We start from the raw sequence: 56,192 nt of genomic DNA on the forward strand, positions 1-56,192 counted from the left end.
TGGCAATCTGGCTGACCAATGCCTCGCCGGCCGTGATCGCACCTACGCGATGCCCGGGAATACAGAACGACTTGGAAAAGCTGTAGAGCCCGATCAGATTGCCCTGCCAGCCGTCGATAGCAAACAAGCCATGCGGCGAACCGGTGTCGAGCGGCAGAAAATCACGATAGGTCTCGTCGACAACCAACCAGATCCCATGCGTGCGGCAGATTTCGAAAAGCTCGCGGAGCAGACCATCAGGATAGGTGGCGCCGGTGGGGTTGTTGGGGGTGACGATGGCAAGCGCCCGAACGCCGTCCGTGATCATCGCCTCGACTTTTGCAGGGGTCGGCAGAAAACCATCGGCCGCGTCGCAATCAACATAGCCGACCTTGACGCCGCTCATCGCCAGCGTGGTCTCGTGATTGAAATAGCATGGATTGGTCAGAAGCACCGTGTCGCCCGGGCCGGCAATTGCCATCATTGCAGCCATGAACGCCTGATTGCAGCCGGAAGTTATCTGGATATTGGCCGGATTGATGTCGGCCGCATAGATGTCGCTCACCCAGGTTGCATAGGCAGCGCGCAGCCCCGGCTCACCCTCGATGTCCCCGTACCCAGCCATTGCCAACGAACCTGCGGCTTCGCCGAGCCAATCCAGCATGTCAGGATGCGGCGGATACCCGGGGACCGCCTGCGACATGTCGATCAGCGGACCTAGACTTGCGTTATACTGCTTCTTCCAGGCCTGCACCTCGGGTATGGGTGGCGAGGCAAGGGTTTCGACCAGCGGGTTTATGCGGGCACTCGGCATTATGGACGCTCTCATGGCTCCGTCTGTTCGACGGGTGGAGTTTCATCTTTTGACTGGTCAGGGCTGCAGCACCGAGCCAGCGTTTTACATCCGCTACAGTAACCAGCCTGACCGATCTTCGGGCAAACTCTGTTCTCACTACCTAGACCGGTGCGGTCGCGACAGCTTCGTTTACCGCGATCTCTGCCATGGCGAGCGCCGCCTCACGGGTCTTGGCTGCGGCAATGAATCGGCCATTGTGGCAAAAAACAGCCCCTTCCACGCCGCAGGCAGCTTCCAGATCGCCATCTGTCAAACCAGCCCATGCTGCAGGCAGATCGGCGCGCAGCTCAAACCCCTGATCCGCACGGCGAATACCGGTCAGGCACCAATCCTTGTCGCGCGGGTGAACAACGAACAGCAGATGATCCGCGCCTGCCTTCATCACCGCTGAGCGGAAAGGCATACCCATCGGCAGTTCCAGAATGCGCCCCTGGCCAGCGTCTGCGATCGCGCTGTTTACGAGTGCCTCGGCACGCAGTACCGCAGCGTATCCGGCAATCTTTGCCTCCAGGAAACTTCTGGCAATCGCCAGGGCCGCGTGGAAGGCCAGATCTTCAGCCTTGGGATCTTTCTCGTCGAAGACTGGCTTCAGGGTTTCCAGAAGAACAGGCAAAGTGAGCGGTGCCAGAAGTCCGGCAGTGGACGAATTCATGGCGCCATTGTCCATCAGGTCGATGGGTAACACGAAGCTGGCGTCAAAAGCGGTGTAAACGCTCTCGATATGGTCATCCGGAAGCCCCCAGGCGGCCAGATAATCACGGCCGTAATGTTTCCAGATCAACCCGAATGAGCTGTAGGGTTGCCCGTCCTCACGCAGCGGCGCGCCGCGCTGATGATGATCAAATATCGTCGCTTCCGCATCATAAATGCCGCCCACATCGTAGATGATCCGGTCTGGCCCCGGCTTGATCCATTCCTTTGCCCGGCTGCGGACCACCTCAGCCTGCGGGAAAAGACGGGTCAGAACCACGCTGGAGAGAAGTTCATCAGCGTGAAATCCGCCGGAATGGGTAACGAGGAAGTCTGGAATCATGGAAAATGCGCCCTGTTGTTTGCGGCAGTTTCGCCGATGGCAAACACCAGATAGCCACAGTCGGGTCTCAACTCAACCCGACCCCATCGCGATCGGAGCGCAAAAGCACTCTGTCCGTCAACACATGCCCCAGCTTCAGCGCAGGTCAGCGATGAAAGCCCGCAGATTGAGCTCGGCAAAATCAAGGATGGTTTCGTCGGCAAGATGCCCGTCGACGACCTTGGTGTTGGCCTGCGGAACAACAATTTCCTGGCAGGCAAACGTCTTGGCCAGCATGCCGTTCAGAATGTATTTCAGATGCGCCTGAGCGCGTACGCCGCCTAGCGCTCCACCAGAAACACTTACGATGAAGCAGGACTTGCCCTTGAAGACGGAATTGAAAGCAGGTCGCGATGCCCAGTCGATTGCGTTCTTGAGAACGCCGGGAACGCTGTAATTGTATTCCGGCGTGACGAAGACGACGCCATCAGCCGATGCGATTTCGGCAAGGAAACCCTCAACTGCCGGGTCATCACTGATGTCGGCGTTGTAATGTGGCAGCAGGCCCGCGTCCGCGACACTGCAGCTCACATCTGCTTCCAGACGCTTGATCAGCGCCCGAACGGTGGCGCGAGAGGAGGATGCAGCCCGCAGGCTGCCGGGAATGAAAAGGACCTTGGTCATGAATTCACCTGTTTAGAGACGTGCCAGCCATGTGGCGATTTGCGGGAATGCAATGATCAGCGCAATCGACACCAGCATGGCGCCGACAAAGGGCAGAGCACCGCGGAAGATTTCGCCAACCTTGATGTCGGGATCGTCCATCGCCGATTTGATGATGTAGACCGAAAGTCCAAAAGGCGGGGTAAGCAATCCGACCTCGACCGTGACAACCGTGAGCACGCCGAACCAGACCAGATCGAAACCTGCCGCTTCCGCAATCGGCAGCGCGATCGGCAGAAGGATCAGCATGATTGAAATCGAGTCGATCAGGCAACCAAGCACGATGATCAGCAGCAGGTATATCAGCAGGAAGCCATAAGGCCCGATGGAACCTTCGAGCAAGACCTCTGCCAACCAGCGCGGCACGCCAGAGAGCGCCAGCATGCGGCTGAAGAAAGTGGCGGCGAGGATCAGGAACAGAACGGAGACAGTGATCTGGCCTGCTTCAAGCAGCAACCGCCAGAACGATTTGGGATCCAGCGAACGACGCATCAGCGCGATGATGAGCGCACCAAGCGCGCCCGCAGCACCCGCTTCTGTCGGATTGAGAAACCCGCCGTACAAGCCGCCCAGCACCACCAGCATCAACGAGAGAATGGGAATTGATTTGCGCAGGATGCCAAGCCCGCTTATCCGCTCGTCCACGGGCCCTTGGTCAATCGTATTGAAAACGAAGTCGGGACGAAACCGGGCCAGCAGCAGGATGGTCGCAGAGAAGGCCACCGCCAGCAGGATGCCCGGACCAATACCGGCAAGGAACATGCGCCCGACGGATTCCTCAGCAAGCACCGCATAGACGATCATCAGCAAGGATGGCGGAATAAGCATGCCGAGCACGGATGACCCGGCAACGACGCCTGTGGCAAATTTGCGGGTATAGCCGTGACGTGTCATCTCCGGCACAGCAACGCGGCTGAACACTGTAGCCGAGGCGATCGAGATTCCCGTGATGGCGGCAAACACCGCATTGGCAAAAACTGTGGCAATGCCGAGACCGGCAGTCACCCGCCCCAGAAGTTGCTGGAAGACATCAAACGTATCTTTGCCCACCTTTGAGACGGTGACCAACAGGCCCATCAGCACAAACAATGGAACCACCGCGAACAGATACTCGCGCAGGGAGTCGTTGGCGACTTGTCCCATCATCCGAAGCGATACCACATCGCCCCGGATCGCCGCGACACCGAGAAAGGACACCGTCAGCATGCCGATTCCGATCGGCATTCCGAGATAGATCAGCACCAGCAGGCCAAGCGTTGCCAGAGCGCCAATTTCGATAGGGCTCATGACTTATCCTTACCTGTAGTGGCAATGCGCAGATCGGACATCATCCGAACGAGGAATTCGAGAGCGGCCACAGCCATACCCGCCAGAATGAAGACCCTGAAAGGCCATGTCGGCAAGGTCGCGATACCGATGATGCCGATGTAATCGCCTGACGACCAATCCTTGCCGAGAATACGGATCGACGCATAGGCGATAAGACCAACGATTGTTGCCCCGACCAAATTGAACACGGCAGAAAGCAGAGCGCCGATGGCTGGGTGGGAAGTCTTCAATCCCACCAGAAAGAGATCGGTACGCGCCAGACGGTCGGCGCGTATCGTTGTTGCAAGTTGCAGGCTTACAATCATCACCAGCAGCAGCGCCCCGAGCTCGGACACCAGCGGAAGTGATGATCCCATCAGGTTACGGGCGACAATGTCGGCGCAGATGATGATCATCAGCACGCCGATCAAGACGGTTCCGAGGGCAGCTAAGCCCTCGACAACCCACTGCCAGGCGCGGGCCACAGCGCTCACGCGCTGCGGTCCGACAGGATTTTGAGTGTGTTCATTATCCACTGGCATGATCCCGCCCGAAGCCTCGGCTTACTTGTCCCAATCGCGGGCAGGAACTTCACCCGCGGCGCGCAAGGCGTTCATGTATTCACCAAGAAACGCGGTGCCCTGACCACCCTGAGCATCAACGCTTTCGGCCCATTCACCGGCGAGATCGGGAAGCATGTCGACCCAGGCCTGGCGCTCACCAGCCGGCATCGGCACGATTGTGACCGGCGGCGATTGATCCGCACCATTCTTGACCATGAGGTTGAGCATCAACTCGTGGCGGTCGACCAGATCCTGACCATGAGACTTGGTGTAGTACTTGCCAGCTTCAATCATCGCCGCCTGCACTTCTTCGGGCAGGGTTTCCCACCTGTCGTTGTTGATCGCAACGGCACCCGAGAAAGCCGCACCTGCATCAAAGCGGTTGATGTAGGGGGCAACTTCATAGAGCTTGATCGGCATTGCACCCAGAGCAAGGGTCAGCGCGCCGTCTGATACGCCGGTCTGCACATCCGTGTAAAACGTGGTCAGCGCACCATCCACCGCGTTGGCTCCGGTTCCACGCAGCCAGCTGCCCAATACGCCCGGCGCAGAAAGCTTCATGCCGTTGATATCGGCAATGCCTGTCAGCGGCTTCTTGGTGTAGATGTCATAAAGATCGGTTGCCGTAAGTCCCAGAACCTTGAGGTTATGCCCCTCCCACTCGGTGCGGAAAGCTTCATTGGTTTCGAGCAGCTTTTCCATCACTTCGAGCAGAACCGGTGGGTTGGCCGTCGCAAAAGGTGTGTTGGAGGATACCTGGCTCAGCGGAAGCTTTGCAGCCTCCAGAAATGAGAAGACCCAACCGATATCGGTGATGCCTTCTTCAACAGAGCTCAGCGTGGCATTCGCCTTGTAGAGCGTGCCGCCAAAGGCTTCGTTCCACTCGATCTTGTAGTCACCTTTTTCAGCAAGGATTTCATCCGTGCGCGCCATGAAATGCGTCTTGATCATCCCGACCCAAGGAACCACCGTGGGGTGGCTGGAGGCCACCGTCAGATTGATCACTTCCTGTGCCGACGCGGCATTCGGCAGCAGCATCATGCCTGCCGTCATCATTCCCATAAATAGTTTCATTGCTTCTCTCCCAAGTGGTGTTCAGGCCAAAGTGAAAGTCTGGCTGGAATAGTCGAGCCGGACCGTGATTGTTCCTTCATTGATGAGCCAGGGGCGGACGTGAAAACTGCGGGCTCCGCTTGCATGCATCGGGTCTCTCTCAGCAATCGAAATTGCCTCCTGCCGCGAGGCTGCCCGAACCACGACCATCCCTTCTCCCTCCCAGCTCTGCTCGTCGTCGCTCCACATCGGACCGGCGGCGAACATCACTCCTTCACGCTCCAGGCCGACCTGGAACTTCAGGTGTTCTTCCAGCTGCGCGAAAACCGGGCCCATGCCGTTCACCGGCTTGGTGAAGATCGCGTAGAGCTGCTTTTGCAGCATTGCCTGGCTTGCCTCCATCACGCCGGCCGCTGGCACCGATGTGATCATTTCCTCTTCGCTCATGCTTCCCTCCCCTTGTTCCAGCCTCAGATAGCCTTCTTGCCTTCGAGCTCGGCACGCAGCTCGGCGCCATGCTGATCCAGCGTCGGCGGAGGCGTCACCTGCAGATCTGCCTCACCGTCAAAGCTGTAGGGTGGCCGCACTGTCGTTGATTTACCCATTTCCGGATGACTGGTCTTGACTGCGAGCTGCAGATGCAGCGCCTGCGGATCCTCAAGCGCCTCGTTGGAATCGTAGGCCGGCGAATGCGGCACCTCGAGTGCCTCGAACTTGGCGCACCATCCATCGCGTGTGTCGGTTTTGAAGATCGGCGTGAATATCTCGATCATGTCGTCCTGATGCCGGATCCTGTCCAGGCGTTCGGCAAAACGCGGATCACTGGCGAGTTCCGGCTTGCCGGTGGCCTCCAGAAAGCCTTCCCAGAATTTGGGTGGTGACGACATGTGAATGGCGACCCATTTTCCGTCGCTGCATTCGAAAGTGTAGCTCTGCGACACCACCGGGCGCGACAGCGGGCCCATGATTTCGCCTTCGGAATAGTAATGGGTAAAACTGTCGAGGTTGAAATGCGCCATCGCCTCGAGCATGGAGATGTCGATGCGTCGGCCGGTGCCGCTCTTGCTGCGTTCAAGCAGTGCCGCGAGGATAGCAGTGGCCGCATATTGTCCGGTTACCGAGTCTGCGATCGCCGGGCCGATAACACGGGGGTTTGACGGCGGCGTCAACAATCTGAGATAGCCGCTGGCGGCCTGCGCCACGGTGTCAAATGCCGGACGATCCCTCGAGGGGCCGGACTGGCCAAATCCCGAAATGGCGCAATAGATCAGTTTTGGATTGATCTTGCGCAGATCGGCTTCGCCCACCCCAAGCTTCTCTGCGACACCAGGACGGAAGTTCTGGATGAACACATCTGCGGTCGCAATTAACTTATAGAATGTATCGAGATCGGCAGCATCCTTCGTGTCGAGCGCGATTGAACGTTTGTTGCGGTTGTAGGTCTGGTAGTGCGGCGAATAAAGCCCGCCCTTGAAGGCGCGGAAGGGATCGCCGGTGCCGGGACGCTCAACCTTGATGACGTCAGCTCCGAGATCAGCCAGATGCATGGCGGCTGCGGGGCCGGTGATATAGGTGCCGAGTTCAACAACCCGGATATCCTTGAGAATCTTGACCATGAGTGCGCCCTAAGCCTTTTTCTGCGGATGAGATGCGGGTGCACCGTCGTAGTCGATGGCAAGATCTGCCTTGTGAGACATGATGAAACCAATTGAGCGCAGCGATTCCTCATAGAGATGAGCCGCAAGCCCCGCCGTGCGCGCCAGCAACGGCACAGCCTTGAGTGCTTCAAGCGGCCAGCCGGCATCAAGAATGGCCGCAGGGATCGCGCCTGAGACATTGATCGGCAATGGCCGCTCGATGATGCCTGGCGCATGCTCGGACAGGGTGCGTAATGTGGAAATGTAGCGGCCGGAGATGCCAAGTTCGTCAGCTATTTCAAGCAGACGGTTGGCGCGCGGGTCGCCTGAACTGTGTTGCGGATGGCCAAGGCCGGGCACTTTCTTGCGAGCCTGCTTCAGTGATTTCAGGCTGGCGATAGCGGCAGTCTCGACATCGGTGCCATTGGCTTCGGCGTCTGCAAGCACTTCGGCCAGATACTGGCCGGCGGTTTCCGAACTCCCTGCAACGACACTGCCCATTCCCAAAAGGCCCGCCGCCATCGCGCCCTGCCATGCCTCGGGACCTGCTGCGAGTGTCATGCGAGCGGCCTGCACGCTCGGCACCAGGCCATGCTCGGCGATCGCAACCAGGCATGCATCCATCATCTTGCGCTGGGCACCGGTCGGCTTTTCGCCAATCACCAGAAGCCAGAAGTAGTCGGTGAAATCGATTTTCCCGATCAGGTCATCACAAAGATCATGGCCTCGCACCGTGATCGTGTCGGCATCCGACGTGGCGATCGCGGTGAGTGCCTGATCCTGTTTTCCAATGCGCATCTTGGTTCCTTTTTTCGCATGCCGAAAATATTTCCTCTTGCCGAAAAGATTGCACTGAATTATCTTTACGTCAAGCCATCAACCGAGCCCTGTGAAAACCGGCGATCAACACTTAGGAAGGGAGGATCAGAACAATGAAGAAGGTCCCTTTCAGACATGATTGATCGCGCATCGGAAAATGTTGAGATCTCCGCGGCAAAGCCCGGCGGTTCAAAGAGTGCCAAGCCCGAGGAATTCGTCGAGGCATTGGCCAAGGGTATTTCGATCCTTGAAAGCTTTGACGCGGCAAACCCTGAAATGACACTGAGCGAGATAGCCCGAAAGGTCGGCTACTCTCCAGCTGCGGCACGACGCAGCCTGATCACGTTGATGGCTCTGGGTTATGTGGGCCAGACCAACAAGCGCTTTCACTTGCGCCCGAAGATCATGACGCTGAGTTCCGGGTTCTATTATTCTGCCCAGATCGATGAAGTGCTTCAGCCAAACTTGCGCGAGCTAGTTGGTAAATTTGGCGACGCGTCGTCCGTCGGTACACTCGATCAGCGTGACGTCATCTACATCGCGCATTACTCGGTGCAACGCGCACGACGGGCTGCAGCCGTCGTGGGCGCGCGCTATCCGGCTTGCGCAACATCGCTGGGGCGCGTGTTACTGGCAGGTTTGAGCGACGCCGAACTTGACCAGTATTTTGACGGCCTTGTCATCGAGCCACTGACATCCAAGACCATGGCGGATCCGATCCAGCTGCGGGCGGAAATCGAACGAGTCCGCGAACAAGGCTATTCAACCACAGTCGATCAGCTGGATTACGGCATTACGGCACTCGCCGTGCCGATCCGGGCGCTGGATGGCCGCACTATCGCTGCCCTCAACACCTCCGGCTACAGCGGTATGGTTGACGCTGAATTCCTGACCGCAAACCGCCTGCCTGAATTGCGTGCGACTGCATCCCGAATTGCCAATGCACTGACGCGATACCCGATGCTCTTGTCGATCATCGGGTCCTGATTTCAAAACAAGTACTTGGGAGGAGAAACCATTATGTGCAGACTTTGTGACCCGAAACGACCTCAATTGCCCTGCCCTACGCGGCGCGACTTTCTGACCGTCGCAGCCGTCGGAGGAGCGGCTGCTACCATGGGGATATCGTCGACGGGGTCTGTTCGGGCCCAGGCTGCTGCAGCATCCACGTTACCCGAAGGCCTTGGAACACCGGGACGGCGCGTCCTGATCAAGGGCGGCGCGGTGCTTTCGGTTGACGATGCCGTCGGCAATTTTCCCGTGGGCGATGTGTTGATCGACGGCAAGACCATCATCGAGGTTGGTGCAAACATCGATGCTCCGGATGCTGTCCAGATAGACGCGTCTGGCAAAATCGTCATGCCGGGCTTTATCGATACGCATCATCATCAGTTTGAAACTGCTCTGCGCAGCCAGCTCGCAAACGCGATTCTCGTCAACGACGGCCGTCCCGCGAACGCGACGAACTACTATGAGACGATGCTGCAAGGCTTCTCCTTGGTCTACCGTCCCGAGGATGTCTACATCAACGAACTCTTCGGCGGCATTGCACAGCTGGATGCAGGCGTGACGACGGTGATGGATGTGAGCCAGATCCACCATTCGCCGGAACATTCCGATGCCGCCATCGAGGGCCTGCGCGATGCGGGACGTCGAGGCGTGTTCGGCTATTTCGAAGGTTGGGGCGATCGGGCCAAATATCCGCAGGATGCCGCCCGCATCAAGCAGCAGTATTTCTCCTCCGACGACCAGCTGACCACAATGATAATGGGCGGAGAGATCTATCTTCCCGGTTACGAAGAAGCCTGGAAAATCGGTCGCGAACTTGGGCTGCCCATTGCCCTGCACGTTGTGGGCACCTTTGGCATGCAGCCCACCTTTGATGAACTGGGCGCAGCGGGCATGTTTGGAGAAGACAACATCTTCATTCACATGACCGGCATGTCTGATGACGGCTGGAAATATGCCTCCGATGCCGGCGCGCATGTTTCACTGTCGGTCCCGATCGAAATGCACATGCGCCATGGCACCCCACCGATCCAGCGTGCCATCGACCTCGGCATGGAAATGTCGCTCTCGACCGATGTCGAATGCACCATGACCGCCGATTTCTTCACCCAGATGCGCAGCCTGGTCACGCTGCAGCGAATGTTTGCCAATGAAAAGGCTCTGTCCGGGCAGGAATATCCAGAGTTGATGACCGCCATGCAGGCGATCCGTCAGGCCACCATGGGCGGCGCCAAAGGGCTCAAACTTGATCGCAAGATCGGCTCGCTGACCCCGGGCAAGGAAGCAGACATCATCCTTCTGGATGCCGAGGCAATCAACGTCGCACCACTCAACAATGTGCCCGGCGCGGTCGTCACGCTGATGGAACGCACCAATGTCGACACCGTCATGGTCGCCGGTGAGGTCAAGAAGTGGAAAGGCCAGCTGATGGGCTTCGACGTCGAGCGCCTGCGCAGCGAGCTCGTATCAAGCCGGGACTATATTTTCGAGGCCGCCAAGATCGAGCGCGACCTCTTCGCCTGAGGCAGATGAAGCCATTGGTCCTGGCGTCCGCGCCGGGGCCCTACGTCAAAACCATGCCGCCGGGGTGACCGGTCGGTTCAAAAAGAGGAGTAGGACCTTGGCTCAGCTCGTTGCCACATTGGCCTCCACACATCACCCTTTCTATCTCAAGGCGACAACCATGCCGCCTGAGCAGCAGATGCCGCAAGCGCCCGAGTGGAAGCGCAAGATCGAGGCCTATCGTGAAACCCTCGCCCGAACCAAGCCGGATATTCTGGTGATGATCGGCTCGGACCATTTCCACCAGATCTTCCTCGACAATTGTCCGCAATTCCTCATCGGCAAGGCGCCACGCTATGACGCCACCTTCTACAATGAGGAGCGCGAGTTCGGGATTCCAAAATACGTGCTGGAGGGCGACGAGGACATGTCGCGCTTCATGCACCGGAACCTGATGGACCAGAATTTCGATTTCGCCTTTTCCAACGAGCTGAAGATCGACCATTCCATCATCTGTCCCATCATCACAGTCCGGCCTGAGAACGATCTGCCGGTGGTGCCGATCTACACCAACATCTTCGCGCCGCCGCTGCATTCGCCCAAGCGCTTCTATGAACTCGGCCGCGCCATCCGCAAGGCAATCGACGAATACCCTTCCGACAAGCGCGTCGCGGCCATCGGCACCGGGCATCTCTCGCTCGAACTTGGTGGACCGCGGCAGTTCATGGAAACCGGACCGGATCCGGTGTTCGACCGTCAGGCCATCGAGTGGCTGCGCGCCGGCGACATCGATTCCATCTTGGCCAATGTCAATCACGAGACCATGGCCAAGAGCGGCAACGCCACCCATGGCTTTCTCAACTTCATCCTGATGCTGGGTGTGGCTGGGCCCGAAGGCGCCGACTATGTCGACAATCTCGACCTTTTCCACACCATGGAAGCCTATTTCACCTGGTATCCGAAGGAGCAGGCAGCATGAGCAAATACTACGTCAACAAGTTCCTTTTCACGGTCGACCGCGACCCGGATTACCTCAAGCGCTACATTGAGGATCCCAAGTCTTTCGTCGCCACCTGGGAACAGTCGATCGGACCGATGCTGAACCCTTCCGAGCGCTCCACCGTGAACAGCCTTACCGACGCCGAGCGGAAGGCGCTGATCGATCACGACTATGCCGCCCTGTTTGAAATGGGCGCGCATTTCTTCCTCAACCTGACCATGTATATCGGGATTTACGACGAGCCCTATATGGCAAAATCGGGTCCCTTATCTTTCCAGCGCGAGTTTGCCGCCAAGCTTCAACATTGGCGCGATAAGGACTATCCGACGGTCGAAACCTGACGGAAGAACGCTCAACCGATCAACACCCGCACCCCGGCGGCATCCTTGCAATCCAGGCTCAAAGCGACCGGATGCGGGTCACGTAATTCTCGAAGAAATCGGAGAATTTCTTCACCCGAAGCGGCAGTTTCTCGAAGGGCGGGTAGTAGAGCGTCAGCCAGAGTGGCCTCGGTTCCCAGTCGGGGAGGACCTGCTGAAGCCGGTGGCTTTCGAGCCCTGGCTCCACAATGAAGTAGGGCAGCAGCGCTACGCCCTCACCGTTTTCCGCCAGCCGTGCGATCAGATCACCATTGTTGCCGGCAAGCGACTGCCCGGCCCTGACCTTGTGCGTTCGTCCGGCGTTTGAGAGCTCCCACGTTTCGCTGATCGCCTCCTCGTCATAGGCAAGGCAGGCGTGGTTGTGGAGCTCTTCGGGGCTTGTGATGCTGCCAAAAGCCGCCAGATAGCCTGGAGAGGCAACCAGAACGCGACGCACCCGGCAGATCTTGCGCCAGATCGTGGATTTGTCCTTTGGTGCCTGCGATATCCTGATGGCCAGATCGACACTGTCGGAGACGATGTCGACAAAGCGGTCGGTAAGGCTCAGGGAGAGGGTCGTATCCGGATAGTCCACCCGAAACCCGGAGGCGACATCGGGCAGAATCTGCAGCCCCAGCGACATAGGCGCATTGATCCGCAGCAGGCCCGCTGCCTCGCCCACCTGTTCGCGCACCTCTTCGGTTGCTTTCTCGAACTCCGCGAGCAACGGCCCCACACGCGCCGCATAGACAGCTCCGGCAGAGGTCAACGACACCTGACGGGTGGTGCGGAGCAGCAACTGGACACCGAGCTTCTCCTCAAGCGCACTGACCGCGCGCGTGACCGAAGGAGCCGTCATTGATAGTTGGCGCGCAGCGGCAACAAAGCTGTGAAGTTCGGCGACGGCCAGAAAGGCCCTGATCTGGCTGAATTCATGCATCACGGATTATTACAAAATCCGCAATAATATTGTCAATATTATTGCCATTCAAAGCGACGCCAATCTGCACCATCTTGTGGTCAAGCCAGTCAGACACTCTGGCAGCAGAAAGGAACAACCATCATGATCACACAGATCAAGGGCTTGCATCACGTCACGTCGATGGCCGCCCACGCCCAGCAGAACAGCGACTTCTTCACCAAGAAGCTTGGCCTGCGCCGGGTCAAGAAAACCGTCAACTTCGATGATCCAGAGGTCTACCACCTCTACTATGGCGATGAGTTCGGCACGCCGGGATCGGTCATGACATATTTCCCCTTCCCGAACATGGCCCAGGGATTTCCGGGCGCCGGTGAGGTGGGTGACACCTATTTTGCGGTTCCAAAGGGCTCGCTGGAGTTCTGGAAGGACAGGCTCGTGGCACACAATGTCAGCGGGCTGAGTGTGAGCGAAGTCTTTGGCGAAAAACGCCTCCGCTTCGACGGCCCAGACCGTGACAGCTTCTCGCTGATCGAAGTCGACAATGACAACAGGACCGGCTGGAAACACGGCGACGTTTCCTCGTCAGAGGCAATCCAGGGGTTTCGTGGCGCAAGCCTGAGGCTCAAGGATGCTGCAGCAACCGGCGAGTTGCTCCGCTTCATGGGCTATGAGCAGGTTGACAGCCAGGGCGACCACACCCGCTTTGCGATCAACGGTGGCAATGGCGCCGATATCATCGATATCGAAGCTTTGCCGGAAGCCACAAGAGCACGTCCGGGTGCGGGCTCGGTTCATCATATTGCCTTTGCAGTGGAGAACCGTGCAGCGCAGCTTGAAGTCCGCAAGGCACTTCTGGACACGGGCTATCAGGTCACGCCGGTGATCGACCGCGACTATTTCTGGGCTATCTACTTCCGCACGCCCGGCGGTGTGCTGTTCGAGGTCGCGACCAATGAGCCTGGCTTTGATCGCGACGAGGACGCAGCTCATCTTGGCGAAGGCCTCAAGCTGCCGACCCGCTATGAGCCACATCGCGCGCAGATTGAGCAGCTGCTTGAGCCGATCACCGACTAACACTTTCAGCCGGGGCCCGTGATACGATTCTGACAGGTGGTTCTCACCTGTCAGGAAAGACCATCAGTTCCCGCCACGGAGGCTACCATCATGACATTATCTCACTATCATGCTTTGACAAAAGCAACCGCTGCCAATGGACCCTTGGTCTTCGCCTTTCACGGCACCGGTGGTGACGAGCACCAGTTTTCCGAACTGGTCGGTCAGATCCTGCCGGAAGCCGGCCTCGTTTCCCCACGCGGAGACGTTTCGGAAAACGGCGCGCTACGGTTCTTCCGCCGCACCGGTGAGGGCGTTTACGACATGGCCGACCTTGCCGCACGAACTGAAAAAATGGCGGAGTTTATTTCGGCCCACAGGAAGGCAAATCCGGAGAGCCCTCTCTATGGGCTCGGTTACTCGAACGGCGCCAACATTCTTGCATCCGTCGCCTTCAAACACGCCGGTTTGTTTGACCGGATTGCCCTGCTTCATCCGCTCATTCCGTTTGCTCCGGAGGCCAATCCCGAGCTTGCGGGAAAACAGGTCTTGATCACCGCCGGACGCCGCGATCCGATTTGCCCGCTGCCGCTGACAGAGCGCCTCGTTGACTATTTTGGAGAACAGGGCAGCCAGGTGCAGACGAGCTTCCATGACGGCGGCCACGAAATCCAGCAGTCCGAACTTTCCGCTCTGAAGGCTTTCCTGTCTGCCCCGCAATAAGAGGTACGACCATGATCCTGATCCACGAAGCGATGAACCGCGGCCACACCGACATGGGCTGGCTGAAAAGCGATCACAGCTTTTCCTTTGGCGGCTTTCTCGACCCCAAGCGAATGGGCTACGCCGCACTGCGCGTCATCAACGAAGACCGCATCGCTCCTGGATCAGGCTTTACTGAACATGCTCATGCGGACATGGACATCCTGACATTCGTACTCTCGGGTGAGCTCAGACATCAGGACACCCTGGGCAATGTCGCAACCATTGCTGCGGGCGAAGTGCAGCTGATGTCAGCCGGCAGTGGTATCCGGCATTCGGAGATGAATGCCTCGGACACCCGCGCCGCTCATTTCCTGCAGATCTGGCTCATTCCCGACAAGCGAGGTGGCGCACCGACATACCAGCAAGCGGCATTGCCGGCCAGGGACAACGCAACCGGCTGGACATTGCTGGCGAGCGGAGAGGCTGAAGACGGCTCCCTGACGTTGCTGTCGGACACCCGTGTCTCGATCGCCTGTCCGCGTGAAGGCACGACAACGCAAATTCCGACAGCCGACGGCACGCTTTCCTTCGTCCAAATTGTCGACGGCGAACGGCTCGGCAGCGGCGACGGAATACAGATCGGCGATGAAGAAATGCCCGACCTCACCTGGGTGACCGACGGACAGGCGATCCTGTTCGAAATGCACCGCTGACCACTTCTGGCAAGCCGGGGCGACCCACTATCCTGCCCTTGGCGTGAGCAGTGCAGACGGTCCAAAGTCGTGATGCCTTAAACAACGCGTTTCAGGCCACCGGGCTGGCGATCCAGCCGCGATTGTCATTACCAAACAACTCGTGACCGTCATCCGTGATGATGACGGTATCCTCGAGCTTGATATAGCCCCTCGTCGGGTGCTGCATCGTCGTTTCCACTGACAGGACCATACCCGGCTCGAATGGCCGTTCCGCGTCAATCCCCTCATAGGCAACCGGATGATTGGTCATCAGGAACGGCGCTTCATGGCTGATCAGGCCCATACCGTGGGCGAAGAAATCATTGAACTTCGCATTTGGTCCGCGCCGGAGCTCGGCTTCGCCTGCGGCAATCATCGCAGCACCAGTCTGCCCCGGACCGATGCAGGCAAAGGCCGCTTGCTGCACAGCCTCAACCTCGGCCAGAATATCAACCAGTTCAGCATCGGGCTCGCCCAGCACGCCCATGCGGCAGATATCGCCGATATAGCCGTGAAGATTGCCGCCTGAATCGATCGACATCACCTCGCCCTTCTTCCAGGTCTGGCCAGACCCAGCCCGAACATGGGAATCGCCAAGCGTCAGCAGGCAATATTCGAACGCAAGTTCGCGCTTGGTCTCCTCCTGGCGCAGACGTTCGATGATCTGGTGTTTGGAACTGCCCTCCCCCGAGCCAAGAATGGCAGCCTTCATGGACTGGCTGATCCGCGCAGTGGCCTCGCGCAGCAGGTCTATTTCGGGCTTTGACTTGATCATCCGAAGCCGGGTGAGTTCCATGCTGGCATCGACCAGCGAGGCCTGCGGCAGGGCTTCGGCGATCGCATCAAAGCCATCCTTGGGCATGAAGCCTGCTTCAAAGCCAATCCGCCCGCTGGCGACGCCGCATTTCTGCAGATGCGCGGCAACCGCCGCCATCGTATCCACCGATCCCCAATGATCGGGCCGGAACTCGGACACCCAGAAAGGCGCCACCTTGTGCTCATGGATTTCCATCTTGTTGGCAAAATACCCGGTGTTTTCCGGTTTGCCACGAACATAGACAAAGGCCGGCAGGTAGCGGCTCTGGCCGATGGCATCCATCGCCGAGAAGAAGATAAACTGGTAGCCGCCCAGCAGATAACGGACATTGTGCTTGGATGTAGCCACCAGCGCATCAAGTCCCGCGGCTTCCATCGCAGCATCAAGATCCTCGAACCTGTAAGGCAGATCATCGGCAGAGGCCGCGTGCAGGGGTGAAATATCGTGCATCATGGCAGGCTCCCTGGCTTACTTGTGCGGCGGATGGACGAGACGGAAATCGGGCAGATCGCGCAGAAGCTCTTCCGGTCCCGCCGGGCTGTAGACGACAAACAGCTTCATCGGCGCATCGCTGGTGTTCAGCGTCGAATGAAACCGGGCTTCCGGCACGAAGATCGTGCAACCCGCACGCACCTGTTCGGTGATTGGGTTTCCCTCTGTATCCTCGACCGTCTGCTCGCCATTGCCCTCAAGCACATAGATGATCTCCTCGGCACCTGGATGATTGTGCCTTGCATGGCCCTGGCCGGGCGGCACATGCACGACGCCGGCCGAAAATTTGCCAGCGCCATTAACCGACGGACCGCAGGTAACCGTCAGATGGCCCCAATCGAAGGCAAAACGATCAACGGCTTCGGGATAGACGAAAAATGTCTCGCTCATGCCTGTGTTCCTTTCAGGTTTGGAAGTGATTTGAAATTGCGGATCTGGTCGCGGATTGCGGTTTCGGCAGGCAGTCTTTCCGCCGAACTCGCACCGTAAAAGCCGTGACAGCCTTCGCAGCGCGCCAGCACGTAAGCGGCATCGTCGGGCATCGAAATCGGCCCGCCATGACACAGCATGATGATGTCGCCGCGAACGCTTCGCGCGGCCGCCGCAATGGCATTGATCTGAAGCACGCAGTCATCGAGGCTTTTGGCCGACGTCGCGCCGATGCTGCCGCCGGTGGTCACGCCCATATGGGCCACGATGATATCGGCCCCGGCGCGCGCCATGGCGATAGCTTCGTCCGCGTTGAACACATAGGGCGTGGTCAGCAGATCGAGCTCGTGAGCGGCAGCGATCATGTCGACTTCAAGCCCGAAACCCATGCCTGTTTCCTCGAAACTCTGTCGCATGGCGCCATCAAACAGGCCAATGGTCGGAAAGTTCTGCACGCCGGAAAAGCCCATATATTTCAGCTCCGCCAGGAATTGCGGCATCAGCACGAAGGGATCAGTGCCGTTGACCCCAGCCAGAACCGGCGTGTTGCGGACCACAGGCAAGACCTCAACCGCCATCTCCTTGACGATCTCATTGGCGTTACCGTAGGCCAGCAGTCCAGCAGCAGAGCCACGGCCTGCCATGCGGTAACGCCCCGAATTGTAGATGATGATCAGGTCGATGCCGCCTGCCTCCTCGGCCTTGGCCGAGAGACCGGTTCCTGCCCCCCCGCCAATGATCGGCAAACCTGCATCGACCATGGAATTGAGACGGGTGAGAATGTCCTTGCGGGGTATTGCGGGCATGATCTGCTCTTTCAGATGATGGACAGGAAGGTATCGACCGCGGCTTTGGCAAATGCCGGGTCATTTATGTGAAGCGGCAGGCGCTCGATCCGCCGGTCCGCGGTGACTTCGAACGCGTCTTCGATGGCCGAGAAAAGCGCGGCATCAGCTTCCGGATCGAAGAAGTCGCCGCCCTCGATATCGAGCGCCGAGACGCCGCGCTCGGGGATGAAAAACCGCACCGGTCCGCTGCAGGCGCTGAGCTTGCGCCCAATCCAGGTACCAATCAGACGGCATTCTTCGGGCGTCGTCCGCATCAGCGTGACATTGGTGTTGTGATGATAGAAAAGGCGCCCGGCAAAGGCTGCGGGCACCGTGTCGGGCGCCCAGAAATTGACCATGTCGAGAGCGCCGACCGACCCGACATATGGCACGCCAGTGCGGGCAATCGCATCCAGACGCGCCTTTGTCGCAGGTAAAACACCACCGACCAGCAAGTCGCAGACTTCAGTGGTCGTTATGTCGAGCACTCCCGAAAGAACGCCATCATCGACGAGTTTATCCATCGTGCGCCCGCCAACTCCGGTGGCGTGGAACACCATGCAGTCATAGGTAGAATTGAGGTGCTCGACCATCGAGGTCACACATTGAGTGGTGACCCCGAACATGGTCAGTCCGACAGACTGCCGTTCATCACTGCTCTGATAGGCAGAAAGCGCCATTCCCGAGATTGCTTGGCCCGAATTGTGCAGGATCAGGCGACTCAACTGGTTGAGACCGGCGAAATCGGTGACGGACGGCATCATGATGATATCGGAAATATCGACGTAAGGGCCGACATCGCCCGAGGCCAGCGTAGAGACCATGATCTTGGGCAGACCGTAAGGCAGGCCTCGCATCCCTGCGGTCACGATCGATGTGCCACCACCACCACCGATGCCGATGATCCCGGCGATATCCTGACGGCTGGTGACGAAATTTGAAAACGCCACGCTCATTGCGGCAACGGCCACGCCGCGGTCATCCCCCGACAGCACAGCACCGGCACCATCGGCATGATAGCCTGCAACCTCGCGCGCTGTGACATCCACCTTGATCGTCGGCGCACGGGTTCCGACATCCACCAGAATGACCGGCACGCCGGTGTTGGCGATCACATCAGCCAAATAGGCGAGTTCAGGCCCTTTGGTGTCGGCGGTACCGACCACATAGACATGTTTCAAGACTTCCTCCCTGCCCAGCTGAGCGCCCACTCCCTGACGCTGCCGCTGGCCTTGCGCAAAACTCAAAATCAGGCTTGCCGATTTTCGAGACGCGCGTATCATCATGATATGAACGTCTCATTGCAGTCAACCGATACAGGCACGAAATCCGAACAGGGCCCCCGCGCCCGGACTCGGAAATTGATGGTGACGACCGCCAGCCGCCTGATGCAGGCGGGCCTTACGCCGTCCGTCAGTGAAGTGGCCGAAGCGGCGGAAGTCTCCCGCGCAACTGCCTACCGGTATTTCCCCAACCAGACAGCGCTGGTCCATGCCGTTGTGGACGAGGCCCTGGGCCCGATCCTGAAATGGAAGAGCAAGACACAGGATACCGAACAGCGCGTCCTTGATCTGTTTGAGAAGGCTTTGCCGCGCATCTCCGAATTCGAGGCAACCTTCAAGGCGGCGCTGAGATTGTCGCTGGAACAATGGGCGCAGGATGGAAATGCCAGCGAGCAACCCAGATTTACCCGTGGACACCGGATTGAGCTTTTGAACGATGCCCTTTCCCCACTGCGCGGCACCCTGCCGGCTGAAGAATTTGACCGACTTGCACAGGCGCTGTCGCTGATCTTCGGCGTCGAACTTTACACGATCCTCAAGGACATCTGGGACCTGTCGGACATACAGTCCTGCAAGGTTGCCAAATGGGCCGCCTGCGCGCTGGTACGATCCGCAATCGCAGAAGCGAACGAGACCCGAGCAAATCGCGCTGAAACTTGATCTGGTCTTACCAATCATGAAAATTTCCGCTATTCGATTGCTGCAGCTTAACCCAAAGTTTTCTGCAGAGAAGCCGAATTCTCAATCTATGCAGCATTTTCTATCTCAGAAACTGCAAAAAGGCATATTATAAGACTGATCGAAACGGTTGACCGAGCCGCAATTTGGTAATACCAATTTGGAATTCTAACCGTGACAGTGGAGGGTCACTCAAGGAACAAGGGGTGCAAACATACCAGCAAGGGCGAAGACGGGCGCGGAGGCGCCCAGGGTCGGAGCCCGAAATTGCTGGCTTAAGAAAATCACATGTGCATCAATGGGAGGAGATCATAATGCGCAACAAATTGATCAGTATCGCCGGAGGACTTGCACTTGCCTTGGCAAGCGGGACTTCTGCCTATGCGACAGAACTTACAATCTTCTGGGCCGAATGGGACCCAGCCAATTACCTTCAGGAACTCGTCAACGAGTATGAGGCAGAAACAGGCGTTACTGTTACCGTCGAAACAACGCCGTGGCAGGACTTCCAGACCAAGGCCTTTACCGAATTCAACGCACGTGGTTCGGCCTATGACATGATCGTTGGCGACAGCCAGTGGCTTGGTGCTGCGTCTGAAGGCGGCCACTATGTCGACCTGACCGATTTCTTCAACGAGCATAAGCTCGGCGAAGTCATGGCGCCTGCGACCGTGAAATACTATGCGGAATATCCGGGCAACTCAGGCAAGTACTGGGCGGTTCCGGCGGAAGGCGACGCTGTCGGTTGGTCCTATCGCAAGGACTGGTTCGAAGATCCTGCCGAAATGGCAGCCTTCAAGGAAAAATACGGTTACGATCTGGCGGTTCCGACCGACTGGAAGCAGCTCACCGACATCGCCGAGTTTTTCCATCGCCCCGATCAAAACCGCTACGGGATCGCCATCTACACCGACAACTCCTATGACGGCCTTGTCATGGGCGTGGAGAATGCGCTGTTCTCCTATGGTGCCGAACTCGGCAACATGGAAACCTATGAAGTCCAGGGCTACATCAACAGCGACAAGGCAGTCGCAGCGCTTGAGAACTACAAGAAGCTCTACGGCTTGACGCCTCCGGGCTGGGCCAAGACCTTCTTCGTGGAAAACAACCAGGCGATCACCGAAGGCCTCGCAGCCATGTCGATGAACTACTTCGCCTTCTTCCCGGCCCTGCTCAACGAGGCCTCCAACCCGAATGCTGCCAACACCGGCTTCTTCGCCAATCCGGCGGGTCCCGATGGTGACCAGTTCGCCGCTCTTGGCGGTCAGGGCATCTCGATTGTCAGCTATTCCGAGAACCAGGAAGAATCCATGAAGTTCCTGGAATGGTTCATCAAGGACGAAACCCAGAAGCGCTGGGCTGAACTTGGTGGCTACACGGCGAGTGCAGCAGTGCTTCAGTCGGAAGAATTCCGCAAGGCAACACCTTACAACGAGGCGTTCTACCAGACCATGTTCAAGGTCAAGGACTTCTGGGCAGTGCCGGAATATGCGGAACTGCTGAACTCTGCCAACCAGCGGATTTACCCCTACATCGTCGGCGGCGAAGGCACCGCGAAAGAAGCGCTTGATGCGCTGGCCGGTGACTGGGAAGCGACCTTCAAGAAGTATGGCCGCACCAAGTAAGTCGCCTGACTTGCTGAGACTATCATGGGGCGCTGCGGCGCCCCTTCCTTCCCCAACACCGTAAAACGCAAGGAATTTATCCCGTGGCGTCTCCAGTCATGACCAATCTTGAGCCAAATTCGCGCGCTGCCGCGAAGGGGCTGAGTGACCTGACCATCCGCAACCTGTTCATCATTCCAACAATTGCGTTTTTGATCATTTTCAACATTTTCCCTTTGCTCTATTCGCTGGCCTATTCGTTTACCGATTTCAGAGCCTCGACCAATGCACCGGCCAACTTTGTCGGGCTGCAGAATTACCGCGACCTTCTGAGCGACCCGTTCATCTGGAGCAATTTCACCATCACGGCAAAATACGTGCTAATTTCGGTGACCGGCCAGGTGATTGTCGGCTTTGGCCTTGCCATGCTGCTCAACCGCCAGATCCCCGCCAAAGGGTTGATCACCACGTTGCTGCTGCTGCCGATGATGCTGTCGATGGCGGTGGTCGGGCTGTTCTGGAAATTGCTCTATGATCCGAATTTCGGCATCGTCAACTACATCCTCGGCCTCGACAGGTTCGAGTGGCTCGCTGATCCCGACGTAGCGCTCTATGCCATCGCGATTGTCGACATCTGGATGTGGGCGCCATTTGTGATGCTGCTGTCGTTGGCCGGCCTCTCAGCCGTGCCCAAGCATCTTTACGAAGCAGCCGAGATTGATCGCGCTTCGGGCATCTACACGTTTTTCCGCATCACACTGCCGCTGGTGGCACCGATCCTGATGATCGCCATCATCTTTCGCACGATGGAAGCCTTCAAGACATTCGATCTGGCTTACGTGCTGTCATCACAGCCGACGACCGAACTGATCGCCATCCGGCTTTACAAGATGGCGTTCCAGGAATGGCAGACCGGCATGTCGTCGGCGTTCGCCTACATCGTGCTGATCATGGTGGTGGCTATCACCAATATCTATGTGAAATACCTCAACAAAGTGAAGGCGCGCTGATATGGCTGGCGTACGCACCTCCCGGGAAATTGCAACAAACCGGATCGCGATCGTGGCAGTCTTTGTCGCACTCGCAATCATGCTCACCCCGATCTACTGGATCGCGGCGACATCGTTCAAACCACGAAACCTCGCAACCACGATCCCGCCCACGGTGGTGTTCGAGCCGACGGTTTCGCCTTTCGTCAAGCTCTTCACCAAGCGCTCGCAATTGCGTGACCAGCCGTCACAGGAAGAATATGACGCCGCTCCCTGGTGGGAACAGATGGTGTTTGATGGTGGCGAGAAGGTGGTGCGCAACCGCAAGACCGGTGACGTCACCCTGTCGGGCTATGACGACCGCTTCATGAACTCGCTGATCATCTCGATCACCTCGACGATCCTCGCAGTGTCCATGGGAACGCTGACCGCCTATGGCTTCAGTCGGTTCAAAGTGGCGGGGGAAGATGATTGGCTGTTCTTCATCCTGTCCACCCGAATGCTGCCGCCCGTGGTGGTGGCGATCCCGATGTTCCTGATGTACCGGGTGGTGGGTCTCAACGACACCCATCTTGGGCTTATCATCCTCTACACCGCGTTCAATCTGAGCTTCTCGGTCTGGATCATGAAAGGTTTCATCGACGAGATCCCGCGCGAATACGAGGAAGCGGCACTTGTTGACGGCTACACTCGCATGCAGGCGTTCTTCAAAGTGGTTCTGCCAGAAGCGCTGACCGGCATGGCGGCAACGGCTGTGTTCTGTTTCATCACCGCATGGAACGAATATGCCTTTGCGCTGATCATGACCAACCGCAACGCCCAGACGGCGCCACCTTACATTCCATCGCAGGTCGGCAGCGGCCTGCCGGACTGGACCGTGATTGCAGCAGGTACGCTTCTGTTCCTGATCCCGGTCGCCATTTTCACTTTCCTTCTGCGCAACCATCTTCTGCGCGGCATGTCTTTCGGAGCGATCCGCAAATGAGTTTTCGAAACACAAACCAACGCTTCTTGGCGCCAGCGGCGCAGGGCCTGATGATCTTCGGCATCATCTCGCTCTGCCAACCCTGGAGCCTGTTCCTGCACCAGTATGGCGTCACCCTCACCCTGGTTGGCCTGATCGCCTTCATGATCACTTCCAAGATCGCACCCGATCCGGAGAAGGATGAAGGCTTCATTGAAGATAGTCTCGACACGCTCGAGCTCAATGAGACCAATCACCCCGCTGGCTCCAGAGCTGGAGGGAACCACTGATGGCCCAGATCGATATCCAGAACGTGCAGAAATTCTTTGGCCACCTCCAGGTGCTCAAGAATCTCAACCTGACCATCAACGACGGCGAGTTCGTCGTCATGCTCGGCCAGTCGGGTGGCGGAAAGACAACCGCGCTGCGCGCAATCGCCGGGCTTGAGACCGTGACATCGGGCAAGATCCTGATCAACGGCACCGAGGTGCAGGACCGCAAGGCCGCCGACCGTGACATCGCCTTTGTGTTCCAGTCGTTCTCGCTCTATCCGCACATGACGGTGCGCGAGAACATCGCTTTTCCGTTGCGCGCAGTCCGCATGAATGCGGCCGATCGCGACAAGGCGGTAAGCGAGGTGGCTGAAACGCTTCAGATCGCCCAGCACTTGAACCGCAAGCCATCGGCACTTTCGGGCGGCGACATGCAGCGTGTGGCGATCGGCCGGGCGCTGGTGCGGCGGCCTCAGGCACTCTTGATGGACGAACCGCTAGGTGTTCTTGACGCAAAGCTGCGCGAGCAAATGCGCGCCGAAATCAAGCGCTTGCACATCGCCCGTGGCTCGACCTCGGTCTATGTCACCCATGACCAGATCGAGGCCATGAGTCTGGCTGACCGAATCGTCATTCTGCATGACGGTGTGTTGCAGCAGGTGGGGCCTCCCGATGAGGTCTATCTCCATCCGACAAATCTGTTCGTGGCAAAATTCGTGGGCTCGCCGGTGATGAACGTCAACGCCGCCCGCATTGAGGGAAACAGCGTGATGCTGAATGAAGCAAGCCAGGGATTTCACTTTCCTGATGAAACCCTTGCGAGGACGCGCGGGACGCAGGGCAATCTGACCCTGGGGGTCCGCCCCGAGGCGGTGCTGCTCAAGCACGATCAGGCAGACGGCTTTGTTGAAGGCGTGACGACCAACATTGAACCTCTGGGCAGCCATGACATCGTCGACGTGCGGCTTGGCGGCACAGTGCTGCGCGCGCGCACGGAAAGCGGGTTCGTCTCCGGCGAAGGCCAGAAGGCATTTGTCAGGGTAGATCCGGGCCAGGCGCATTTCTTCGATACGGCCACTGGCCTCAATTTGCGGGGAGCAAACTGATGGCCGATATTGCACTGCAAGGCATCACCAAGAAGTTCGGGCCCAACACCGCGTTGCGAGACCTTGATCTCGATATCAAGGACGGCGAGTTCTTCGTGCTTCTGGGCCAGACCGGCGCCGGCAAGACGACGACGCTGCGGCTGATTGCGGGGCTCGAAGTGCCGAACTCCGGCAAGGTCATCATCGACGGGCATGACGCCACCAAATGGAACGCGGCCGAACGCGACGTAGCGCTGGTGCTGCAGCAATACTCACTCTACCCGCGCATGACCGTGCGCGGAAATCTCGAGTTTCCATTGAAATCCCGCACGCAGAACTTCACCACTGCCGAGATCAAGGAGCGTGTCGACCGTGTGGCCGAAACCCTGCAGATCACCAAGCTGCTTGACCGCAAGGTCGAGCGTCTGTCGGGCGGCGAGATGCAGCGCGTCTCGATCGGCCGGGCGATCGTGCGCAAGCCGCGCGTGTTCCTCATGGACGAGCCGCTGTCGGCGCTTGATGCAAACCTGCGCGACGTGCTGCGGGTTGAGTTGAAAAAACTGCACAGCGAACTGGGCGCGACCTTCGTGTTCGTGACCCACGACCAGGTCGAGGCCATGTCCATGGGCGACAAGATCGGCGTGCTCAACAAGGGCAAGCTGGTGCAGGTCGGCACGCCATCCGAGATCTATGCCAAGCCGCTCAACACCTTCGTCGCCCGCTCCGTCGGAACACCCCCGATGAACCTTGTTGACGGAGTACTCAACGGCAACACGGCAATGCTTGACGCCGGCAAGTTCAGCCTGCCGATCGCAAATCCACGTGGATCCAACGGCGACCGGATCCGCTTTGGTATCAGGCCGGAAGATGTGGTGCTGGACCCGAACGGCCCGGCGACAGGCAGGGTCTTCGACATCGAAAACCACGGCGTGATCAAGATCCTCACGCTCGCCATCGAAGGCACGCATCTGCATGCCACCGTGTCGGCGCAGACAAAGGTGAATATCGACGAGGTCCTGAAATTTAGCTGGAAGGCGGACAAGGTCCTCTTCTTCAATCCGTCCAATGGCCAGAATATGGATCTGAGCTGACGGCAGACAGTGGTCGCCGCAGTTTCTCATGGTAAACCCGGTGCAGGAGCGTCTCGTCCGGATGAGGATCCCGGCGGGTCGTTTCTGTGTGACTGCGTTAGGGTCGAGACTCAATCATGCCCACCAGATGAAGATGGCGGCGGCGCGAAAGCGACCTGTCCGGAGGACTTGCCGCCCATGACAGTGTCGGCAAAGAACCGCCAATTTTGCTCTGGGCTGGACTGAAAAACATCCACCGTGACCTCGCTTGCGAATGGGCTTACGTTCATGGCTACCGCAAAGACCAGTGCAGTGGTGACCTTCTTGATGAAGTTTGCAGACAATTTCGGCTCCAATCTTGCTGGGCTTTGCTTTACGCCATTCAGCTCTATTTCCATTTGTGTCTTGACGGAGCGGCGCCGACCGACAGGTCTTTAGGGAAAAGCTCGCTGAAAAAGTACGACGCCTCACGGCACCACGCTCAATCAAAGGGATCTTACTCAATGCGATGGATTCTGTTTCTTGTATGTCTCTGGCCAACGGCCGCATCAGCCAATGACTGGGATGCATTGGATCAGCCCGGCGCCGTCGCTATCATGCGCCATGCGCTCGCGCCGGGCACGGGTGATCCAGCTGACTTCGAACTGGGCGACTGCTCAACGCAACGCAATTTGAGTGAAGATGGAAGACAGCAGGCCCGGTCCGTCGGCGATGCGTTTCGCAAACGGGGTATCGTCTTTGACCGAATATTCGCCAGCCAATGGTGCCGCACCCGCGAGACAGCGGAACTGCTGGCCCTCAGGCCTGTCGTCGAGATGCCGGCGCTCAACTCCTTCTTTGGCGATTACTCAACGCAGCAGAGCCAGACTCAGGCGACCAAGGCGCTGATTGAAAAGCAACAGGGCCGCGTTCTTCTGGTCTCTCATCAAGTCAATATTTCCGCGCTTGCCGGTCAGGCAACCCGTTCGGGTGAAGTGCTGATCATTCGAGCTGGCACCGAGGGAATGGAAGTCATGGGCAGCATCTTGATCCAGCCGTAGCTGACCGACAGCCAAAGACATGTCTTTGGAAGTCCGCATTCGACAGAGAAACGCGCCCCAATGGCAAGTTGACCAAATGCCACGGCTCGCGCCGGGTCTGGTCCGATCTTGCCGGCTGCCCAATTAAACGGTTGTTCATTGACCACCATTGGTGCCAGTTTAGATATCTACGTACAAAAGGGGATTTATGTGTTTCACGGCAAGGTACTGGTCGCCCAAGGAGGTGGCCCAACGGCGGTTATCAACCAGTCAATGGTTGGGGCGGTCCTGGAATCACGCAAATTCCGCGCGGTTGAGTTGATCTACGGTGCCGTACACGGTGTGCGTGGAATCCTGGACGAGGATTTTTACGATCTGACCCAGGAGACCACCCATAATCTGGAGATGGTCGCCAATACGCCGTCTTCGGCACTTGGCTCGACGCGGGACAAGCCGGATCTGAAATACTGTCAGGAAATTTTCAAGGTCCTGCGAGCGCACCAGATCGGCTATTTCTTTTACACCGGCGGAAACGATTCCTCGGACACCGTGCGCATTGTCAACGATGAGGCGCGCAAGGCGCAGTACGATCTGCGCTGCATCCACATTCCGAAAACCATCGACAATGACCTGGTCGAGAATGATCATACACCAGGCTTCCCCTCAGCCGCGCGCTATGTCGCTCAAGCCTTCATGGGCATCAATCTCGACAATGCTGCGCTGCCTGGCGTTTATATTGGTGTTGTCATGGGGCGCCATGCAGGCTTTCTCACAGCCGCCTCGGCTTTGGGCAAGAAATTTTCCGATGATGGGCCTCATCTGATCTACATGCCCGAGCGGACCTTCGACATCGATGAGTTTCTCCGGGACGTCAAGCAGGTGTATGACCGGCTTGGGCGCTGCATTATTGCCGTCAGTGAAGGCGTCCATGACGGCTCGGGCCAACCGATCATCGCCAAACTGGCCAAAGATGTCGAACATGACGCGCATGGCAATGTGCAATTGTCCGGAAGCGGCGCTCTGGCCGATCTGCTGACACAGAAGGTCAAGAAGGATCTGCAAATCACACGGGTCCGGGGGGATACACTCGGCTATATTCAGCGCAGTTTTGTTGGATGTGTTTCCGATGTTGACCAGAATGAAGCCCGCGAAGTTGGCGAAAAGGCCGTGCAGTACGGGATGTTCGGCGATCGCGACGGATCGGTGACGATCAAACGCACTGGCCATTACTCGGTCGACTACGAGCTGGTTCCGCTGGAACTGGTTGCCGGAAAAACCCGCACAATGCCCGACAACTTTATCTCCACGTCCGGTCACGACGTGACCGACGCGTTCCGGCAATATCTACGCCCCTTGCTGGGCAGCGGAATGCCGGACGCCTATCGCCTTCGCCCGAACAAGGTGCCGAAGATTCTGGCGGCACAGTGATGCGACCCGGCCCCGGAGCGCATTGGTGCTTCGGGGGTGAGCTGTCGCAACCGATACCCGTGCTTGACGGCATCCCCACGGCCTGCACCTACCCAGGCAGATACGCCACATAGTCGATCTCCAGAAACTCGTCGATTTCTGGAATCCAGCGATCGCGAACGAAGGCAACATGATCGGGGTGGTTGTTGTAGGATTCGTACTCGGCCTGCCCGTCAAACTCCATGGAAAAGCCGTGTCTGAAGCTGTTCTTGGCCGAGATCTGTTCGAGCGCTTCAAAATTCCTTACGCCTGGGATGGCCGTGAGGACGCGCTGTCCATCTGCCAGGAAGGTTGCCTCGCTTTCCGAACCTGCTGGATGCTTCAGCCTGAATGCGACGGTATGTCTGATCATAATGCTCTCCCTTGATCCCGATAGAAACGCCGACCGCACCGGTTTGAAAACCACGATGAACCATGGCTGGGCCGCGTCCGATTGGATGCGCGCCACATGCTATCTTGCAAATCGCGCCTGATAGGTCTCCCAGACGTCCGGATTGCAAAAATTGAGCGGCTTCTCACCATTAAGGATGCGTCTTGTTTCTTCCACCACGCCCTGGCCCATCCGCAGCATGCTTTCCTCGGTAATACCGGCCATGTGCGGGGTCAGAATAACATTGCGCATCGACAGGAACGGATGATCCGCCGGCAGGGGCTGCCGGTCAAACACATCTAGCGCCGCCCCGCCGATGGCTCCGTTTGAGAGCGCGTCAATCAGGGCCGTTTCGTCAACCACGGGACCGCGCGCGACATTGACCAGAATGGCGCCAGGCTGCATCAGCGCCAGCTGCCCTGCCCCGATCATCCCGCGGGTCTTGTCATTCAGAGGGCAGCAGAGAACGACAACATTGCTGCGGGCAAGCATGTCGTTGAGGTCCACTGCCTCAGCGCCATGAGGCAGCACATCAGGCCTGCTGGTCACCGCAAGGACCTTCATTCCAAAGCCATGATGGGCAATCCGGAAAAGGGCGTTTCCGACATTTCCCATTCCGACGATGCCGAGCGTCCGTCCGCTCAGTTCGCGGCCATGATCGGAATGCGCCCGCGCGGTCGCCCAGCCATTCGATCTCAAATCGGCGCTGACCGCTGGATACCGACGCAAAAGCGCAAGCGATGACCAGATGCAGTGCTCCGCCACAGTCGGCGCGTTCACACCCGGCACATTGGCCACCAGGACACCCGCCTGTGTGGCAACCTCAACCGGAATCATGTCGAGCCCCGCGCCGTGCCGGACAGCCGCCTTGAGGCTTTTCTCGCGCGCGAAAATCTCCGGTGGGATCGGAGCGCGCACGACGATGACCGACGCGCCGGCGCTCTCCCTCACAATAGCTTCCGGAGACGGCTCGCTGGCAATCACCAGCGCTCCGAGGCGGCGCAGGTCAGTCATCACAGCCGGATGCAGCGGGTGGGTGGAAAAGATCATGTCATACGGGCGCGCGGGGCAGCTCAGCCTGCCCGGCGGCCTTTTCAGCATTGGACTCAAGAATTTCCGTCCAGTAGCTCTGCGCTCGGCCCAGATGCGTGTTCATGAGGGCCTGGGCCAAGTTGCTGTCGCGCCGGTACAGTGCATCGAAAATCTGCATGTGCTCATTGTGAGACTTGATGTTACGCTCGACCTTGCCGAAATAGATCGGGAGCCGCTGCTCGCTAGCGGCATAGAAACTCGAGCATATCTTGTAAAACATCTCGTTTTGCGTGGCGCGTACGATTTCAAGATGGAATTCCCCATCGAGCCTGTGCAGCCCCAGCCCGTCGGCAATCTGTTTTTCCGAACGACCGAGAATGTCGCGCAACCGGTCGAGATTGTCATCCGTGGCACGCAGTGCCGCGAGCTCGGCTGCCTTGATCTCGTGGATCTTGCGAAGCTCGACCGCTTCGAAAATCTGCCGCGGCTGCAATTGCACGCCCGCAGTGGCAAGCAGGGCCATCGAACTCAGGCCAGCCGATTCCATCGTCAGATAAATGCCCGACTTTGCCCGCCTTTCGATCAGCTGTAGCGCTTCGAGAATGGCGAGAGATTCACGTACCTGACCACGGCTGACGGCAAAATGCTCCGCAAGCTCCCTCTCGGAGGGCGCCTTGCCTGCATTGCCGCTGGCCACCGCCACGATGTGCGCCACCAGATTGGGCAGGAAGTCGCTTTCAGAGCTCGTCATATGACCCTTGTGTATTTGTCCAGAACAGCTTCGTTCATGGTGAAGCCGAGGCCTGGCTTTTCAGGAAATTCAATCATCCCGTCTTTGGCCACCACGGATTCGTCAATGATATCATGTATCATCGGGTTGGCGCCAAGGGAAAACTCGACAGCGAAACTCGACGGCGACGCCGCACAGACATGCAGTCCCGCAAAGAAGCATGGCGCCCCCGCCCACAGATGCGGCGCCAGTCGCAGATTGAACGCAGAGGCGATTGTGCCAATCCGCATTGCCTCGCTGATGCCGCCACAAAACGCCGGATCGGGCTGAAAAATATCCGCCGCGCGCATGAGCGCAAGATCGCGGAAGGCAAACCGCGTGGCCTCGCTTTCCCCTGTGGCCACCGGGATAGGAATGCTGCCCCGCACTTCTGCAATGCCAGCCTTGTCATCGGCAATGATCGGCTCTTCGAACCAAGCAAGATCGCAATCTTCAACAAGATGCGCAAAACGCCGCGCCGTCGCGACAGTAAACGTGCCGTGTGCATCAACCGCCAGTTCGACGTCCGGACCCAGCGCCTTGCGGGCTGCCTTGACGCGGGCTGCGGAGGCATTCGGGTTCGGGTCCATTGCACCCACCCGCATCTTGATCATCCTGAAACCGCCTGCATCGACATAAGACTGCAATTGCTCGCCAATCTTGTCCGCACTCGCCCATCCACCCGATGCATAGGCCTGCATGCGTTCGGCTTTACGGCCGCCCAGCAACTTCCAGACCGGCTTTCCATCGGCCTTTCCAAGGATATCCCACAAGGCGATGTCGATTGCGCTGATGGCCGCAACCGTCAACCCGCGCCGTGCCATTTCCGGCATGGAATGGCCAGCCATCGCAGCCTTTTGCGCGCGAACGCCATTGTAAAGCTCTTCCCAGATGAACGTGATATCCGACGGGTCGCGGCCAATGATCCGCGGCCCGAAATCCTCATTGATCAAACGCACAAGCGTGGCGTAACTCCCGGAGCTGCCAGCGGCGTTCTTGCCCTCGCCCCACCCGACGACGCCGTCATCGGTTTCGATGCGCAGGATTGCGGCATCAAAGGTTCGCAAGGTCCCGAAGTCGCTGGTGTGCTGACGCGCCTGATCGATCGGGATCTGAATCCATTGCGCATGGACGGACTTGATTTTCATGACAGCGACCCTCGCACCCCGGCGGCGGACGTATCCGCCCCGGTGGAACGCCTCTACGGATTACTTGATGAGCGGCAACAGCGTTTCCGCTGTAATCCGCATCTGGTCCGAGTAGAACTTTTCGGTCAGCAGACTTGATCCATGGTCCTGGATGAACTTGAGCTGCTCCGGCGAGATGTCCACCGGATCGCGTTCCACCATGTCCGGGTAGATCGCTGCAGGCGTGCGGTCGACGGGCGCCACGAACTCGTTGGTCAATGCGCCGTCATAGCCGATTTCCTTGAGCGTCTCGACGATCTTGGGCCAGTTGAGATGACCAAGACCGGCAGCAAAACGGTTGTTGTCGGCGACATGGAAATCGAACAGCCTTTTGCCAGCCAGACGGATGGCATCGTAGATGTTGGATTCTTCCATATTGAGGTGATAGGCGTCGAGGCACACGCCGCAATCTGGGTGCACCGCATCGGCAAGTGCCAGCGCCTGTGCGCAGCGGTTGAAGATGTAGGTTTCAAAACGGTTGAGCGGTTCAATGGCGATTTTGACGCCGACCTTCTGGGAATGGGCGAAACACTCCTTGGTCGCCTCGACCAGCCAACCCCATTCCTCTTCCTCGGTCGCATCAGGCTGCACCTTGCCAACTGTCGCGGGGACAAGCGTGATGATCTCGCCCTCGAGTTCGCTGACCATGGTCAGCACGCTCTTGACGTAATCGACAGTGCGGGCCCGCTGGCGCTCGTCCTTGGCTGCCAGGTTTCGATCCCCCAGCGTCAGAGTAACCGCACCCCAGCAGCGGATGCCGTGCTCTTTCAAGAGCGCGCGGGTCTCCTTGGTGTCGTACTGGGTCGGTTCACCCGAAATCTCGATGCTTTCATAGCCGAATTGCTTGATCCGGCGAAGCGTGACGTCCAGCGGCTCGGCCCGCATCCAGTTGTGAGTCGACAGATGCATGTTAATCCTCCCTTGCAGCAGAGCTCCTCAACCCCACCACCCATTGCATTTTGCCATTCTGGTTAGACCAATTAATCCCTATTTTTGATCTTATCAAGCCTGACTATGCCATTTCTTCGCAGTATAGCCCGTTATCGACAGCATTTTGCATCTTGCGCAGGGAATACAAACATGATGTCGTAGCGGTGGGAGAATTTTGGTATTACCAGATTGAGATGATCGGGAGTGCCGAAATGGGAGAGAAGACCGTGAAGATCGGGATGAACATGTTCTTGTGGACCACCCATGTGGGTCCCCAGCACGAAGCGCTACTACGTGATCTGAAGGCCTGCGGCTATGACGGCGTGGAGATCCCGATATTCGAGGGTGAGATCAGCCACTATCAACAGCTCGCAACCATGCTCGATGATCTCGGTCTGGAGCGCACGGCAGTCACGGCGATGGGCGATCCGTCGATGAACCTGATCGGCGACGCGGCGGCCCGAGCAAGAGGCGTCGATTACATGCGCGACACGCTCGACAAGACACGCGCGCTGGGCGCCAGCCTGATCTGCGGACCGATGCATTCGACGCTGGGGCATTTCTCAGGCGTTGGGCCGACAGAGGAGGAATTTGCCAGTTCCATCTCGTCGCAGCGTCTGATCGGCGAGCATGCCGCGGGACTTGGTATCACGGTAGCGCTCGAGGCGCTGAACCGGTTTGAATGCTATCTGGTCAACACCATGGACGGGCTTGCTGCACACCTTGCTGATATCGGCCATCCGAACATTCGCGCGATGTATGACACCTTCCACGCCAACATTGAGGAAACCGATCCGATTGGCGCACTCACCCGCAACACGGCAAGTGTTGCCCATATTCATATTTCCGAGAATGATCGCGGTGTGCCGGGACGCGGCAACATTCCGTGGCGCGAAACCTATGCCGCGATCCGTGACATCGGTTATGACGGATGGCTGACAATCGAGAGTTTTGGCCGTGGCCTACCTGATCTGGCGGCAGCCACCAAGGTCTGGAGGGACTTTGCCGAAAGCCCGGAGGCGGTGTATCGAGAGGGATACGAACACATCAGCAATTCACTCGAAAATCATTGACGAGACGGGACCGGGCTCCGGTAAAGAAAACAGAGATGATACATTGGCGTCATTCTTGATTTTCCTTTGGACAAACCATCGCCCGTCTCACACGAAGAACACAGACCCGCGAAGCGGCGGACATGAACTGAACACTGAAGGAGGATATCTATGAAGACGATCAAGGGTCCGGCGCTGTTTCTGGCGCAGTTTGCAGGCGATGATGCGCCGTTCAATTCCTGGGATTCGATCACCAAATGGGCGGCTGACTGCGGCTACAAGGGTGTGCAGGTTCCGAGCTGGGACGGACGGCTGATCGATCTGGCCAAGGCTGCGTCGTCGAAAGACTATTGCGACGAGTTCAAGGGCGTGGCGCGGGCGAATGGTGTCGAAGTCACCGAGCTGTCGACACATCTGCAGGGCCAGCTGGTGGCCGTGCATCCGGCCTATGACGAAGCCTTTGACGGCTTTGCGGTGCCCGAAGTGCGCGGCAATCCGAAGGCGCGGCAGGAATGGGCGGTTGATCAAGTACGCATGGCGTTGTCGGCTTCCAAGAACATGGGTATTGCCGCAATGGCGAGCTTCTCCGGCGCGCTGGCCTGGCCCTATATCTATCCCTGGCCGCAGCGGCCCGCAGGCCTGGTCGAGACCGCCTTTGACGAACTGGCAAAGCGCTGGTGGCCGATCCTCGATTTTGCCGACGAATGCGGTGTCGACGTCTGCTACGAGATCCATCCGGGCGAAGATCTGCATGACGGCGTCACCTTCGAGATGTTTCTCGAGCGCGTCGGTAACCATGCCCGCTGCAACATGCTCTACGATCCGTCGCATTATGTGCTGCAGTGCCTCGACTACATCGACAACATCGACATCTACAAGGACCGGATCAGGATGTTCCACGTCAAGGATGCCGAGTTCAACCCGACCGGCAGGCAGGGCGTCTATTCGGGCTACCAGCCCTGGGTCGACCGGGCCGGACGGTTCCGTTCGCTCGGCGACGGACAGGTCGATTTCGGCGCGATCTTCTCGAAGATGGCGGCCAATGATTTTGACGGCTGGGCCGTGGTCGAATGGGAATGCTGCCTGAAGCATCCCGAAGACGGCGCGCGCGAAGGTGCGCAGTTTGTCTCCGACCACATCATCCGGGTGACCGAGCGCGCCTTCGACGATTTCGCCGATGGTGGCACGGACGATGCCGCCAACCGCCGCATGCTCGGCATTTCCTGAGCGGGAGGACGATATGACCATCGAAGGCTCCAACACCACCGCCTCGCGGCGGATCCGTCTCGGCATGGTCGGCGGTGGACGCGACGCGTTCATCGGCGGCGTGCACCGCATCGCCTCGCGCATCGACGACCGCTATGAGCTGGTCGCCGGTGCGTTTTCCTCGACACCTGAGAAATCGAAAGCCTCGGCCGAAGATCTCGGCGTCGCTCCAGGCCGCGCCTATGGCGACTATGTCGAGATGGCCAAGCGCGAGGCGCGTCTGAAGACCGGCATCGAGGCGGTGGCTATCGTCACGCCGAACCACATGCATTATCCGGTGGCGCGTGAATTCCTCAAGCGCGGCATCCATGTGATCTGCGACAAGCCGCTGACCTCGACGCTTGCGGATGCCAAGAAACTGGCCAAGGCTGCGGAGACATCGGGCGCGCTGTTTGTGCTCACGCACAATTACACTGGCTATCCGATGATCCGGCAGGCCCGCGACATGGTCGCCAAGGGAGAGCTTGGCAAGATCCGGCTTGTACAGGTCGAATATGCCCAGGACTGGCTGTCGGAGAACCTCGAGGCAACCGGGCAGAAACAGGCAGGCTGGCGCACCGACCCTGCCCGCTCCGGGCTTGGCGGCTCGACCGGCGACATCGGCACCCATGCCTTCAACCTGGCGAGCTTCGTCTCGGGCCTCGAACTCGACCAGCTCTGCGCCGATCTCGACTGTTTCGTCGAGGGTCGGCAGCTTGATGACAACGGCCACGTGCTGATGCGGTTTACGGGCGGCGCCAAGGGCATGCTCTGGTGCAGCCAGGTGGCGCCCGGCAACGAGAATGCGCTCAAGCTCCGCATATACGGCGAAAAGGGCGGGATCGAATGGGCGCAGGAAGATCCGAACTATCTCTGGTACACGCCGTTGGGTGAGCCAAAACGGCTTCTGACCCGCAACGGCGCGGGTGCAACAGAGGCCGGCCAGCGCGTCAGCCGCATTCCAGGGGGCCATCCCGAGGGCTACCTTGAAGGCTTCGCAACCATCTACAATGAAGCCGCCGAAGCCATCATCGCGCACCGCGACGGAAAGCCGGCGCCCGACGGCGTGATCTATCCCGGCATCAATGAGGGACTGGCAGGCGTCGCCTTCGTGACCGCCTGCGTCGACTCCTCGCGCCGCGGCGGCAGCTGGGTCAAGTTCGGTAGCTACACGAAACGCTGACAGCTGCTTCAGGACGGTCGGCCAGATCAGAAGCGCAAACGGAGTTTCCTAACTCAAAGCGGTTCATTCTATCCTCGCGTCGGTATGGACCTGTCGCAGTTTGATGCCGCTCCTTTGATAGCATTTACTGCAACAAAGGAGACGACCTATGGGACTGAAACGGACGGATGAACTTCGCCAAGATGCCGTGCGTATCGCGCTGACCAGTTGGCTTACACATAAAAAGGTCGCTGATGATCTGGGTATCGGCATGTCGACGCTGAACAAATGAATCACCGCTCATCGAGATATTGATGATCTGCCTTTGGACCGCCAATCAACCCTGACATTTCATAGCACTGGCAAAATTTGCGCCCGCAAACTATGCTGTTGTCCATATTGCCACTTGTGGAAATCGCGATCTTCGAGGGTTCCTCGGCAAGCTTGAAGATGAAAAGGGCGACCTGCCGGATGAGCGATTCAAAGATCAAGAATATGGACGACTTTGCAACCATCAGCGGCATTTCGCGCCCGACAATTTCCAAATATTTCAACGATGCCGACAGCGTAAGAAAATCGACAAGAGAGCGCATCGAGAAGGCGCTTGAGCTTTACGACTACCGCCCGAATTTCTACGCGATGAACCAGAACAGGCGATTGACCAAGAATGTGGGCATCGTCATCCCCTATATGGCGGACCCGCATTTTGCCGAGATTGCGCGCAACGTGGAGAACCATGTCATCGAGGCCGGGTATCGTCCGGTCGTGCTCGGATCCCAGGGCAATCCGGAACAGGAGATCGAGAATCTAAACAATTTGCGGCTGCTCAAGCCTGCGGGCGTCCTGCTCGCCCCGATCGGTCGGATGTCGGATGCCGGCCGCATAGCGGACTTCTGCAAGGATGTCCCGACGGTTCTTTTCGATGCAAACATCGAGGATGTCGGCGAAGCTTTCATCGGAATGGACAACAACCAGAGCATCGGGTTGATCGTCGAGTACCTGTGCAGGACCGGCGAGCCGCCGGCATTCTTCGAGATGCTGACACCGACCAACCCAAATGCTCTCAAACGTCGGAGTGCCTACATAAAGACGATGGATCGATTGGGCCACCAACCGCATCTGATTCAGGTCAAGGGTGAAGGTTGGGACTTCGAGGAAATCGGTTTTCGGGAAGGATCCCGCGTCATAGCCGATCGGACGCTCTTGACTGACACGGTTCTGTGCAGCAACGACCGTCTCGCAATAGGCTTTTTGTCTGCGGCCTATCAACACGGGCTGCGCGTGGGACTGGGCGCAAGTTGCGCCTTGCGCGTCGCAGGTCACGATGACCATCCATTCTCGCGTTATACCTGCCCGACGTTGACGACTGTTTCACAGGATTATGCGGCAATTTCGGCCCGGAGCGCAGAAACGCTATTTGCGCTAATTGACACTGATCAACGCGCGAGTTCTCGTGAAGTGACACTTTATGATGGCAGACTGGTCATGAGGGGCTCTGCTTAACTAGCTGAAAACAAGATCATAAATTCAAAATATATACGCGCGTAAAAATATAATTGACGCGAGGGTAGATCTGGCAGTACTTTTTGATGGCAACATCCAATCAAAGGGAGGATACGGATGTACTTGAGGAACGCACTGTGTGCGGCAACCGCTTTGTCGGTTCTCGGCACCGTCGGCGCTTATGCCGAGACAATCACCATCGCAACCGTGAACAATGGCGACATGATCCGCATGCAGGGTCTCACGGACGATTTCACCGCAAAAACCGGCCACAAAGTTGAGTGGGTGACACTGGAAGAGAACGTTCTTCGCCAGCGTGTCACGACCGACATCTCGGCCAAGGGTGGTCAGTTCGACATCATGACCATCGGTATGTACGAAACACCGATCTGGGCAAAGAACGGCTGGCTGGTCTCAATGGATGATCTGCCGGCAGACTATGATGTCGATGACATCCTGCCAGCCATGCGTGGCGGCCTGTCTTATGACGGCACGATGTATGCAGCGCCATTCTATGGCGAAAGCTCGATGATCATGTATCGCAAGGACCTGATGGAAGCAGCAGGCATGGAAATGCCCGATGCGCCCACGTGGGACTTTGTCGCCGATGCAGCCCGCGCGATGACAGACAAAGACAATGAAATCTACGGCATCTGCCTGCGCGGCAAGGCTGGCTGGGGCGAGAACATGGCGTTCCTGACAGCTACTTCCAACGCATTTGGTGCACGTTGGTTTGACGAAGACTGGAAGCCGCAGTTTGACACGAAGCCCTGGGCAGACACGCTGAACTTCTACATCAACCTGATGAACGAAGCCGGCCCTCCCGGTGCATCCAACAACGGCTTTAACGAAAACCTGTCGCTGTTCCAGCAGGGCAAGTGCGGCATGTGGATCGACGCCACTGTCGCGGCATCTTTCGTGACCAACCCCAATGATTCAACAGTCGCAGACAAGGTTGGCTTTGCGCTCGCCCCCGATGCGGGTCTCGGCAAACGCAGCAACTGGCTCTGGGCCTGGGCTCTGGCCATTCCAGCCGGCACGCAGAAAGAGGCTGCGGCCAAGGAATTCATAGAGTGGGCAACCTCGAAAGACTATATCGAGCTGGTGGCCTCGAAAGAGGGCTGGGCCAACGTACCTCCGGGCGCACGAACCTCGCTCTATGAAAACGAGAACTACAAGAACATTCCTTTCGCCAAGATGACGCTGGAAAGCATCCTCTCGGCTGACCCGAACAACCCAACGGTTGATCCGGTTCCCTATGTGGGTGTGCAGTTCGCTGCAATTCCCGAATTCGCTGGCATAGCGACCCAGGTTGGCCAGGAATTCTCGGCAGCCCTTGCAGGCCAGCAAACAGCGGAAGAAGCCCTCGCCAAGGCGCAGGCTTTGACCGCTGAGGAAATGGAAGCCGCCGGTTACTAAGGCTTTCCTCCCAACCAGGGGGTAGTGTGCGCATTACCCCCTGGTGCCCTTCGACTGCCACAGCAATGAAACGCACGGACGGCTCCAATGCTGTCTGATGAGGAGGTGTGTCATGGCGACCCAGCATTCCAGATCCGCAGCACGTATCATGATGGCGCCAGCGGTTATCCTGCTTCTCGGCTGGATGCTCGTGCCACTGATGATGACGCTGTACTTCTCGTTCAAGAAATATCTGCCGCTTCGCGGCGGCGACCTTGGATGGGTCGGCTTTGACAATTACATCCGCTTCGTTACATCCAGCGCTTTCTGGCCATCTGTTCTGACCACGCTGATCATCGTCGGTGGCGTCTTGCTCATCACGGTTATCCTCGGTGTCTTGCTGGCGATCCTCCTGAACCAGCCGATGTGGGGTCAAGGCATCGTTCGCATTCTTGTCATTGCCCCGTTCTTCGTCATGCCAACTGTCTCCGCGCTGGTCTGGAAGAACATGTTCATGGACCCGGTAAACGGTCTTTTTGCCCATATGTGGAAGTTCTTCGGGGCCCAACCCGTCGAATGGCTGACAGAGGCCTCCATGATGTCGATTGTGATTATCGTGTCGTGGCAGTGGTTGCCGTTTGCCACGCTGATCCTGCTCACCGCAATTCAGTCCCTGGACGGCGAACAACTTGAGGCCTCCGAAATGGACGGCGCCCCACCGCTGGCACGCTTCGGCTACATCGTCCTGCCGCATCTCGGTCGCGCCATCACGGTTGTCATCCTGATCCAGACGATCTTTCTGCTGTCGGTCTTTGCCGAGATCTTCGTGACGACTCAGGGTGCATTCGGCACCAAGACACTGACCTACCTGATCTACCAGCGCGTGCTGGAAAGCCAGAATATCGGGCTCGGCTCGGCAGGTGGCGTCTACGCAATCATTCTCGCTAACATCCTTGCCATCTTCCTGATGCGCATGGTCGGCAAGAACCTGGACGCGTGAGGGGGACGACAAAATGGCACGCTCTGTTACAAATCAACGCAAGATCATCAACACCGCAGCCGCATGGGCTATTGGTCTTCTGATCTTCTTCCCCATTCTCTGGACCATCCTGACCAGCTTCAAGACCGAAGCACAGGCGATTTCGGATCCGCCGGTTTTCCTCGCATTCGACTGGACGCTGGAAAACTATTCGGTCGTGATGGAGCGATCCGACTACGGGCGTTTCCTCTGGAATTCAATTGTTATCGCCGGCGGCTCAACCATCCTCGGGATCATCATCGCGATCCCGGCCGCATGGTCGATGGCCTTCGTGCCGTCAAAACGGACCAAGGACATCCTCCTGTGGATGCTGTCGACCAAAATGTTGCCTGCGGTCGGAGTTCTGTATCCGATCTACCTGATCTTCATCAGAATGGGTTTGCTCGATACAAAGATCGCTCTGGTCGTCGTGTTGATGCTGATCAACCTGCCGATCATCGTCTGGATGCTCTATACCTACTTCAAGGAAATCCCGGGCGAAATCCTTGAAGCGGCGCGAATGGATGGCGCAACGCTGCGCGAAGAAATCCTCTACGTGCTCACCCCGATGGCCATCCCGGGCATAGCCTCGACGCTGCTTCTGAATGTCATTCTGGCGTGGAACGAGGCCTTCTGGACCCTCAATCTGACTGCGGCACAAGCAGCGCCTCTGACAGCATTCATCGCAAGCTACTCAAGCCCTGAAGGGCTGTTCTACGCCAAGCTCAGCGCGGCCTCGACCATGGCAATTGCGCCAATTCTCATTCTCGGCTGGTTCAGCCAGAAGCAACTCGTCAGCGGCCTGACCTTTGGCGCTGTGAAATAGGGGAACTGACCAATGGGACAAATTCAACTGAACCAGGTGACCAAGAGCTTCGGTGCTGTTCAGGTCATTCCGCCCTTGGATCTGACAATAGAGGACGGTGAATTCACGGTATTCGTCGGCCCCTCCGGCTGCGGCAAATCCACGCTTCTGCGTCTGATCGCGGGACTTGAAGACGTCACATCCGGGCATATCGCGATCGACGGAAAGGACGCCACGGAGGTTCCGCCTGCCAAGCGCGGACTTGCGATGGTGTTCCAGTCCTACGCGCTTTATCCGCATATGTCGGTTCGCAAGAATATCGCGTTTCCGATGAAGATGGCCAAGATCGACCAGGCTGAACAGGATCGTCGCATAGAAGCAGCAGCAAAGGCGCTCAATCTCACCGACTATCTTGATCGCCGCCCCGGACAATTGTCCGGCGGCCAGCGCCAGCGCGTCGCCATTGGCCGGGCCATCGTGCGTGAACCGTCAGCGTTTCTGTTCGACGAACCCTTGTCGAACCTCGACGCCGCCTTGCGGGTTGGCATGCGACTTGAAATCAGCGAACTGCATGAACGCCTCAAGACCACCATGGTCTATGTGACCCATGACCAGGTGGAAGCCATGACAATGGCCGACAAGATTGTGGTCCTTCAAGCAGGCGTAATCGAACAGGTCGGCAGCCCACTTGAACTTTACAACAGGCCCTGCAACCGCTTCGTCGCAGGCTTCATCGGCTCGCCCCGAATGAACTTCATGGAAGGGACGGAAGCTGCAAAGCATGGGGCGCACGCGATCGGCTTCCGCCCCGAGCATCTCAAAATATCAGTAACCGAAGGCCAATGGAAAGCTAAGGTTGGCGTTGCCGAGCATCTTGGCTCGGACACGTTTCTGTATGTGCATCCAGAGAAAGGCGGGGAAACCATGACCGTTCGTGTCGACGGCGAGTTCACCGCGCGTCACGGCGACATCGTCTACCTGACACCCATTGCAGAAAAGATCCATCGCTTCGCGGCAGACGGGCTGAGAATAGAATGACTCGGCTGGCTGGGAAATTCGCACTGATCACAGGCGCTGCCCGCGGTATCGGGCGCGCCTTTGCCGAAGCCTACATCCGCGAGGGCGCCCGCGTGGCCATCGCCGACATAGATCTCGAAAAGGCCCGCGCGACAGCTGCAGAGCTGGGTGAAGGCGCCATCGCCATATCGATGGATGTGACACAGCAGAGCAGCATTGAGAGCGCTGTCAGCGAAACGCTCGCAGCCTTTGGCGGCATCGACATACTCATAAACAATGCGGCGATCTTTACGGCTGCACCGATCGTCGAAATAGCCCGGGAAGATTTCGATCGCACGTTCGACATCAACGTCGCGGGTACGCTCTTCACGCTTCAGGCCGTCGCGCGCCACATGATCGAACGCGGCACCGGCGGCAAGATCATTAACATGGCAAGCCAGGCCGGCCGCCGTGGCGAGCCCCTTGTTGCCGTCTACTGCGCCAGCAAGGCCGCGATCATCAGTCTCACCCAGTCGGCAGGGCTCAACCTCATTCAGCATGGCATCAATGTGAACGCGATCTCTCCGGGCGTGGTCGATGGCGAACATTGGGATGGTGTCGACGCGTTCTTTGCGAAGCATGAAAACAAGCCCAGAGGCCAGAAGAAAAAGGAAGTTGGCGATGCCGTTCCCTTTGGACGCATGGGCAAAGCCGAAGACCTGTGCGGGATGGCTGTATTCCTTGCCAGCGACGACGCCAACTATGTCGTCGGGCAAACCTACAATGTCGATGGCGGACAATGGTTAAGCTGATGGATGATCACATGATGGGGCCAAAGCCCATGAAACTAGCCAATGAAACATTGGCAAGCCTGCCCAAGGACGTAAAGCGTCCGCGCTATGACCGTTCGGCTCTGACGGCCGGGATTGTCCACATTGGCCTTGGTAATTTTCACCGCGCCCACCAGGCCTGGTATCTGCACCGCCTGATGCAGGACGGGCTTGCTCAGGACTGGGCGATCCTGGGTGCAGGGATACGTCCCTATGATGCTGCGATGCGTGATAAGCTTCTCGCACAGGACTGCCTGACCACCCTGATTGAACTCGATCCCGCCGGAACCTCCGCCGAGGTGATCGGATCAATGATTGACTACCTACCGATCAAGGACGGAAACGGCTCGCTGATCAGCACAATGGCCGATCCAGGCATTCGCATCGTTGCATTGACAGTGACTGAAGGCGGCTATTTCATCGATCCGGGCACTGGAGCTCTCAATTCTTCCCATCCCGACATTCAACATGACATTGAACACCCCGCCACTCCGCGCACCGTCTTCGGCGCTATTGTCGCTGCACTGAAGCTAAGGCGCGCCGGAGGGCATGGTCCCTTCACTGTTCAAAGCTGTGACAATCTTCAGGGCAACGGAACAATCACCGAGCAAACGGTACTGGGGCTTGCGAAACTCGCGGATCCCGAGCTCGCTGACTGGATCGAACAGCAGTGCACGTTCCCAAATTCCATGGTCGACTGCATCGTCCCAGCAACAGGCACGAAAGAGATCGCTCTTGCGCGCCAGCTCGGCATCATTGATGCCGCACCGGTGACACATGAGAACTACCGTCAGTGGGTTATCGAGGATAATTTTTGTGCTGGCAGGCCGGACTGGGACAAGGTCGGCGCCATCTTTACAGATGACGTGCATGACTTTGAGACCATGAAAATCCGCATCCTGAATGCCGGTCATCAGGTCATCGCCAATGCAGGTGAACTTCTTTCGCTTGAAACGATTTCGGATTGCATGGCGCACCCGGCGCTTTCATCCTTCTTCAAGAAGATCCAGCGGGAAGAGATTGCACCCTATGTCAAACCGGTTCCAGGCATCACTCCGACCGAATATGTCGACCTGATTGAAACGCGGTTTTCCAATCCGGAAATCCACGACACAACACGGCGGGTCGCCTTCGACGGATCGTCCCGCCATACAGGCTTTGTTCTTCCCATCCTTCGCGATGCGCTGGATGCTGGCGGGTCAATCGAAGGCCTCAGCCTGGTAGAGGCACTTTGGGCCCGCATGTGTGCGGGAACGAGGGAAGATGGTTCGGCGATTGAGCCCAACGACCCGCAGTGGCACAGCCTCACCACAGCCGCCCTGGCGGCTCGCGACGACCCGCAACGCTGGCTGAACCAGCGCCAGATCTATGGGGAAACGGCAAGCGACCAGCGGTTCTCACAATCCTTTGGCTATTGGCTGAACTTTGTCTGGCAGAATGGCACTGAAGCCGCCATTGGCGCCTACACAAATTGACTGCAGCCCTGATCTGGTGGTGTCAGATCAGGGCGCTCCGGTCAGCCATCCTGTCCGCGAATGGGACTAAGACGCTGGATCAACAGCGCAACTCTCCTGATGATACGCTAGGGTGACGCGACACGGCATGGTCAATGGCATGATTGGCATTGAGCCCAATTCGCTCTGAATCCATCCATTTCAAACCAAGTTCACACATCTATCCGGGGCATCGTCGAAACGTTGACATGAATATTGATTCATGTTTCATGTTTGTACCGTTGTTCGCTTAGGGGAGGAGACCCGAAATGAAGATGAAGACGATACTGGCAACAGGTGTGGCCGCAGCTATGCTGACGGTACCGGCACTCGCTGACATCAAGATTGCCCATGTTTATGGAAAGACCGGAGCGCTTGAGGCCTATGCAGCCCAGTCGCACACGGGACTGATGCTTGGCCTGGAATATGCCACGGGTGGCAGCATGGAGATTGATGGCGAGAAGATCGTCGTCATCGAAAAGGACACGCAGCTAAAGCCCGATATCGGCAAGGCTGTTCTGGCTGAAGCCTATGGCGATGACGAGGCTGCCATCGCGGTCGGCCCGGTCAGTTCCGGGGTTGGGCTAGCCATGCTACCGGTCGCCCAGGAATACGAGAAGATCCTGATCGTCGAACCTGCCGTGGCCGACTCGATCACCGGTGAGAACTGGAATCGGTTCATCTTCCGAACCGGTCGCAACTCCTCGCAGGATGCCATCTCCAACGCGGTTGCCCTTGGCAGCGAAGGCGTGACAATCGCAACTCTGGCCCAGGACTACGCCTTCGGACGCGACGGCGTGGCCGCTTTCCGTGAAGCTCTGTCAAGCACCGGCGCCAAGATCGCGCATGAAGAATATGTGCCCACCGACACCACCGACTTCACCGCGGCGGCGGAACGAATCTTCAACGCCATGTCCGGCATTGAAGGCAAGAAGAAGCTGTTCATCATCTGGGCAGGCGGCGGCAACCCAATGGGCAAGATCAACGCCATGGATCCCTCGCGTTTCGGCATCGAGATCGCGACCGGCGGCAACATCCTCGCTGCGCTCAAGGCCTACAAGGAATTGCCAGGCATGGAAGGCGCCACCTACTACTACTACGAGATCCCGAAGAACCCGGTCAACGACTGGCTGGTCAAGGAGCATATGGCTCGCTTCGGCTCGCCCCCGGATTTCTTCACCGCGGGCGGCATGGCAGCCGGCATTGCCGTGGTCGAGGCAATCAAGAAGGCGGGCTCCACCGATACCGAAGCGCTGATTTCTGCGATGGAAGGGATGGAATGGCAGACGCCGAAAGGGACGATGCGCTTTCGCAAGGAGGACCATCAGGCCCTGCAGTCGATGTACCACTTCCGCACCGAAATCCAGGACGGCAAGGACTACGGCGTCCCCGTGCTGGTGCGTGAGATCGGCATCGAGGACATGAACATTCCGATCCGCAACTGATACTCAGAGCGGCGGGCGTCAGCACTGACGCCCGCCGCATTCCAGTCTTCTGCCAACAGGTAAGCCATGACACAGACGCTTCTGGAAACGGACAGCCTCACCGTCCGCTTTGGCGGCCATGTGGCGGTCGACAATGTCACCTGCAGCTTTCGCGCAGGCGAACTCACCGCGATCGTAGGACCCAACGGCGCGGGCAAGACAACCTACTTCAACCTCATCTCCGGACAGATTACGGCATCGGCGGGAACCGTGCGCCTGATGGGTGAGGATGTGACGCGCGATCCGGTGGCACAGCGCTGCAAGAAGGGATTGGGGCGCGCCTTCCAGCTGACCAATCTGTTTCCCGATCTCACGGTGCTTGAAAATGTCCGACTGGTCATCCAGGCACGACGCAGGATGGGCTTCAATCTGTTCAGCATGGCGAGCGCGCACACCGAATTGACGGTCGCGGCGATGGCCGTGCTTGAGCGGGTTCGCCTCCACACCCTCCGCGAACAGAAAGTCGGCGGGCTCAGTCATGGCAACCAGCGCAAGCTCGAGGTCGCCATCCTGATTGCGCTTGATCCCCTGGTTTACATGTTTGACGAGCCGACCGCAGGCATGAGCGTGGACGAGGCACCGGTGGTGCTGGACCTGATTGCCGAGCTCAAGGCCGATACCGACAGGACGATCCTGCTGGTCGAACACAAGATGGACGTCATCCGCTCACTCGCCGACCGCATTATTGTCCTGCACAACGGCGCACTCGCCGCCGACGGCGATCCGGCTACCGTAATGGCGTCGGACGTGGTGCAGGAAGCATACATGGGACGGGACCTTGCAGATGTCTGAACCGATCCTCGAACTCTCCGGCATCCACACTGACATAGCCCAGTATCACATCCTGCAGGGTGTCGATCTCGTCGTACCACGCGGCGGCGTGACCATGCTTCTGGGCCGCAATGGTGTGGGCAAGACCACCACACTGCGCACCATCATCGGTCACTGGCAGACCAAATCCGGCAGCCTTCTCTTCAACGGCGCCGACATCACCAGCATGGCGACACCTGCCCGCGCCCGCGCCGGAATTGGTTTCGTGCCCGAGGACATGGGCATTTTCTCGGACCTGACGGTCGAGGAGAACATGATCCTCGCAGCGGCGTCCGGCCCGCTTGATCCAGCCCGCCTGGAATCGATCTTCGCAGCATTCCCGCCCCTCAGCACATTCTGGAAGTCCGAAGCAGGCAATCTGTCAGGTGGCCAGAAACAGATGCTCTCGATCGCGCGCGCAATGGCCGAGGAGCGGCAGCTGTACCTGATTGACGAACCGACCAAGGGACTGGCGCCGGCGATCATCTCGACCATGGCCGGTGCACTTCGCGACCTGAAGCAAAAAGGCGCATCGATCCTTCTGGTCGAGCAGAATTTCGCCGTCGCCAAGGCGCTCGGTGACACCGCTGCCGTGATGGATGACGGTCGCATCGTCTGGGCCGGCCAGATGGCTGAGCTCGCAAACCACGCTGCATTGCAGGAACGCCTTATGGGCCTGAGCATGGAGGCGCATTGATCATGGCTACCGCACCCGGCCACGCGCCGAAATACGCCCAACTGTCGCTGATCGACAGCATCGGGAAAAAAATGCCTCTGCTTCTGGTTCCCATACTGGTGGTTCTGGGCTTCCTGTTGATAGGCTCGACATCGAGCTGGCTGACGCTGACGGTTTCGGGCCTCGCCATGGGCATGATGATCTTCATCATGGCCTCCGGCCTCACTCTCGTCTTCGGCCTGATGGACGTCATCAATTTCGGCCATGGAGCCTTCATTTCGGTTGGCGCCTATGTCGGCATCTCTGCCCTTCTGGCGCTCGATGGCTGGACCGGCGCGCCTTCGCTGATCTTGAATGTTGCGGCAGTGCTCGCAGCGGTGATTGCCGCTATGTGCGCCACCGGCGCACTGGGCTGGGGCTTCGAGCGTGTGATCGTTCGGCCGGTCTATGGCGCGCACCTCAAGCAGATCCTGGTGACCGTCGGCGGTCTCATCGTCATCGAACAGCTGATCCAGGTGATTTGGGGACCGGACGAGATCTATCTCACACGGCCCGAAATGCTGAAGGGCGCGGTAACCTTCGCGGGTGCCGCGATTGAGAAATACCGGTTGCTGGCAGTGGTCTTCGGGCTGGCGCTGTTTGTCGCCATGCGGCTGGTGCTCAAGCGCACCAAGATCGGTCTGATCGTCCGGGCCGGGGTGCAGAACGGCGAAATGGTCGAGGCTCTGGGCTACAGGCTAGGCCTGGTCTTCATCGGCGTGTTTGTTGCGGGCTCAGCGCTCGCGGGTCTCGGCGGCGTGATGTGGGGGCTCTATCAGGAGGTCATCACCGCCGGCATGGGCGAAGAGATGATGATCCTGGTTTTCATCGTCGTCATCATCGGTGGTCTCGGATCGGTCGAGGGTGCCTTCATCGGCGCACTGCTGGTCGGCCTCCTGCAGAACTACGTGGCTTTTCTCGAACCCAAGCTGGCGCTGATTTCAAACATCGCACTGATGACGGCCATTCTGATGTGGCGACCACAAGGCATGATGCCGGTTGTGAAGGCGAAGTAAGATGCTCACACACCTCCTCTCGGGCGACCGTCCGCGCTCACTGATCCTCACCGTTCTGCTGCTCGCCATCCTCGCTGGATTGGCTTTTGCGCCGTTCCTGTTTCCGGGAGTCCGTTCGCTCGAAACGGCGGCTCGGATCTGCATCTTCATCGTGCTGGTGGCCAGTTATGATCTGCTCCTGGGCTATTCCGGCATTGTCAGCTTTGCCCACACCATGTTCTTTGGCCTCGGCGCTTACGGCGTGGCCCTCGCCTCGACACACATGGGGCGCGGGTATGATGCCCTGATAGTAGGCACCGTGCTTGGCGCCATTGCAGCAGCTCTGCTGGCTTTGCTGATCGGGCTTTTCTCGCTCAGGGTCCGGGCGATCTTCTTTGCCATGATCACGCTTGCGGTCGCCTCCGCCGTCGCGGTTCTCGTCAGCCAGTTATCAGGTCTGACCGGCGGCGAAGACGGTTTGAATTACTCGATTCCACGCGAGCTGACCCCGGCGTTCCGGCTTGGCAAGCTGTTCGACATCAGCATCACCGGCAAGATCTTGAATTACTATCTTGTCTTCTTCGCCTCGCTTGCACTGTTTCTGCTGCTGCTCAGGATCGTAAACTCGCCCTTCGGGCGGGTGCTGAAGGCCATCCGCGAAAACGATTTCCGTGCCGAAGCGATCGGTTACCGGGTCGTCCTTTACCGGACTCTCGCAACCTGCCTGTCGGCAGCGGTTGCAGCTCTTGCAGGAAGCCTGTTTGCCATCTGGCTGCGCTATGTTGGACCGGCCACGACACTGTCCTTCGAAATCATGCTCGATATCCTGCTGATGGTGGTCATCGGTGGCATGGGCACGATGTACGGCGCAGTGATCGGCGCAACTCTTTTCGTGCTGGCGCAGAATTATCTGCAGAACCTGATGGGCGTCGCGGCAAGTGCCACCGAGGGTCTACCGCTCATTCCGCAGCTGCTTGACCCGGACCGCTGGCTGTTGTGGCTCGGCGTACTCTTCATCCTCAGCGTCTACTTCTTTCCGACGGGCATCGTCGGGCGGCTCAGGTCCGAGGATTGACTGTGGCGCGGGAGATGCCCCCAGCGCGTCCGTTGGTGCTGCTGCATGGCTGGACCATGCGCGGCAGGATCTTCGATGATCTCATTGCCAGACTTCCTGCCAACTTTGACTGCCACGCGCCTGATCTTCCTGGACATGGTTCGCTTTCAACGGCAGAGCCCTCGCTTGCGGCTGCAGCCCAAACGCTCTCTGCTTTGCTCGAGACCCATGATCTCAACGACGTCGTTCTGGTCGGCTGGTCTATGGGCGCTGCGGTTGCATGGCAGTTCATCGAGCAGTTCGGCGCCGACCGGATCGCAGGCCTGATGACCGTCGACATGAGCCCGAAGCTTGGCTGCGAAACCGACTGGCCGCATGGGCTGATCGGGCAGAGCGAGGCCGATCTCGAAACCACCACCGAGCGGATGATCGCGGACTGGAGCGGCATGGCCCAAGCGATCGCAACCACCATGTTCGGCCAGCGCGAAGGCGCGCCGCGCTACAGCCGACAGGACGCGCTTGACCAGATCATCGCAAACGATCCGGCAAAAATGATCAGCATGTGGGAAGCGCTGGTTGGCATGGACCAACGGCAGGTCATCACCGGACTACCAATCCCTATCCTCGCAACCTGCGGAGCACTGAGCCGGGTCTATCCGGTGTCGACCGCCGAGTGGCTTTCCCGCACCGCTCCCCAGGGTGAAAACCACGTGTTTGAAGCCTCGGGGCACTCGCCGCATCTCGAAGAGCCAAAGGCTTTCGCGGAAAGGCTGATTGAATTCGCCAACAGCCTTTAGAGAGGCGCACAGCTCCAATGAGCAATTACTTAGCTAAGATGCTACGTCTTTGGCCTTCACCAGCGAGCGGCCTTCGCAGATCAAAACGCCATCGGCGTCGATGCAGGTCGCCCAAAGGTCGACCAGATGCTTGTCCGCACGCAACCTCGTGATCTCCACACGCGCAGTGAGTTCGGTATCAGGCATGGCCTTGGCCAGAAAGTTCAGTTCCTGCTTGAGATAGTTCGTGCCCCGACCAGGCAGTTTTACTCCGAGGAGATAGGAAAACATTGCCGCGATCAACGGCTCAGGAATGGTCGCAGGAACACCGGTTCCACTCAACATAGCAAACCCCTGCAGGTCAGCACCGCTGTAGCTGCGCCGGACCTCTGACGACTGCCCGACCTCCATCACGCCACCTCCGTTTCGCCAACCAGAAGCTCCGCGCCGTCGGCGGACCTGATTGCCCGAACGGAGAGCGTTCCAGGACATTCGCCGCTGATGACGAGATCGACCTGTTCGTCGGTGTAGCAGGGATTGGGAAACTTCATCGACTGGCCCGTTTGCGTGACATCAGGATGCGCGGCCGTGAGCAATCCCCAGAGCTTGGTGTAGATGAGCATGCCGTGGCTGACCGTGCGCCCGAATGCAGTTCGCGAAGAGAACTCCGGATCGACATGGATCGGATTGTCATCGCCGGAGATGCGGGCGAACAGATCAAACTCATCCTGGGTTGGCGTCCACGCGGAAGACAGCTCGATCATCATGACAGCATGGACCTCAATTCGGGTTTGCGGACCTTTCCGGCTGCCGTGCGCGGAAAATCGTCGACCAGCGTCACCTTGACCGGGACCTTGTAAGCGGCCATCCGCTCCCGGCTCCAGCGCCTGAGTTCCGCCGGGTCGAGGGTGGCGCCGGGCCGCGGAATGATGAAAGCTGCCCCCACCTCACCCCATTTGGCGTCGGGCATGCTGATCACCGCGGCCTCCAGCACGTCGGCGTGTTCATTGAGCACGCGCTCGACTTCGGCCGGATAGACGTTTTCGCCGCCGGAAATGTACATGTCCTTGATCCGGTCAATGATGAAAATGTAGCCGTCCTCATCGCGCCGCCCGACATCGCCGGTCCGCAGCCAGCCGTCATCGGTAAAGGCATCGCGAGTGGCCTTTTCATTGAGGTAATATCCCGGCGTGATATTGGGCCCCTTGAGCTGGATCTCGCCGGCGCCCGGTTCTCCCACCGCGACACCCTCAAGCCGCATCTCGGTCAGCATCTGCGCACGACCGACAGAGCCGATCTTCTTCTCGGCGTTTTCCGGGTCCATCAGGAACACCGTGGGTCCGGTTTCAGTCATGCCCATGCCGTTGAGCACCTTGGCGCCGTGACCAGCAAAAAGACGGATTAGCGGTTCGGGCAGCGGCGCGCCGCCACAGCCGCACCGCACCAAGCTCCATTCGATCTCGCCGACATCTTGCAACAGGCTGAAGGCCTGATAGATCGCCGGGACGCCAAAGAACTGGGTCACCTTGCCCTGCTTGAGCAGGTCGAAAATCTGACCGGGTTCAAACTTCCGCAGAACTGTCGAGCAGCCGCCCAGCAGAAACAGCGGCAGGGTGTAGAGATTGATGCCGGCGGTGTGAAACAGGGGCAGGAAGTTAACGGACCGGTCATCTGCAGTCATTCGCGTGGCCTGCGAAATATTGACCGCATTGGCCCAGGCCATCTGCGCAGTCTGGATCACCGCCTTTGGCCGGCCTGTCGTTCCAGATGTGAACAGCAGGTACCATGGCTGGTCGGCGGAACATGAAACGGCTGGTGCATGTGCTCCCATCTCGATCCATGTCGAGATGTTTGTTTCGATACCAAACAGCCGCATTCCAAAGGCTTTCGCCACATCCCTGGCCAGTTCAGCCTGCTCGACGTCATGGATGATCGCCTTTGCACCCACAGGGTCCAGCGTCTCGACAAGTTCGGGCGCCGGCTGCCGCCAGTTGAGCGGGCAGAGGATGATGCCGGTCTTTTGACACGCAAACAGCGTGATGAAGAATTCGACCCGGTTCAGGCACAGGATCGCGAGACGATCGCCGGAACGCAATCCGGCTTGTCCAAGACCGGCGGCGACTGCATTGGCAGCATCGTTGATTTCGCGAAACCGCCATTCGCACCGGGAGCCAGCGTCGATGAAAGCGATGGCCTCAGGCGAGATCTCGGCCCGTTTTGCGGCCATGTCGGCAATGGTATTAAACATCCGCCGTTACCCCAAAACGTTCCAGAAACCGGGACATGCCCAGAACCGTTTCAGGTTCTGCAATCCGTTCAAGAAAGGCTGCGCTCTCTGCTTCGAGCCGGGTATTGATCTGGGCGCGACGCGTGTCGTCCCAGATCAGCGCCTTGGCCGCCAGCCGGGTGCCGATTTCTGCCTCGGCCGCAAGCTCGACCGCCGTCTCCTCCGGCGCATCTGAAATCACTGTACCGAGTCCAATCTCGCACAGCGCCTCGGCGGCCAACCGTCTATCCGACTGCAGCCATTCGAGTGCCCGCCCTGCACCAATGCGTTCAGGCAGAAGTGCAGTCCAGCCGCCATCAGGTGCAAAGCCAACCTTTGCATAATAGGGCTGCACAAAGGCATCAGGGGCCAGCACTGCGAGGTCTGCGGCAAACACAAGCCCCGCAGAGCCGCCGGTTATGGCGCCGCGCGCCGCAACAACCACCAGGCGCGGCATGGCGATCAGGCGTGCCACAAGTGCCTGCAGACGCGGCACGACTTCACTGGCATACTCGGTCGCGTCGCCGTTGAGCGAAGCCGCGTAAAACGCGCCCACGTCACCACCGCTCGAAAAATTCCGACGACCGCAAATGAGGATGACACGAGCGTCTTGCGCTTCAGCATCATCAAGTGCTGAAGCAAGCTCTCTGAGCAACCCGGGTTCAAGCGAATTTGCGCGAGGTGCTGCCATGGTCAGCCGTGCGCACAGCGTTCCGTCCGGCAGATAGAACGCCTCGACGGTCACCCGTGCGGTCATGGCGCCAGGCCATTCCGGATCATCGAAAAGGCTTCATCAACCACATGGTCTATGTCGGACGTATCATCCCAAAGGACATAGCGCTCACCCAGGGTCTTGGCGATTCCCATCAGGGCCCAGGCACGAACCTCTGCATCTCCGGGTCGCAACTCTCCCGCCGCTGCGGCTTCGGAAAGTTGTGCGGCATAGGCCTGGGCGAAGCTGGTGAAGTAGGCCTTGTAGGCTTCAGCATCAATGAAGCGGGCTTCCTCGACGATCCGGTAAAGCGAGGGGCGCTCGACCACGAATGCCAGGAATGCCTTCAGCCCGGCGCGCTCGGCTTCCAGACGATTTGGCGCGCCTGCCACCGCCCGGGTTACGACGCCCCGCGTCAATTGCCCCATTTCCAGCACCAGCTCGCGGAACACATCTTCCTTGCTGGAAAAGTAGATATAGAACGTGCCCAGGGCCGTCTTGGCATGCCGTGTGATATCGGCAATGGACGCCGCGGAAAATCCCTGAGTCCCAATCATGGCTTCCGCTGCGCGCAAAATCTGCTCGCGTCGTGCGGCACCCCTGCTGGTTCTCGGGTAAGCGGTCGTGGACATAGAACATGAATACTGATTCATATTTCAATTTGCAAGAGCGACCGTCACCCCAATCCACTGCCGTTGATGACGGGCATCCCTATTGTTAAGGGCACCCGACAAGTTCGAAAATAGCCGGCAAACTGAACCCCGCGCTAAGCGACATCCACTGATCGTGTACAAACGACGCCTGACGGCAGAAGCCCAGGAGCCTAATCGTGCCTGGGTACGTCGACTTCAATCACGACCTTGAGACGCAGGCCAGGAGCCGCCTAGCCACCTTTCATAAATGGCATCAGCACGACTTCGGAATCCGGTTTGATCTCCTGAAACCACGACTCCCGGTAAATGACCCCGTCAAGCGCCATGGAGACCCCGCGCGCGATATACGGCGCGAGGCCCGGATGCATCTCGGTCAGTCGATCAAGCATCTCCTTGAAGGTCTTCGCATCCACCTCCACTTCAGACTGGCCATCAGCCAACTGACCGAGAGTGCCCCAAAGCTTGACCTTGACCATGCTTAGCCCTTCATCGCCTTCAGGATGCGTGGCGGAGACATCGGCAACTCTGTCAGCCGAACCCCGGTCGCCCGAGAGACAGCATTTGCAATAGCAGCAAGCGGCGGAACGATCGGGGTCTCGCCAACACCTCGAACACCATAGGGGTGACCGGGATTGGGGATCTCCAGAATGACCGTTTCGATGTTGGGCAGATCCGATGAGACCGGGATGCGGTAGTCCAGAAAGCCCGGGTTCTGCAGCCGCCCGTCCTCGCCGTAGATATATTCCTCGTTGAGGGCCCAGCCTATGCCTTGAACAGCGCCGCCCTGCATCTGACCCTCGACATAATCTGGCTGCACGGCTTTTCCTGCATCCTGGAAGACGGTATAGCGCAGGACTTTGGTGAAGCCGGTTTCCGGGTCAACTTCGACATCGACCAGATGGACGCCAAAGCTGACGCCCGCTCCATCGACATTGACTTCATGATGACCTGCAATCGGCCCGCCCGTCTGCGGCGACATCGCAGCAATCTCGGCAAGAGTGAGCGGCGGAAATTTGCCTGCATTCGACCCTGCGGGAACTGCAGAACCGTCCACCCATTTCACCGCGTCGGCGTCAATGCCCCAATATTGCGCAGCGCGAGAGGTCATTTTGCCGATCGCGTCGCGCGCGGCCTTGATTGTGGCAAGGCCTACCGAAAAGGTGACGCGACTGCCATCGGTCACATCATTGTATCCAAGCGAGTTGGTGTCGGCGATGATTGTGCGAATGCTCTCGTAGGGAATCCCCAGCTCTTCCGCGGCCATCAGGCTGATTGAGGCGCGGCTGCCGCCGATATCGGGGTTACCTTCTGTCACGCCCACGGTTCCATCGGTGTTGATGTTCAGCGAGACACAGGTATTTCCGCCGAAATTGAACCAGAAGCCGCAAGACAGACCGCGCCCCTGGTTCGGACCAAGCGGAGCGTTGTAATGCGGATGGTTGGTCGCTGCCTCAAGCGTGGCAACAAGGCCGATATCGTTGAACGTCGGTCCATAGGACGACAGGGTACCCTTTTTGGCAGCATTTTGCAGCCGCACGGCCAGAGGATCCAGGCTCAGCTTCTGGCACAGCTCATCGACAATGCTCTCAACCGCATAGATTGCCTGTGGCGCGCCCGGGGCGCGGTAAGCAGCCTCTTTCGGGCGGTTGGTGAGCGCATTCAAGCCATAGGTGCGAACAGCCTCGAGATCGTAGGCAGCGAAAGCCGCCTGTGCGCCCATCTCGACCGTGCCGCAAGGATATGCACCACCCGAGTAGCGCAGCGTTGCCTCACCAGCGGTGATGCGGCCGTCCTTGGTCATGCCGATCCGTATGTCCATCGAAGACGACACCGTTGGGCCGGTAGCCCGGAACACCTCGTCGCGCGTCATCACGATCTTGACCGGGCGTCCGGACTTTCGCGACAACGCCAAAGCGACAGGTTCGATGAACACTGTCGTCTTGCCGCCAAAGCCGCCGCCAATTTCCGACGCGGTCACACGCAGTTGGCTCGCCTCCATGCCCATAATGTCAGAGCATAGGGTGCGCACGAAAAACTGGCCCTGCGTACAGCACCACAAGTCGGCCTTGCCATCGGTCGTAACCGAGGCGAGGCAGGCATGTGGCTCGATGTAACCTTGGTGCGTAGCGGCAGTCTTGAAGCTCCGCTCGATCACAAGGTCGGCCTTGGCAAACCCGGCATCGAGGTCGCCGTGGCCAAATTCGCAAGCGTTGGTGACGTTCTGCGACATACCCGCGGGCACGGTTTCCAGCGCTCGCCCGGCCAGCACCACAGGTGCATCGATCTTCATCGCAGCATCAACATCTGTCACATGCGGCAGCGTTTCATACTCAACCTTGATGGCAGCCAGTGCGGCCTTTGCAATCACGGGAGTGGTGGCGGCGACAGCAGCAACCGCATGGCCGTCGTAAAGGGCTGCCTCCCGCGCCATGCAGTTTTCCTGCACATCACGCGTGAACTCGTCGTCCAGACGGACAAAGTCTTTCCCGGTAATCACGGCACGAACACCGGCAATTGCCTCTGCGGCCGTGGTATCAATGGATATGATCCGGGCATGGGCATGCGGCGAGCGCAGAATGGCACCTGTCAGCATCCCCGGAGCGGTCATATCCGCGCCGTACTGCGCGCGGCCCGTCACCTTGTCTACCCCATCGGGGCGGTTCGGACGGGTACCTACATATCGGAATTCGCGCTTGCTTTGGCCAGT

The 56,192-nt window shown here is 58.5% G+C and carries 59 protein-coding genes and 1 pseudogene (2 of these 60 only partly in view); 33 read left to right on the forward strand and 27 right to left on the reverse strand.

Annotation, left to right across the window (positions count from 1 at the left end):
* The 9 genes from WNZ14_RS01005 to WNZ14_RS01045 form a co-directional block, all read right to left on the reverse strand.
* Window positions 1–808 carry the 5' portion of an aminotransferase gene (locus tag WNZ14_RS01005; RefSeq protein WP_342866760.1) on the reverse strand. 383 nt of this gene lie to the left of the window's left edge, so 808 of the gene's 1,191 nt are visible here — the first part of the coding sequence; the start codon lies at window positions 806–808; the stop codon falls past the left edge of the window.
* A 127-nt stretch (window positions 809–935) separates the two neighbouring features.
* Window positions 936–1,868, reverse strand: a complete 933-nt coding sequence (locus WNZ14_RS01010) for an MYG1 family protein (protein WP_342866761.1) — start codon at window positions 1,866–1,868, stop codon at window positions 936–938.
* A 135-nt stretch (window positions 1,869–2,003) separates the two neighbouring features.
* Window positions 2,004–2,531: an NAD(P)H-dependent oxidoreductase gene (locus WNZ14_RS01015; RefSeq protein ID WP_342866762.1), complete on the reverse strand. Its 528-nt coding sequence runs from the start codon at window positions 2,529–2,531 to the stop codon at window positions 2,004–2,006.
* Between the two features lie 12 nt (window positions 2,532–2,543).
* Window positions 2,544–3,857: a TRAP transporter large permease subunit gene (locus WNZ14_RS01020; protein ID WP_342866763.1), complete on the reverse strand. Its 1,314-nt coding sequence runs from the start codon at window positions 3,855–3,857 to the stop codon at window positions 2,544–2,546.
* The gene (locus tag WNZ14_RS01025) at window positions 3,854–4,414 is read right to left on the reverse strand and encodes a TRAP transporter small permease (RefSeq protein ID WP_342866764.1); all 561 of its coding nucleotides are present in this window, start codon (window positions 4,412–4,414) and stop codon (window positions 3,854–3,856) included. Before WNZ14_RS01025 ends, WNZ14_RS01020 begins: the two co-directional genes overlap by 4 nt.
* A 27-nt stretch (window positions 4,415–4,441) precedes the next feature.
* Entirely contained in the window at window positions 4,442–5,515 is a 1,074-nt protein-coding gene (locus WNZ14_RS01030) for a C4-dicarboxylate TRAP transporter substrate-binding protein (protein ID WP_342866765.1), read from the reverse strand.
* Window positions 5,516–5,536: 21 nt separating this feature from the next.
* On the reverse strand, window positions 5,537–5,941 hold the full coding sequence (locus tag WNZ14_RS01035; protein WP_342866766.1) for a YciI family protein: 405 nt from the start codon (window positions 5,939–5,941) through the stop codon (window positions 5,537–5,539).
* Window positions 5,942–5,964: 23 nt separating this feature from the next.
* Entirely contained in the window at window positions 5,965–7,110 is a 1,146-nt protein-coding gene (locus tag WNZ14_RS01040; RefSeq protein WP_342866767.1) for a CaiB/BaiF CoA-transferase family protein, read from the reverse strand.
* Window positions 7,111–7,119: 9 nt separating this feature from the next.
* Window positions 7,120–7,929 carry a citryl-CoA lyase gene (locus WNZ14_RS01045; RefSeq protein ID WP_342866768.1) on the reverse strand — a complete coding sequence of 270 codons (810 nt, stop codon included), beginning with the start codon at window positions 7,927–7,929 and terminating at the stop codon, window positions 7,120–7,122.
* A 156-nt stretch (window positions 7,930–8,085) separates the two neighbouring features.
* On the opposite strand from WNZ14_RS01045, the gene WNZ14_RS01050 reads away from it, so the two are divergent.
* The 4 genes from WNZ14_RS01050 to WNZ14_RS01065 all read left to right on the forward strand — a co-directional run bounded on the left by WNZ14_RS01050 (window position 8,086) and on the right by WNZ14_RS01065 (window position 11,802).
* Window positions 8,086–8,937 (forward strand): IclR family transcriptional regulator C-terminal domain-containing protein, encoded by an 852-nt coding sequence (locus WNZ14_RS01050; RefSeq protein ID WP_342866769.1) that lies wholly within the window; start codon window positions 8,086–8,088, stop codon window positions 8,935–8,937.
* 33 nt (window positions 8,938–8,970) lie between these two features.
* Window positions 8,971–10,482: an amidohydrolase family protein gene (locus tag WNZ14_RS01055; RefSeq protein WP_342866770.1), complete on the forward strand. Its 1,512-nt coding sequence runs from the start codon at window positions 8,971–8,973 to the stop codon at window positions 10,480–10,482.
* Window positions 10,483–10,579: 97 nt separating this feature from the next.
* Complete coding sequence (locus WNZ14_RS01060) at window positions 10,580–11,440, forward strand: extradiol ring-cleavage dioxygenase (RefSeq protein WP_342866771.1); 861 nt, start codon at window positions 10,580–10,582, stop codon at window positions 11,438–11,440.
* Window positions 11,437–11,802, forward strand: a complete 366-nt coding sequence (locus tag WNZ14_RS01065; RefSeq protein WP_342866772.1) for a hypothetical protein — start codon at window positions 11,437–11,439, stop codon at window positions 11,800–11,802. Before WNZ14_RS01060 ends, WNZ14_RS01065 begins: the two co-directional genes overlap by 4 nt.
* Before the next feature lie 58 nt (window positions 11,803–11,860).
* On the opposite strand, the gene WNZ14_RS01070 is transcribed toward WNZ14_RS01065, so the two are convergent.
* A complete protein-coding gene (locus tag WNZ14_RS01070) occupies window positions 11,861–12,760 on the reverse strand; it encodes a LysR family transcriptional regulator (protein WP_342868473.1) in 900 nt (299 codons plus the stop codon).
* Window positions 12,761–12,883: 123 nt separating this feature from the next.
* On the opposite strand from WNZ14_RS01070, the gene WNZ14_RS01075 reads away from it, so the two are divergent.
* From WNZ14_RS01075 to WNZ14_RS01085, 3 genes are all read left to right on the forward strand, one after another.
* On the forward strand, window positions 12,884–13,816 hold the full coding sequence (locus tag WNZ14_RS01075) for a VOC family protein (RefSeq protein WP_342866773.1): 933 nt from the start codon (window positions 12,884–12,886) through the stop codon (window positions 13,814–13,816).
* Window positions 13,817–13,906: 90 nt separating this feature from the next.
* The gene (locus tag WNZ14_RS01080; protein ID WP_342866774.1) at window positions 13,907–14,518 is read left to right on the forward strand and encodes an alpha/beta hydrolase; all 612 of its coding nucleotides are present in this window, start codon (window positions 13,907–13,909) and stop codon (window positions 14,516–14,518) included.
* 11 nt (window positions 14,519–14,529) lie between these two features.
* Window positions 14,530–15,213: a pirin family protein gene (locus WNZ14_RS01085; protein WP_342866775.1), complete on the forward strand. Its 684-nt coding sequence runs from the start codon at window positions 14,530–14,532 to the stop codon at window positions 15,211–15,213.
* 91 nt (window positions 15,214–15,304) lie between these two features.
* On the opposite strand, the gene WNZ14_RS01090 is transcribed toward WNZ14_RS01085, so the two are convergent.
* Genes WNZ14_RS01090 through WNZ14_RS01105 form a run of 4 tightly spaced genes read right to left on the reverse strand, consistent with a single transcriptional unit; the run spans window position 15,305 to window position 18,980 of the window.
* Window positions 15,305–16,504, reverse strand: coding sequence for a Xaa-Pro peptidase family protein (locus WNZ14_RS01090; protein WP_342866776.1), 1,200 nt, complete (start codon window positions 16,502–16,504; stop codon window positions 15,305–15,307).
* A 15-nt stretch (window positions 16,505–16,519) separates the two neighbouring features.
* Window positions 16,520–16,933: a cupin domain-containing protein gene (locus tag WNZ14_RS01095; protein WP_342866777.1), complete on the reverse strand. Its 414-nt coding sequence runs from the start codon at window positions 16,931–16,933 to the stop codon at window positions 16,520–16,522.
* Window positions 16,930–17,778 carry a phosphoenolpyruvate hydrolase family protein gene (locus WNZ14_RS01100; RefSeq protein WP_342866778.1) on the reverse strand — a complete coding sequence of 283 codons (849 nt, stop codon included), beginning with the start codon at window positions 17,776–17,778 and terminating at the stop codon, window positions 16,930–16,932. Before WNZ14_RS01100 ends, WNZ14_RS01095 begins: the two co-directional genes overlap by 4 nt.
* 11 nt (window positions 17,779–17,789) lie before the next feature.
* Window positions 17,790–18,980 (reverse strand): Tm-1-like ATP-binding domain-containing protein, encoded by a 1,191-nt coding sequence (locus WNZ14_RS01105; protein ID WP_342866779.1) that lies wholly within the window; start codon window positions 18,978–18,980, stop codon window positions 17,790–17,792.
* A gap of 108 nt (window positions 18,981–19,088) precedes the next feature.
* Between WNZ14_RS01105 and WNZ14_RS01110 the strand changes: the two genes are divergently transcribed.
* The 7 genes from WNZ14_RS01110 to WNZ14_RS01140 all read left to right on the forward strand — a co-directional run bounded on the left by WNZ14_RS01110 (window position 19,089) and on the right by WNZ14_RS01140 (window position 25,765).
* Complete coding sequence (locus WNZ14_RS01110; protein WP_342866780.1) at window positions 19,089–19,742, forward strand: TetR/AcrR family transcriptional regulator; 654 nt, start codon at window positions 19,089–19,091, stop codon at window positions 19,740–19,742.
* Window positions 19,743–20,074: 332 nt separating this feature from the next.
* Window positions 20,075–21,385, forward strand: a complete 1,311-nt coding sequence (locus tag WNZ14_RS01115) for an extracellular solute-binding protein (RefSeq protein WP_342866781.1) — start codon at window positions 20,075–20,077, stop codon at window positions 21,383–21,385.
* 83 nt (window positions 21,386–21,468) lie between these two features.
* Window positions 21,469–22,374: a sugar ABC transporter permease gene (locus WNZ14_RS01120; RefSeq protein ID WP_342866782.1), complete on the forward strand. Its 906-nt coding sequence runs from the start codon at window positions 21,469–21,471 to the stop codon at window positions 22,372–22,374.
* A 1-nt stretch (window position 22,375) separates the two neighbouring features.
* Complete coding sequence (locus WNZ14_RS01125; protein WP_342866783.1) at window positions 22,376–23,338, forward strand: carbohydrate ABC transporter permease; 963 nt, start codon at window positions 22,376–22,378, stop codon at window positions 23,336–23,338.
* Complete coding sequence (locus WNZ14_RS01130) at window positions 23,335–23,607, forward strand: hypothetical protein (RefSeq protein WP_342866784.1); 273 nt, start codon at window positions 23,335–23,337, stop codon at window positions 23,605–23,607. Before WNZ14_RS01125 ends, WNZ14_RS01130 begins: the two co-directional genes overlap by 4 nt.
* Window positions 23,607–24,695, forward strand: coding sequence for an ABC transporter ATP-binding protein (locus WNZ14_RS01135; protein WP_342866785.1), 1,089 nt, complete (start codon window positions 23,607–23,609; stop codon window positions 24,693–24,695). The genes WNZ14_RS01130 and WNZ14_RS01135 overlap by 1 nt, the downstream gene beginning before the upstream one ends.
* Window positions 24,695–25,765 carry an ABC transporter ATP-binding protein gene (locus tag WNZ14_RS01140; RefSeq protein WP_342866786.1) on the forward strand — a complete coding sequence of 357 codons (1,071 nt, stop codon included), beginning with the start codon at window positions 24,695–24,697 and terminating at the stop codon, window positions 25,763–25,765. Before WNZ14_RS01135 ends, WNZ14_RS01140 begins: the two co-directional genes overlap by 1 nt.
* Before the next feature lie 110 nt (window positions 25,766–25,875).
* Here WNZ14_RS01140 and WNZ14_RS01145 read toward each other — a convergent pair whose 3' ends face one another.
* Window positions 25,876–26,142 carry a hypothetical protein gene (locus tag WNZ14_RS01145; protein ID WP_342866787.1) on the reverse strand — a complete coding sequence of 89 codons (267 nt, stop codon included), beginning with the start codon at window positions 26,140–26,142 and terminating at the stop codon, window positions 25,876–25,878.
* Window positions 26,143–26,247: 105 nt separating this feature from the next.
* Between WNZ14_RS01145 and WNZ14_RS01150 the strand changes: the two genes are divergently transcribed.
* Both WNZ14_RS01150 and WNZ14_RS01155 read left to right on the forward strand, forming a co-directional pair.
* On the forward strand, window positions 26,248–26,784 hold the full coding sequence (locus tag WNZ14_RS01150; protein ID WP_342866788.1) for a histidine phosphatase family protein: 537 nt from the start codon (window positions 26,248–26,250) through the stop codon (window positions 26,782–26,784).
* Window positions 26,785–26,973: 189 nt separating this feature from the next.
* Complete coding sequence (locus WNZ14_RS01155; protein WP_342866789.1) at window positions 26,974–28,191, forward strand: 6-phosphofructokinase; 1,218 nt, start codon at window positions 26,974–26,976, stop codon at window positions 28,189–28,191.
* 88 nt (window positions 28,192–28,279) lie between these two features.
* On the opposite strand, the gene WNZ14_RS01160 is transcribed toward WNZ14_RS01155, so the two are convergent.
* The 5 genes from WNZ14_RS01160 to WNZ14_RS01180 form a co-directional block, all read right to left on the reverse strand.
* On the reverse strand, window positions 28,280–28,582 hold the full coding sequence (locus tag WNZ14_RS01160; RefSeq protein ID WP_342866790.1) for a Dabb family protein: 303 nt from the start codon (window positions 28,580–28,582) through the stop codon (window positions 28,280–28,282).
* A 99-nt stretch (window positions 28,583–28,681) separates the two neighbouring features.
* Window positions 28,682–29,650 (reverse strand): hydroxyacid dehydrogenase, encoded by a 969-nt coding sequence (locus WNZ14_RS01165; protein ID WP_342868474.1) that lies wholly within the window; start codon window positions 29,648–29,650, stop codon window positions 28,682–28,684.
* Between the two features lies 1 nt (window position 29,651).
* The gene (locus tag WNZ14_RS01170; RefSeq protein ID WP_342866791.1) at window positions 29,652–30,383 is read right to left on the reverse strand and encodes a FadR/GntR family transcriptional regulator; all 732 of its coding nucleotides are present in this window, start codon (window positions 30,381–30,383) and stop codon (window positions 29,652–29,654) included.
* Window positions 30,380–31,549 (reverse strand): mandelate racemase/muconate lactonizing enzyme family protein, encoded by a 1,170-nt coding sequence (locus WNZ14_RS01175; RefSeq protein WP_342866792.1) that lies wholly within the window; start codon window positions 31,547–31,549, stop codon window positions 30,380–30,382. The genes WNZ14_RS01170 and WNZ14_RS01175 overlap by 4 nt, the downstream gene beginning before the upstream one ends.
* Before the next feature lie 60 nt (window positions 31,550–31,609).
* Window positions 31,610–32,497, reverse strand: a complete 888-nt coding sequence (locus tag WNZ14_RS01180; protein ID WP_342866793.1) for a sugar phosphate isomerase/epimerase family protein — start codon at window positions 32,495–32,497, stop codon at window positions 31,610–31,612.
* 248 nt (window positions 32,498–32,745) lie between these two features.
* Here WNZ14_RS01180 and WNZ14_RS01185 point away from each other — a divergent pair, with 248 nt between their 5' ends.
* The 17 genes and pseudogenes from WNZ14_RS01185 to WNZ14_RS01265 all read left to right on the forward strand — a co-directional run bounded on the left by WNZ14_RS01185 (window position 32,746) and on the right by WNZ14_RS01265 (window position 49,875).
* Window positions 32,746–33,591, forward strand: a complete 846-nt coding sequence (locus tag WNZ14_RS01185) for a sugar phosphate isomerase/epimerase (RefSeq protein WP_342868475.1) — start codon at window positions 32,746–32,748, stop codon at window positions 33,589–33,591.
* A 150-nt stretch (window positions 33,592–33,741) separates the two neighbouring features.
* Window positions 33,742–34,797: a sugar phosphate isomerase/epimerase gene (locus WNZ14_RS01190; RefSeq protein ID WP_342866794.1), complete on the forward strand. Its 1,056-nt coding sequence runs from the start codon at window positions 33,742–33,744 to the stop codon at window positions 34,795–34,797.
* Window positions 34,798–34,810: 13 nt separating this feature from the next.
* Complete coding sequence (locus WNZ14_RS01195) at window positions 34,811–35,998, forward strand: Gfo/Idh/MocA family oxidoreductase (RefSeq protein ID WP_342866795.1); 1,188 nt, start codon at window positions 34,811–34,813, stop codon at window positions 35,996–35,998.
* A gap of 148 nt (window positions 35,999–36,146) precedes the next feature.
* Window positions 36,147–36,266: pseudogene (locus WNZ14_RS01200) on the forward strand (IS3 family transposase); the annotation flags it as partial.
* A 182-nt stretch (window positions 36,267–36,448) separates the two neighbouring features.
* On the forward strand, window positions 36,449–37,480 hold the full coding sequence (locus tag WNZ14_RS01205; protein WP_342866796.1) for a LacI family DNA-binding transcriptional regulator: 1,032 nt from the start codon (window positions 36,449–36,451) through the stop codon (window positions 37,478–37,480).
* A gap of 117 nt (window positions 37,481–37,597) precedes the next feature.
* Entirely contained in the window at window positions 37,598–38,899 is a 1,302-nt protein-coding gene (locus WNZ14_RS01210; protein WP_342866797.1) for a sugar ABC transporter substrate-binding protein, read from the forward strand.
* A 112-nt stretch (window positions 38,900–39,011) separates the two neighbouring features.
* Complete coding sequence (locus WNZ14_RS01215; protein ID WP_342866798.1) at window positions 39,012–39,878, forward strand: sugar ABC transporter permease; 867 nt, start codon at window positions 39,012–39,014, stop codon at window positions 39,876–39,878.
* A gap of 13 nt (window positions 39,879–39,891) precedes the next feature.
* On the forward strand, window positions 39,892–40,722 hold the full coding sequence (locus tag WNZ14_RS01220; RefSeq protein WP_342866799.1) for a carbohydrate ABC transporter permease: 831 nt from the start codon (window positions 39,892–39,894) through the stop codon (window positions 40,720–40,722).
* Between the two features lie 12 nt (window positions 40,723–40,734).
* Window positions 40,735–41,739, forward strand: a complete 1,005-nt coding sequence (locus WNZ14_RS01225) for an ABC transporter ATP-binding protein (RefSeq protein WP_342866800.1) — start codon at window positions 40,735–40,737, stop codon at window positions 41,737–41,739.
* Window positions 41,736–42,509, forward strand: coding sequence for an L-iditol 2-dehydrogenase (locus WNZ14_RS01230; RefSeq protein WP_342866801.1), 774 nt, complete (start codon window positions 41,736–41,738; stop codon window positions 42,507–42,509). The genes WNZ14_RS01225 and WNZ14_RS01230 overlap by 4 nt, the downstream gene beginning before the upstream one ends.
* A 29-nt stretch (window positions 42,510–42,538) precedes the next feature.
* Window positions 42,539–44,002, forward strand: coding sequence for a mannitol dehydrogenase family protein (locus tag WNZ14_RS01235; protein ID WP_342866802.1), 1,464 nt, complete (start codon window positions 42,539–42,541; stop codon window positions 44,000–44,002).
* Window positions 44,003–44,295: 293 nt separating this feature from the next.
* Window positions 44,296–45,465 (forward strand): substrate-binding domain-containing protein, encoded by a 1,170-nt coding sequence (locus WNZ14_RS01240; RefSeq protein WP_342868476.1) that lies wholly within the window; start codon window positions 44,296–44,298, stop codon window positions 45,463–45,465.
* Window positions 45,466–45,531: 66 nt separating this feature from the next.
* Entirely contained in the window at window positions 45,532–46,296 is a 765-nt protein-coding gene (locus WNZ14_RS01245) for an ABC transporter ATP-binding protein (RefSeq protein ID WP_342866803.1), read from the forward strand.
* Window positions 46,289–47,011, forward strand: a complete 723-nt coding sequence (locus tag WNZ14_RS01250) for an ABC transporter ATP-binding protein (protein ID WP_342866804.1) — start codon at window positions 46,289–46,291, stop codon at window positions 47,009–47,011. The genes WNZ14_RS01245 and WNZ14_RS01250 overlap by 8 nt, the downstream gene beginning before the upstream one ends.
* Before the next feature lie 71 nt (window positions 47,012–47,082).
* Window positions 47,083–48,045, forward strand: coding sequence for a branched-chain amino acid ABC transporter permease (locus tag WNZ14_RS01255; protein ID WP_342868477.1), 963 nt, complete (start codon window positions 47,083–47,085; stop codon window positions 48,043–48,045).
* A gap of 1 nt (window position 48,046) precedes the next feature.
* A complete protein-coding gene (locus WNZ14_RS01260; protein WP_342866805.1) occupies window positions 48,047–49,099 on the forward strand; it encodes a branched-chain amino acid ABC transporter permease in 1,053 nt (350 codons plus the stop codon).
* Window positions 49,100–49,113: 14 nt separating this feature from the next.
* A complete protein-coding gene (locus WNZ14_RS01265) occupies window positions 49,114–49,875 on the forward strand; it encodes an alpha/beta fold hydrolase (RefSeq protein ID WP_342866806.1) in 762 nt (253 codons plus the stop codon).
* Window positions 49,876–49,908: 33 nt separating this feature from the next.
* Here WNZ14_RS01265 and WNZ14_RS01270 read toward each other — a convergent pair whose 3' ends face one another.
* From WNZ14_RS01270 to WNZ14_RS01300, 7 genes are all read right to left on the reverse strand, one after another.
* On the reverse strand, window positions 49,909–50,265 hold the full coding sequence (locus WNZ14_RS01270) for a phosphate acetyltransferase (RefSeq protein WP_342866807.1): 357 nt from the start codon (window positions 50,263–50,265) through the stop codon (window positions 49,909–49,911).
* Complete coding sequence (locus WNZ14_RS01275; protein ID WP_342866808.1) at window positions 50,265–50,621, reverse strand: MaoC/PaaZ C-terminal domain-containing protein; 357 nt, start codon at window positions 50,619–50,621, stop codon at window positions 50,265–50,267. Before WNZ14_RS01275 ends, WNZ14_RS01270 begins: the two co-directional genes overlap by 1 nt.
* Window positions 50,618–52,102 carry an AMP-binding protein gene (locus WNZ14_RS01280; protein WP_342866809.1) on the reverse strand — a complete coding sequence of 495 codons (1,485 nt, stop codon included), beginning with the start codon at window positions 52,100–52,102 and terminating at the stop codon, window positions 50,618–50,620. Before WNZ14_RS01280 ends, WNZ14_RS01275 begins: the two co-directional genes overlap by 4 nt.
* Window positions 52,095–52,877, reverse strand: coding sequence for an enoyl-CoA hydratase/isomerase family protein (locus WNZ14_RS01285; RefSeq protein ID WP_342866810.1), 783 nt, complete (start codon window positions 52,875–52,877; stop codon window positions 52,095–52,097). The genes WNZ14_RS01280 and WNZ14_RS01285 overlap by 8 nt, the downstream gene beginning before the upstream one ends.
* Window positions 52,874–53,485, reverse strand: coding sequence for a TetR/AcrR family transcriptional regulator (locus WNZ14_RS01290; RefSeq protein ID WP_342866811.1), 612 nt, complete (start codon window positions 53,483–53,485; stop codon window positions 52,874–52,876). The genes WNZ14_RS01285 and WNZ14_RS01290 overlap by 4 nt, the downstream gene beginning before the upstream one ends.
* 230 nt (window positions 53,486–53,715) lie before the next feature.
* Window positions 53,716–53,961 (reverse strand): MoaD/ThiS family protein, encoded by a 246-nt coding sequence (locus WNZ14_RS01295; RefSeq protein WP_342866812.1) that lies wholly within the window; start codon window positions 53,959–53,961, stop codon window positions 53,716–53,718.
* 2 nt (window positions 53,962–53,963) lie between these two features.
* Window positions 53,964–56,192, reverse strand: the 3' portion of a protein-coding gene (locus WNZ14_RS01300) for a xanthine dehydrogenase family protein molybdopterin-binding subunit (protein ID WP_342866813.1). 6 nt of this gene lie beyond the right edge of the window; the window shows 2,229 of its 2,235 coding nt (coding positions 7–2,235); its start codon lies beyond the right edge, outside the window; its stop codon occupies window positions 53,964–53,966.

The sequence above is a fragment of the Hoeflea sp. AS60 genome (genome assembly GCF_038900115.1).
Lineage (GTDB): Bacteria > Pseudomonadota > Alphaproteobacteria > Rhizobiales > Rhizobiaceae > Hoeflea.

Bases quoted from the DNA above. Each gene is read 5' to 3' on its own strand.
- WNZ14_RS01135 (WP_342866785.1), top strand. From the start codon at position 23,607: ATGGCCCAGATCGATATCCAGAACGTGCAGAAATTCTTTGGCCACCTC.
- WNZ14_RS01050 (WP_342866769.1), top strand. From the start codon at position 8,086: ATGATTGATCGCGCATCGGAAAATGTTGAGATCTCCGCGGCAAAGCCC.
- WNZ14_RS01035 (WP_342866766.1), bottom strand. From the start codon at position 5,941: ATGAGCGAAGAGGAAATGATCACATCGGTGCCAGCGGCCGGCGTGATG.
- WNZ14_RS01280 (WP_342866809.1), bottom strand. From the start codon at position 52,102: ATGTTTAATACCATTGCCGACATGGCCGCAAAACGGGCCGAGATCTCG.
- WNZ14_RS01075 (WP_342866773.1), top strand. From the start codon at position 12,884: ATGATCACACAGATCAAGGGCTTGCATCACGTCACGTCGATGGCCGCC.
- WNZ14_RS01160 (WP_342866790.1), bottom strand. From the start codon at position 28,582: ATGATCAGACATACCGTCGCATTCAGGCTGAAGCATCCAGCAGGTTCG.
- WNZ14_RS01205 (WP_342866796.1), top strand. From the start codon at position 36,449: ATGAGCGATTCAAAGATCAAGAATATGGACGACTTTGCAACCATCAGC.
- WNZ14_RS01245 (WP_342866803.1), top strand. From the start codon at position 45,532: ATGACACAGACGCTTCTGGAAACGGACAGCCTCACCGTCCGCTTTGGC.
- WNZ14_RS01275 (WP_342866808.1), bottom strand. From the start codon at position 50,621: ATGATGATCGAGCTGTCTTCCGCGTGGACGCCAACCCAGGATGAGTTT.
- WNZ14_RS01125 (WP_342866783.1), top strand. From the start codon at position 22,376: ATGGCTGGCGTACGCACCTCCCGGGAAATTGCAACAAACCGGATCGCG.
- WNZ14_RS01110 (WP_342866780.1), top strand. From the start codon at position 19,089: ATGAACGTCTCATTGCAGTCAACCGATACAGGCACGAAATCCGAACAG.
- WNZ14_RS01085 (WP_342866775.1), top strand. From the start codon at position 14,530: ATGATCCTGATCCACGAAGCGATGAACCGCGGCCACACCGACATGGGC.
- WNZ14_RS01145 (WP_342866787.1), bottom strand. From the start codon at position 26,142: ATGGAAATAGAGCTGAATGGCGTAAAGCAAAGCCCAGCAAGATTGGAG.
- WNZ14_RS01215 (WP_342866798.1), top strand. From the start codon at position 39,012: ATGGCGACCCAGCATTCCAGATCCGCAGCACGTATCATGATGGCGCCA.
- WNZ14_RS01195 (WP_342866795.1), top strand. From the start codon at position 34,811: ATGACCATCGAAGGCTCCAACACCACCGCCTCGCGGCGGATCCGTCTC.
- WNZ14_RS01115 (WP_342866781.1), top strand. From the start codon at position 20,075: ATGCGCAACAAATTGATCAGTATCGCCGGAGGACTTGCACTTGCCTTG.
- WNZ14_RS01175 (WP_342866792.1), bottom strand. From the start codon at position 31,549: ATGAAAATCAAGTCCGTCCATGCGCAATGGATTCAGATCCCGATCGAT.
- WNZ14_RS01095 (WP_342866777.1), bottom strand. From the start codon at position 16,933: ATGAGCGAGACATTTTTCGTCTATCCCGAAGCCGTTGATCGTTTTGCC.
- WNZ14_RS01190 (WP_342866794.1), top strand. From the start codon at position 33,742: ATGAAGACGATCAAGGGTCCGGCGCTGTTTCTGGCGCAGTTTGCAGGC.
- WNZ14_RS01045 (WP_342866768.1), bottom strand. From the start codon at position 7,929: ATGCGCATTGGAAAACAGGATCAGGCACTCACCGCGATCGCCACGTCG.
- WNZ14_RS01030 (WP_342866765.1), bottom strand. From the start codon at position 5,515: ATGAAACTATTTATGGGAATGATGACGGCAGGCATGATGCTGCTGCCG.
- WNZ14_RS01015 (WP_342866762.1), bottom strand. From the start codon at position 2,531: ATGACCAAGGTCCTTTTCATTCCCGGCAGCCTGCGGGCTGCATCCTCC.
- WNZ14_RS01055 (WP_342866770.1), top strand. From the start codon at position 8,971: ATGTGCAGACTTTGTGACCCGAAACGACCTCAATTGCCCTGCCCTACG.
- WNZ14_RS01240 (WP_342868476.1), top strand. From the start codon at position 44,296: ATGAAGACGATACTGGCAACAGGTGTGGCCGCAGCTATGCTGACGGTA.
- WNZ14_RS01020 (WP_342866763.1), bottom strand. From the start codon at position 3,857: ATGAGCCCTATCGAAATTGGCGCTCTGGCAACGCTTGGCCTGCTGGTG.
- WNZ14_RS01235 (WP_342866802.1), top strand. From the start codon at position 42,539: ATGAAACTAGCCAATGAAACATTGGCAAGCCTGCCCAAGGACGTAAAG.
- WNZ14_RS01285 (WP_342866810.1), bottom strand. From the start codon at position 52,877: ATGACCGCACGGGTGACCGTCGAGGCGTTCTATCTGCCGGACGGAACG.
- WNZ14_RS01230 (WP_342866801.1), top strand. From the start codon at position 41,736: ATGACTCGGCTGGCTGGGAAATTCGCACTGATCACAGGCGCTGCCCGC.
- WNZ14_RS01130 (WP_342866784.1), top strand. From the start codon at position 23,335: ATGAGTTTTCGAAACACAAACCAACGCTTCTTGGCGCCAGCGGCGCAG.
- WNZ14_RS01225 (WP_342866800.1), top strand. From the start codon at position 40,735: ATGGGACAAATTCAACTGAACCAGGTGACCAAGAGCTTCGGTGCTGTT.
- WNZ14_RS01255 (WP_342868477.1), top strand. From the start codon at position 47,083: ATGCCTCTGCTTCTGGTTCCCATACTGGTGGTTCTGGGCTTCCTGTTG.
- WNZ14_RS01170 (WP_342866791.1), bottom strand. From the start codon at position 30,383: ATGACGAGCTCTGAAAGCGACTTCCTGCCCAATCTGGTGGCGCACATC.
- WNZ14_RS01140 (WP_342866786.1), top strand. From the start codon at position 24,695: ATGGCCGATATTGCACTGCAAGGCATCACCAAGAAGTTCGGGCCCAAC.
- WNZ14_RS01100 (WP_342866778.1), bottom strand. From the start codon at position 17,778: ATGCCCGCAATACCCCGCAAGGACATTCTCACCCGTCTCAATTCCATG.
- WNZ14_RS01265 (WP_342866806.1), top strand. From the start codon at position 49,114: ATGCCCCCAGCGCGTCCGTTGGTGCTGCTGCATGGCTGGACCATGCGC.
- WNZ14_RS01080 (WP_342866774.1), top strand. From the start codon at position 13,907: ATGACATTATCTCACTATCATGCTTTGACAAAAGCAACCGCTGCCAAT.
- WNZ14_RS01070 (WP_342868473.1), bottom strand. From the start codon at position 12,760: ATGCATGAATTCAGCCAGATCAGGGCCTTTCTGGCCGTCGCCGAACTT.
- WNZ14_RS01250 (WP_342866804.1), top strand. From the start codon at position 46,289: ATGTCTGAACCGATCCTCGAACTCTCCGGCATCCACACTGACATAGCC.
- WNZ14_RS01150 (WP_342866788.1), top strand. From the start codon at position 26,248: ATGCGATGGATTCTGTTTCTTGTATGTCTCTGGCCAACGGCCGCATCA.
- WNZ14_RS01090 (WP_342866776.1), bottom strand. From the start codon at position 16,504: ATGATGCACGATATTTCACCCCTGCACGCGGCCTCTGCCGATGATCTG.
- WNZ14_RS01260 (WP_342866805.1), top strand. From the start codon at position 48,047: ATGCTCACACACCTCCTCTCGGGCGACCGTCCGCGCTCACTGATCCTC.
- WNZ14_RS01220 (WP_342866799.1), top strand. From the start codon at position 39,892: ATGGCACGCTCTGTTACAAATCAACGCAAGATCATCAACACCGCAGCC.
- WNZ14_RS01010 (WP_342866761.1), bottom strand. From the start codon at position 1,868: ATGATTCCAGACTTCCTCGTTACCCATTCCGGCGGATTTCACGCTGAT.
- WNZ14_RS01210 (WP_342866797.1), top strand. From the start codon at position 37,598: ATGTACTTGAGGAACGCACTGTGTGCGGCAACCGCTTTGTCGGTTCTC.
- WNZ14_RS01040 (WP_342866767.1), bottom strand. From the start codon at position 7,110: ATGGTCAAGATTCTCAAGGATATCCGGGTTGTTGAACTCGGCACCTAT.
- WNZ14_RS01290 (WP_342866811.1), bottom strand. From the start codon at position 53,485: ATGAATCAGTATTCATGTTCTATGTCCACGACCGCTTACCCGAGAACC.
- WNZ14_RS01270 (WP_342866807.1), bottom strand. From the start codon at position 50,265: ATGGAGGTCGGGCAGTCGTCAGAGGTCCGGCGCAGCTACAGCGGTGCT.
- WNZ14_RS01165 (WP_342868474.1), bottom strand. From the start codon at position 29,650: ATGATCTTTTCCACCCACCCGCTGCATCCGGCTGTGATGACTGACCTG.
- WNZ14_RS01295 (WP_342866812.1), bottom strand. From the start codon at position 53,961: ATGGTCAAGGTCAAGCTTTGGGGCACTCTCGGTCAGTTGGCTGATGGC.
- WNZ14_RS01180 (WP_342866793.1), bottom strand. From the start codon at position 32,497: ATGCATCTGTCGACTCACAACTGGATGCGGGCCGAGCCGCTGGACGTC.
- WNZ14_RS01065 (WP_342866772.1), top strand. From the start codon at position 11,437: ATGAGCAAATACTACGTCAACAAGTTCCTTTTCACGGTCGACCGCGAC.